The sequence below is a fragment of the Streptomyces marispadix genome, from assembly GCF_022524345.1.
GTDB lineage: Bacteria > Actinomycetota > Actinomycetes > Streptomycetales > Streptomycetaceae > Streptomyces > Streptomyces marispadix.
On the sequence record NZ_JAKWJU010000002.1, the window covers coordinates 4,225,608 to 4,283,278 of the forward strand.

The 57,671-nt window shown below is 70.7% G+C and carries 44 protein-coding genes and 2 pseudogenes (1 of these 46 only partly in view); 27 read left to right on the top strand and 19 right to left on the bottom strand.

The features are described from left to right. The 12 genes and pseudogenes from MMA15_RS17775 to MMA15_RS17830 form a co-directional block, all read left to right on the top strand. Positions 1–75, top strand: the 3' portion of a protein-coding gene (locus MMA15_RS17775; protein WP_241060969.1) for a bifunctional methylenetetrahydrofolate dehydrogenase/methenyltetrahydrofolate cyclohydrolase. Its footprint begins 783 nt before the window's first position; the window shows 75 of its 858 coding nt (coding positions 784–858); its start codon lies beyond the left edge, outside the window; it ends in the stop codon at positions 73–75. A 5-nt stretch (positions 76–80) separates the two neighbouring features. Then, on the top strand, positions 81–488 hold the full coding sequence (locus MMA15_RS17780; RefSeq protein ID WP_241060971.1) for a DUF3017 domain-containing protein: 408 nt from the start codon (positions 81–83) through the stop codon (positions 486–488). 334 nt (positions 489–822) lie between these two features. After that, positions 823–2,628, top strand: coding sequence for a helix-turn-helix domain-containing protein (locus tag MMA15_RS17785; protein WP_241060973.1), 1,806 nt, complete (start codon positions 823–825; stop codon positions 2,626–2,628). 658 nt (positions 2,629–3,286) lie between these two features. Then, positions 3,287–4,276, top strand: a complete 990-nt coding sequence (locus MMA15_RS17790; protein ID WP_241060974.1) for a malate dehydrogenase — start codon at positions 3,287–3,289, stop codon at positions 4,274–4,276. 576 nt (positions 4,277–4,852) lie between these two features. Continuing rightward, complete coding sequence (locus tag MMA15_RS17795) at positions 4,853–6,703, top strand: AbeC-like domain-containing protein (RefSeq protein WP_241060976.1); 1,851 nt, start codon at positions 4,853–4,855, stop codon at positions 6,701–6,703. Then, positions 6,700–7,209 carry a hypothetical protein gene (locus MMA15_RS17800; RefSeq protein WP_241060978.1) on the top strand — a complete coding sequence of 170 codons (510 nt, stop codon included), beginning with the start codon at positions 6,700–6,702 and terminating at the stop codon, positions 7,207–7,209. Before MMA15_RS17795 ends, MMA15_RS17800 begins: the two co-directional genes overlap by 4 nt. Positions 7,210–7,231: 22 nt before the next feature. Further along, a complete protein-coding gene (locus MMA15_RS17805) occupies positions 7,232–8,050 on the top strand; it encodes a serine/threonine kinase C-terminal domain-containing protein (protein WP_241060979.1) in 819 nt (272 codons plus the stop codon). 494 nt (positions 8,051–8,544) lie between these two features. Beyond that, positions 8,545–10,074: an aldehyde dehydrogenase family protein gene (locus MMA15_RS17810; protein ID WP_277400370.1), complete on the top strand. Its 1,530-nt coding sequence runs from the start codon at positions 8,545–8,547 to the stop codon at positions 10,072–10,074. A gap of 91 nt (positions 10,075–10,165) precedes the next feature. After that, positions 10,166–11,728: pseudogene (locus tag MMA15_RS17815) on the top strand (GMC family oxidoreductase); the annotation flags it as partial. A gap of 128 nt (positions 11,729–11,856) precedes the next feature. Continuing rightward, positions 11,857–12,966 (top strand): quaternary amine ABC transporter ATP-binding protein, encoded by a 1,110-nt coding sequence (locus tag MMA15_RS17820; RefSeq protein ID WP_241060983.1) that lies wholly within the window; start codon positions 11,857–11,859, stop codon positions 12,964–12,966. 109 nt (positions 12,967–13,075) lie between these two features. Then, entirely contained in the window at positions 13,076–15,115 is a 2,040-nt protein-coding gene (locus MMA15_RS17825) for an ABC transporter permease (protein WP_241060984.1), read from the top strand. Positions 15,116–15,185: 70 nt separating this feature from the next. Continuing rightward, positions 15,186–16,145: an ABC transporter substrate-binding protein gene (locus tag MMA15_RS17830; RefSeq protein ID WP_241060986.1), complete on the top strand. Its 960-nt coding sequence runs from the start codon at positions 15,186–15,188 to the stop codon at positions 16,143–16,145. A 99-nt stretch (positions 16,146–16,244) separates the two neighbouring features. Here the strand turns inward: MMA15_RS17830 and MMA15_RS17835 are convergent, their stop codons facing one another. Next, positions 16,245–17,591 (bottom strand): metallophosphoesterase, encoded by a 1,347-nt coding sequence (locus tag MMA15_RS17835; protein WP_241060988.1) that lies wholly within the window; start codon positions 17,589–17,591, stop codon positions 16,245–16,247. A gap of 13 nt (positions 17,592–17,604) precedes the next feature. After that, positions 17,605–17,892, bottom strand: coding sequence for an SCO4848 family membrane protein (locus tag MMA15_RS17840; protein WP_241060990.1), 288 nt, complete (start codon positions 17,890–17,892; stop codon positions 17,605–17,607). A gap of 112 nt (positions 17,893–18,004) precedes the next feature. Here MMA15_RS17840 and MMA15_RS17845 point away from each other — a divergent pair, with 112 nt between their 5' ends. Continuing rightward, positions 18,005–19,432, top strand: a complete 1,428-nt coding sequence (locus tag MMA15_RS17845; RefSeq protein ID WP_372498264.1) for a D-alanyl-D-alanine carboxypeptidase family protein — start codon at positions 18,005–18,007, stop codon at positions 19,430–19,432. Positions 19,433–19,502: 70 nt separating this feature from the next. Here the strand turns inward: MMA15_RS17845 and MMA15_RS17850 are convergent, their stop codons facing one another. The 3 genes from MMA15_RS17850 to trpS form a co-directional block, all read right to left on the bottom strand. Next, a complete protein-coding gene (locus MMA15_RS17850; RefSeq protein ID WP_241060992.1) occupies positions 19,503–20,525 on the bottom strand; it encodes a YihY/virulence factor BrkB family protein in 1,023 nt (340 codons plus the stop codon). A gap of 110 nt (positions 20,526–20,635) precedes the next feature. Beyond that, the gene (locus tag MMA15_RS17855; RefSeq protein WP_241060993.1) at positions 20,636–21,259 is read right to left on the bottom strand and encodes a 2'-5' RNA ligase family protein; all 624 of its coding nucleotides are present in this window, start codon (positions 21,257–21,259) and stop codon (positions 20,636–20,638) included. A gap of 170 nt (positions 21,260–21,429) precedes the next feature. Continuing rightward, positions 21,430–22,443, bottom strand: a complete 1,014-nt coding sequence (gene trpS / locus MMA15_RS17860) for a tryptophan--tRNA ligase (RefSeq protein ID WP_241060995.1) — start codon at positions 22,441–22,443, stop codon at positions 21,430–21,432. 292 nt (positions 22,444–22,735) lie between these two features. On the opposite strand from trpS, the gene rocD reads away from it, so the two are divergent. Then, complete coding sequence (gene rocD, locus MMA15_RS17865; RefSeq protein ID WP_241060997.1) at positions 22,736–23,950, top strand: ornithine--oxo-acid transaminase; 1,215 nt, start codon at positions 22,736–22,738, stop codon at positions 23,948–23,950. Positions 23,951–24,060: 110 nt separating this feature from the next. Here the strand turns inward: rocD and MMA15_RS17870 are convergent, their stop codons facing one another. Further along, positions 24,061–25,407 (bottom strand): acyl-CoA thioesterase/bile acid-CoA:amino acid N-acyltransferase family protein, encoded by a 1,347-nt coding sequence (locus tag MMA15_RS17870; RefSeq protein WP_241060999.1) that lies wholly within the window; start codon positions 25,405–25,407, stop codon positions 24,061–24,063. A 92-nt stretch (positions 25,408–25,499) separates the two neighbouring features. Here MMA15_RS17870 and MMA15_RS17875 point away from each other — a divergent pair, with 92 nt between their 5' ends. Continuing rightward, positions 25,500–26,423: a transglutaminase-like domain-containing protein gene (locus MMA15_RS17875; protein WP_241061000.1), complete on the top strand. Its 924-nt coding sequence runs from the start codon at positions 25,500–25,502 to the stop codon at positions 26,421–26,423. A 164-nt stretch (positions 26,424–26,587) separates the two neighbouring features. On the opposite strand, the gene MMA15_RS17880 is transcribed toward MMA15_RS17875, so the two are convergent. The 6 genes from MMA15_RS17880 to MMA15_RS17905 all read right to left on the bottom strand — a co-directional run bounded on the left by MMA15_RS17880 (position 26,588) and on the right by MMA15_RS17905 (position 32,063). Then, on the bottom strand, positions 26,588–27,556 hold the full coding sequence (locus MMA15_RS17880; RefSeq protein ID WP_277401177.1) for a trypsin-like serine peptidase: 969 nt from the start codon (positions 27,554–27,556) through the stop codon (positions 26,588–26,590). Positions 27,557–27,768: 212 nt separating this feature from the next. After that, positions 27,769–28,560 carry a succinate dehydrogenase iron-sulfur subunit gene (locus MMA15_RS17885; protein WP_241061004.1) on the bottom strand — a complete coding sequence of 264 codons (792 nt, stop codon included), beginning with the start codon at positions 28,558–28,560 and terminating at the stop codon, positions 27,769–27,771. Continuing rightward, entirely contained in the window at positions 28,560–30,314 is a 1,755-nt protein-coding gene (gene sdhA, locus MMA15_RS17890; RefSeq protein ID WP_241061006.1) for a succinate dehydrogenase flavoprotein subunit, read from the bottom strand. Before sdhA ends, MMA15_RS17885 begins: the two co-directional genes overlap by 1 nt. Before the next feature lie 27 nt (positions 30,315–30,341). Then, the gene (locus MMA15_RS17895) at positions 30,342–30,833 is read right to left on the bottom strand and encodes a succinate dehydrogenase hydrophobic membrane anchor subunit (protein ID WP_241061008.1); all 492 of its coding nucleotides are present in this window, start codon (positions 30,831–30,833) and stop codon (positions 30,342–30,344) included. Between the two features lie 5 nt (positions 30,834–30,838). Next, positions 30,839–31,219 (bottom strand): succinate dehydrogenase, cytochrome b556 subunit, encoded by a 381-nt coding sequence (sdhC, locus tag MMA15_RS17900; protein WP_241061010.1) that lies wholly within the window; start codon positions 31,217–31,219, stop codon positions 30,839–30,841. A gap of 214 nt (positions 31,220–31,433) precedes the next feature. Further along, on the bottom strand, positions 31,434–32,063 hold the full coding sequence (locus MMA15_RS17905) for a 2-oxo-4-hydroxy-4-carboxy-5-ureidoimidazoline decarboxylase (RefSeq protein ID WP_241061012.1): 630 nt from the start codon (positions 32,061–32,063) through the stop codon (positions 31,434–31,436). Positions 32,064–32,543: 480 nt separating this feature from the next. On the opposite strand from MMA15_RS17905, the gene MMA15_RS17910 reads away from it, so the two are divergent. The 3 genes from MMA15_RS17910 (at position 32,544) to MMA15_RS17920 (ending at position 36,596) form a co-directional block, all read left to right on the top strand. Then, the gene (locus MMA15_RS17910) at positions 32,544–34,157 is read left to right on the top strand and encodes a beta-N-acetylhexosaminidase (RefSeq protein WP_241061014.1); all 1,614 of its coding nucleotides are present in this window, start codon (positions 32,544–32,546) and stop codon (positions 34,155–34,157) included. Positions 34,158–34,473: 316 nt separating this feature from the next. Next, complete coding sequence (locus MMA15_RS17915; RefSeq protein WP_241063264.1) at positions 34,474–35,133, top strand: RNA polymerase sigma factor; 660 nt, start codon at positions 34,474–34,476, stop codon at positions 35,131–35,133. After that, positions 35,133–36,596, top strand: coding sequence for a hypothetical protein (locus MMA15_RS17920; protein ID WP_241061016.1), 1,464 nt, complete (start codon positions 35,133–35,135; stop codon positions 36,594–36,596). The genes MMA15_RS17915 and MMA15_RS17920 overlap by 1 nt, the downstream gene beginning before the upstream one ends. Before the next feature lie 930 nt (positions 36,597–37,526). Here the strand turns inward: MMA15_RS17920 and MMA15_RS17925 are convergent. Further along, the gene (locus tag MMA15_RS17925) at positions 37,527–38,426 is read right to left on the bottom strand and encodes a L,D-transpeptidase family protein (protein WP_241061018.1); all 900 of its coding nucleotides are present in this window, start codon (positions 38,424–38,426) and stop codon (positions 37,527–37,529) included. 299 nt (positions 38,427–38,725) lie between these two features. Here MMA15_RS17925 and MMA15_RS17930 point away from each other — a divergent pair, with 299 nt between their 5' ends. Beyond that, the gene (locus tag MMA15_RS17930; protein ID WP_241061020.1) at positions 38,726–40,324 is read left to right on the top strand and encodes an acyl-CoA mutase large subunit family protein; all 1,599 of its coding nucleotides are present in this window, start codon (positions 38,726–38,728) and stop codon (positions 40,322–40,324) included. A 139-nt stretch (positions 40,325–40,463) separates the two neighbouring features. On the opposite strand, the gene MMA15_RS17935 is transcribed toward MMA15_RS17930, so the two are convergent. Genes MMA15_RS17935 through MMA15_RS28265 form a run of 3 tightly spaced genes read right to left on the bottom strand, consistent with a single transcriptional unit; the run spans position 40,464 to position 41,717 of the window. Then, entirely contained in the window at positions 40,464–41,180 is a 717-nt protein-coding gene (locus MMA15_RS17935; RefSeq protein ID WP_241061021.1) for an HAD family hydrolase, read from the bottom strand. A 4-nt stretch (positions 41,181–41,184) separates the two neighbouring features. Further along, a complete protein-coding gene (locus MMA15_RS17940) occupies positions 41,185–41,511 on the bottom strand; it encodes a helix-turn-helix domain-containing protein (protein WP_241061023.1) in 327 nt (108 codons plus the stop codon). Then, on the bottom strand, positions 41,508–41,717 hold the full coding sequence (locus MMA15_RS28265) for a DNA-binding protein (protein ID WP_308290557.1): 210 nt from the start codon (positions 41,715–41,717) through the stop codon (positions 41,508–41,510). The genes MMA15_RS17940 and MMA15_RS28265 overlap by 4 nt, the downstream gene beginning before the upstream one ends. A 295-nt stretch (positions 41,718–42,012) precedes the next feature. Between MMA15_RS28265 and MMA15_RS17950 the strand changes: the two genes are divergently transcribed. Beyond that, on the top strand, positions 42,013–43,461 hold the full coding sequence (locus tag MMA15_RS17950; protein ID WP_241061025.1) for an amidase: 1,449 nt from the start codon (positions 42,013–42,015) through the stop codon (positions 43,459–43,461). A gap of 189 nt (positions 43,462–43,650) precedes the next feature. Further along, a complete protein-coding gene (locus tag MMA15_RS17955) occupies positions 43,651–45,657 on the top strand; it encodes an elongation factor G (protein WP_241061026.1) in 2,007 nt (668 codons plus the stop codon). Between the two features lie 122 nt (positions 45,658–45,779). On the opposite strand, the gene MMA15_RS17960 is transcribed toward MMA15_RS17955, so the two are convergent. Continuing rightward, a complete protein-coding gene (locus MMA15_RS17960; RefSeq protein ID WP_241061028.1) occupies positions 45,780–46,502 on the bottom strand; it encodes a FadR/GntR family transcriptional regulator in 723 nt (240 codons plus the stop codon). A 383-nt stretch (positions 46,503–46,885) separates the two neighbouring features. On the opposite strand from MMA15_RS17960, the pseudogene MMA15_RS17965 reads away from it, so the two are divergent. After that, positions 46,886–47,350: pseudogene (locus tag MMA15_RS17965) on the top strand (gluconokinase); the annotation flags it as partial. A gap of 331 nt (positions 47,351–47,681) precedes the next feature. Next, a complete protein-coding gene (locus MMA15_RS17970; RefSeq protein WP_241061030.1) occupies positions 47,682–49,085 on the top strand; it encodes a GntP family permease in 1,404 nt (467 codons plus the stop codon). A gap of 196 nt (positions 49,086–49,281) precedes the next feature. Here the strand turns inward: MMA15_RS17970 and MMA15_RS17975 are convergent, their stop codons facing one another. Next, complete coding sequence (locus tag MMA15_RS17975) at positions 49,282–50,826, bottom strand: polysialyltransferase family glycosyltransferase (protein WP_241063265.1); 1,545 nt, start codon at positions 50,824–50,826, stop codon at positions 49,282–49,284. Positions 50,827–50,858: 32 nt separating this feature from the next. Then, on the bottom strand, positions 50,859–51,845 hold the full coding sequence (locus MMA15_RS17980; protein ID WP_241063266.1) for a glycosyltransferase family 2 protein: 987 nt from the start codon (positions 51,843–51,845) through the stop codon (positions 50,859–50,861). 198 nt (positions 51,846–52,043) lie between these two features. Between MMA15_RS17980 and MMA15_RS17985 the strand changes: the two genes are divergently transcribed. The 4 genes from MMA15_RS17985 (at position 52,044) to MMA15_RS18000 (ending at position 57,571) form a co-directional block, all read left to right on the top strand. Next, entirely contained in the window at positions 52,044–53,492 is a 1,449-nt protein-coding gene (locus MMA15_RS17985) for a DUF6716 putative glycosyltransferase (protein WP_372498352.1), read from the top strand. Between the two features lie 106 nt (positions 53,493–53,598). Beyond that, positions 53,599–54,951, top strand: a complete 1,353-nt coding sequence (locus MMA15_RS17990) for an acylneuraminate cytidylyltransferase (RefSeq protein ID WP_241061034.1) — start codon at positions 53,599–53,601, stop codon at positions 54,949–54,951. 53 nt (positions 54,952–55,004) lie between these two features. After that, positions 55,005–55,949, top strand: coding sequence for an N-acetylneuraminate synthase family protein (locus tag MMA15_RS17995; RefSeq protein ID WP_241061036.1), 945 nt, complete (start codon positions 55,005–55,007; stop codon positions 55,947–55,949). A gap of 191 nt (positions 55,950–56,140) precedes the next feature. Beyond that, entirely contained in the window at positions 56,141–57,571 is a 1,431-nt protein-coding gene (locus MMA15_RS18000) for a hypothetical protein (protein ID WP_241061038.1), read from the top strand. Positions 57,572–57,671 lie beyond the last annotated feature (100 nt).

Below are 57,671 nucleotides of genomic sequence, written 5' to 3' on the forward strand. Positions count from 1 at the left end.
GGTGTCGGCCCGATGACCCGCGCACAGCTCCTCGTCAACGTCGTAGAGGCGGCCGAGCGCGCCGCCGGGGAGTGATCGGCATGGGGGCGGAAGGGAGTTCGCGGCCGTCGCGCCGCTTCCCGTCGGTCACGCGTGACACGGCGCGGCCGGCGGGCGGACAGCGGGCGATGGGCGCCTACCACGCGGCTCCGTACCGGCAGTGGCCGTTGCTGGCGGTCTGCTGCGGGGTGCTGATCGGGCTGCTGGTGACGGTCGCCGAGTTCCGCGCGGGGACGCTGATCATCGGGGTGTCGCTGCTCGGCGGCGCGGTGATGCGCTGGCTGATGCCGTCGGTCGGGATGCTGGCCGTGCGCTCCCCGTACACGGACATGGTCACCTACGGCGTGCTGGGGCTGTCGATCGTTCTGCTGGCGATGATGGCGCAGCCCAACCCGTGGCTGAACCTGCCGATCCTGGAGAAGATCGTGCACTTCGTGGTGGGCAGATAGCGGGCGGCAGACAGCGGGCCGGACGTCACACAGCGGCAGACGGCGGGTTTCGGTCGCCGCGCAGGGACTCGGCTTCGCGGACCCGGGACCGGGCCAGGCGTCCGGTTGCGGCGACTCCGCCGCCTGTGCCCCGGCCCGTCACGCTCCGTCCGGCACCCCAGAGCACATGCCCCGACACGTGGTGTGACGTGTGGCGAAAGCCCGTATGGCGGCCCGTACTTCCCGGTGGAAGTGCGGGCCGCAGCCATGGATGCACTCCCCGGACGGGGTGGCAGACTAGGTGATGATCTGGCGCGGGAATTGTCGATGAACTCGGGGGACGAGGGGGAGGCACATGCCTCGGTGGAGGCCGCTACCGGAGGAACTGGACCCGCAGATCCGGGAGTTCACCAGCCAGCTGCGGCGGCTGGTCGACCGCAGCGGAATGAGCGTCGCGACCATCGCGGACCGTACGGGCTACAGCAAGTCGTCCTGGGAGAGGTATCTGGGCGGACGGCTGCTGCCGCCGCGCGGGGCCACCCATGCGCTGGGGGACGTCACGGGGACCGACATCCGTCACCTGGAGACGATGTGGGAGCTGGCCGAACGGGCGTGGAGCCGCGACGAGATGCGGCACGACCAGACGATGGAGGCCATCCGCGTCGCCCAGGCACGTGAGGCGCTGGGCGAGTTCTGGGACGACGAGCCCGCCAAGGGCCGCAAGTGGGGCCGCAAGGAGAAGAACCGGACCAGGAACCGCGAGAAGAACCGGGACAAGGACGGCGCCCGCGGTCAGGAGGAGGCGCACAGCGGCGGCGAGACCGCTGTGAAGGAGGAGGAGTGGAAGGAGAAGACGGGGGAGATCCCCGTGTTCTCCGAGAACTCGCAGCACCGGGCGGCCTCTTCGGGGTTCCTCGCCCCGCCGTCCGCCTCGTCTCTGCCGGGCGCGCGCACCGGCGCCTCCGCCCCGTCCGGCTCAGGGAACTCCCCGGACTCCCCGGATTTCGCCCATTCCCCCACCTCCTCGAACCCCTCCGACTCCTCCAACTCCTCGACCTTCTCGTTCTTCTCCCCTTCGGCATCCGCGTCCGCCGCTCAGCCGGAGACCGGCCGCCCGCCGATGGACGACGAGACGGCCGTGCTGCGTCCGCGGCCGCTGCCGGGACGGGGCGGTCGAGGAGCCGACGGCGGACGAGGCACCAAGGGCGGCGACGGCGCCGGTTCCGCACCGGGCGGCTTTCCCGCGCAGCGGGTCGACGTCTCCTCGTGGGGCGCACCGGTGGAGCACCGCTCCGGCGCACCCGCGGGCACCGGCGGCAGGCCGGGGCCGGGCCGTACGGAGCCTGTTCGTACGGGTACGGGACCGCCCGCGTATCCGTCCAACTCGGAGGCGTCCCACGCGAGTCGGGCCGCGGCGGGCGACGGCCACGGCGACCCGGACGCCCCTGACGGCGTAGCCGCGCCGCACGGCCACGGACGTTCCTCGCGTGGACGCCGGGTCGCGGCGCTGCTCGGTGGAGCGCTGGCGGTGTTCGCGGTGCTGGGCGCCGGAGTGATGGTCTTCGGTCTGCCCGGCGGTGCGAAGGACTCCTCCGCGTCGCCCGCGCCCTCGGCGACGAACAAGCCGCCCGACCTTCCCGCCGGTGTGAAGTGCCGTGGCAAGAGCTGCTCGGGCAAGGACCCGGAGAAGATGGGCTGCGGCGGCCAGAACGTCAAGAGCAGCAACTCCGCCTTCGTGGGACCGAGCAGGGTGGAGGTGCGCTACAGCAAGGTGTGCCAGGCGGCTTGGGGCCGTATCACCGGCGCGGCACAGGGCGACAGCCTGAAGATCAGCGCGAAGGGCCAGGCCGAGAGCGACAAGGTCGACGCCACGAACGACGCCTACACGGAGATGGTGTCCGTCAGTTCGGCGACCGAGGCACGTGCGTGCGCGACCCTCGTGGCCGGTACGACGGGCTGTACGAAGGTGAACGCGGCGGGTCAGGCGGGCACCGACGCAAGCACGGACGCGGGGGCGGACGCGGGCGCGGGCGCCGAGGGGACCGCGGAGACGGCCGGTACGACGGGTACGACGGGAACGGTGGGCAGGGCGGACACGCGCGACGGCGCTACGACATCCGGCACCGAAGAGACGGCGGGCGCAGGCGACGCCGTCCCCTGACGGCCCCGGAGCCCGCCGCCCCCTGACGCACTCGACGCCGTTCCATGGATGTGACGGCGGTCCGAACCGTCAACGCGCCCGGGGCAGTCGAAGGCGGTCGGTGACGGTTGGGGAACCGGGTCCGGGCTGCCGGTCGCCGATCGGCAGGGGTACCGGCGAGGGGCGTGGCAGCGTGTGAATTCCCGTCCGACGGTCCCGTGAGAGGGGCCCGCCCCGCGACGTACTCGCCCCCCGGCGACCGTGGCGGCCCCTCGTCCCCGTCGCCTCACCCTCTCCGTACACCCACCGCCCGGCGGTCCGCATCGCGGTCCGTATCGCCTCAACTCGCCCTCATCCAGGCCCCGTTGAGGCTGGCTGAAAATGGTTGGTGTTCGGATCGATGCGCATGCATGCATCGTTCTATCCCGGGAAGGCGCCCCTTCAGCACCCCCCCACGGGCTGGCAGCACCGGCAGCCGCCCCCGCCATCCCTCCTTGCGCGGGCGGCTGCCGGCGCGTATCGGGCGTCGGATAGCCTGGCGCGGGGTCTCTTGATGTAGAGAGACATCCTGAGAGACACCGAGAGACGTCCGCACAGGGCAGGGCGCGTTCCCTCCGGCTCTCCGCCGGGGAAGGCATCCACCCTCGACATGCCACCGCCAGGTACTACGGAGACCGCCATGACCCGCACCCCCGTCAATGTCACCGTCACCGGAGCGGCTTACCAGATCGGCTACGCGCTGCTCTTCCGTATCGCCTCCGGCCAGTTGCTGGGAGACGACGTTCCCGTGAGGCTGCGGCTGCTGGAGATCACGCCGGCGCTGAAGGCGGCCGAGGGCACCGCCATGGAACTCGACGACTGCGCCTTCCCGCTGCTGCACGGCATCGACATCACCGACGACCCGAACGTCGCCTTCGACGGCGCCAACGTGGGCCTCCTCGTAGGCGCCCGCCCCCGTACGAAGGGCATGGAGCGCGGCGACCTGCTCGAGGCGAACGGCGGCATCTTCAAGCCGCAGGGCAAGGCCGTCAACGACCACGCGGCGGACGACGTGAAGGTCCTCGTCGTCGGCAACCCCGCGAACACCAACGCCCTCATCGCCCAGGCCGCCGCCCCCGACGTGCCCGCCGAGCGCTTCACCGCGATGACCCGGCTCGACCACAACCGCGCTCTCACCCAGCTCGCCAAGAAGACCGGCACCCAGGTCTCCGACATCAAGAAGCTGACGATCTGGGGCAACCACTCCGCGACGCAGTACCCGGACATCTTCAACGCGGAGGTCGCGGGCAAGAACGCCGCAGAGACGGTGAACGACGAGAAGTGGCTGGCCGAGGAGTTCATCCCGACCGTCGCCAAGCGGGGCGCCGCCATCATCGAGGCGCGCGGCGCCTCTTCGGCCGCGTCCGCGGCCAACGCGGCCGTCGACCACGTGCACACCTGGGTCAACGGCACGCCCGCGGGCGACTGGACGTCGATGGGCATCCCCTCGGACGGTTCGTACGGCGTTCCGGAGGGCCTGATCTCCTCCTTCCCGGTGACCTGCGAGGGCGGCTCCTACCGGATCGTCCAGGGCCTGGAGATCAACGACTTCTCGCGTACGCGCATCGACGCGTCCGTTCAGGAGCTGGCGGACGAGCGCGAAGCGGTCCGCGGCCTCGGACTGCTCTGACGCGACGGCCAGGCGCGCACGGCGCGGTCACGGTGCGCTGCCGGCGTGCTCGAGTGCCCTCCTGGTACGCGACATCCCGAACGGGCCCGCGTGGCCCGGGAGTCAGGCTCCCGGTGCTCGCGGGCCCGTCTCGCTGTGGACGTCGTCGCGATCGTGGCCGTGGCCGGGGTCGTACCCATGACCGCGACGACCGTGGGCGTGGACGTAGCCGTATGCGGACGTGCCCCGGCCACGGACGTCGCGCCCTGCTCTTACGGGTGACGGTCTGTCGTACCGATGGGATCGGCGGCACGCGGCGACCGTGCGGAACGGTGCGGTCCGTACCACGATGAAACGTCAGTTCACCTTCTCCCAGGGGAAGTTGGCGCATTCCCCGTACTCGGAGCCGACAACTCCGGTGCGTTCCCGAAGCGTTATCCACAGGCAATTTGCTCTCGTGGTCGAGGCGCTGTCACCTCCGGTATGTTCAAGGCCAATCCCTGGACGAACCGTGGGAAATCGGGGCTACTCATGAGTTACTCAATGCGCACGCCTGCTCACAGTGAGGCGACGCGTCTGCTGTGCGCCGGTGCGCGCTTGAACGCCGGTTTTCGTCAGCGCGTCATCGACGAGCTGGTCGGTCACGCCGAGCGTCCTGTCGCGCCGTCGCTGGGTGTGGACGTGCGCCCGGTGCTCGCCCACGCGCTTCAGGCGCGTCGTCAGGAGATGCAGACGGCGCTGGCGCTGCTGGCCGTGTGGATCGGTTTCTTCCTCGTCTCCGTGCTGCTCGCGTGGGATTCGCTGGACGACCGTTTCGGCGGCAATCTCGACCTGTCCCCAGACGAACTCCTCTTCCCCACGGCGTACGTGGGCGACGATCCCTCCTCGCTTTCCCTCCAGCCTGCCGAGTGGGTCCTCTTCTACGCCGGTGTCGTTCTCGCGCTGTGGGCGGGCCGTGCGATCTCGGGCCGTGCGACGCTGCTGTACGCGGGTGCGAGGACGTCGCCGCGGTCCCTGCGTTCGGCGATACGGCGCAGGCTGGGCGCGGTCGTCACCTATGCGGCGCGAATCGCCGCCGCCGTCTACTGGATCAGGGCACTCGGCTCCGTCGCCGACAATCCCTATCCCGTGATCTTTCCGCTGCTGATGGCGGCGGTGGTGTGGATGCACCGGATCAGGGTGACGGCGGTGCTGCGGGAGCAGCTCAGCCGGGAGAACTTCGCCACCGCACAGCAGCCCGTCCTTCCCTACGCCGAGCGCTATCGGCGCATCGGTGACGCGATCGACCGCGAGCAGCACGCCGCGGCGACGCTTTACGACGCGAACCGCCCGTTCGTCGGTGCCGGCGTCCCGCACAAGCCGTGGTCCTTCGCGCTGGAGCTGCGCCGTAAGAAGGAGTCCCCGTTCGCCGAACCGGCAGGTGCCGTGCCGCCCCAGGCGGTGCACGCATCGACGGCGACCGGCACGACGAAGGGCCAGGACCAGGCGCAGCAGGCCGAGTTGGCGCAACGGTATCCGGCGCCGCCCCACCCCGGCGCGATGCCGAATGTGCAGGGCGCGGAAGTGCCGTACCCCGACGGGCAGTTCGCCGAGGAGCAGCCTCCCGACGGGCAGTCGCAGCAGACACAGCCGCAGCAGCGGCCCGCGTACCACCTCTCCAGCCGCCACATCATCGACATGATCACGCCGAGGCTCGTCGCGCTGCGGGAGTCGACCGCGCGGACCAGCCGCGACAGCCTCCGCGGCCTGGAGATCGAGGAGTTCGTCTATCTGCCGTCCGGTGTGCGCCGCGACAGCGGCGTCTACAAGGCGGAGAGCGTGCAGCAGCATCTCTCCGAGGCGGCCGACGACGGCGGTGAGGCACGCCGGCACTTCCTTCGCGTCCGTGTCGGCTCGTGGCACGAGCAGGTGGTCGTCTCGCTGCTCGTACGGATCCACACTCAGGGCGGGATGCTCGTGCTGGAGGTCGTCCCGCATGTACTGGGGCCGGTGGCCGAGGAGTTCAGGGAGATCGACGCGATCGTCGAGCGCCATGCGGCCGGACCGCTGCGCGAGGGTGTGCTCGCGTTCCTCACGGCACCCGCGGCCACCGCGGCGGCGGGCATCGCCACCGCGCGGACGCTGATGTCGGTCGTACGCGTCTGGTTCAGCGCCCCGGAGTACGCGGCGCCGGACGCCCCGCTGGTCTCCGTAAGGGAGTTGGCGAGTACGAACGAACTCTCGCTGTTCCAGGAGATGGACGTCAGCCGGTACATCAAGACCGTCCAGGACCGGATCGCCAGCGGCGTGCGGGACGCCCTGGAGCAGCGCGGCTTCCGTACCGACCGTTTCGAGCAGCAGATCGTGAACGTACGGGACGGCGGCGTGTACATCGAGGACATGAGCGGCGGGGCCGTGGCCACGGGAGACCACGGCACGGCGCAGCACATGGAGAGGAGCCCGGCGTGAGACCGCCCGGCGAGGAGACTTCCGGCGGCCCGGAGCCCGGCGCTCGTATGCTGGACGCCGGTCCTGGCGCGCAGGAGCCCGGCCAGGGCGATCGTCGAGGCGAGTCCGGCGGCCGTCCGCACGGCGGGGGCCGTCCCGCAGGCGGCGGTGGCGGCGGAGTGCACATCGGCAACATGTCGGGCGGCGCGATCGCCACCGGCGCCTACGGGCAGGCGACTTCGTACAGCTACGCCGCCCCGCCGCCGCAGACGGACGAGGCGACGCTGGCGCTTCTGGACGCGGTGCGGGCGCTTCGCGCGGACATCCGCGTCCTCACCGCGACCGACGAGACGGCCGCCGTCGACGGTGAACTGGGTGAGATCGAGGGCGAGATCACGCGTTCGGGCCGCGCGGAGGCGGGCCGTCTCGCCCGGCTCCGCGACCGCCTGGAGGCGGGCGCGAGCGCGGTCGGTCTGCTCGCGTCGGCGACCGCGGTCGTGCAGGCCGCCGCACAGGTGCTGGGGTGAGCGACATGAGGGGTGGTGGCCGGTGATCCGATTCGATGCGGACCAGCAGAGATGGGTCGACCAGGACGCGGATGTGCTGCTGGCACAGCGGCACACGGAGTCGGCACGTCAGCAACGGCACGTGGCGAAGGGCGCGTTGGCGGTGCTGGCCGTGTGCGGACTCGCCTTCGGGGCGTGGGCGCTCGGCTGGAAGGACGAACCGGTCCCGCCGGACGACCGTGCGCAGCCGTCGGTGGTCAGCCCCGATCCGAGTGATTCGTCCCGGCCGGGCAGGAGCGCGCCGGGAGGTTCGGAGGGGGCGTCCGGGACCACCGATCCGGGCGCTTCGGGCCCGCCGGAGGGGTACGAGATCGCCGAGGACCCCGAGGGGTTCAGCCTGGCGGTCCCCGAGGGCTGGGAGCGGCGCACCGAGGAGCGTGACGGCCCGCAGGCCGTCTTCTATGAGAACTCCGACGCCAGCAAGCAGCTTCAGGTCTTCTGGGTGGAGGACGCCGACCCTTATGAGTCGCTGGAGCTGGCGGAGAAGAACGCCGAGAAGAACGACAGCTACGAACGTGACTCCCTCGACCGGCTCGACGGCGGCGACGGAGCCGCGGCCAGGCTCGAATACACCTATGACTCCGACGAGCACGGCGGTCCGCGACGCGTCATAGACCACCGTTTCGAGGCGGCGGACGGCGAGCTGTACGCAGTCATCGCCTACGGACCCGACAAGGACGGTGCCTCGGAGGAGCAGAAGGAGCGGCTGGACACGGCGCTGACCTTCTTCTGCCCGACGGGGGTGGACTGCCAGGCGCAGAGCGGCGGCGGTGACGGCGACGACGGACTGGGCGGCCCGTGAGCCCCTGACTCCGTGACCTCACGGCTTCCGGCCGCCCGCCGCAAGGCACCGGGTCCCGGCACGGCCGCAAGGCACCGGGTCCCGGCGCGGGCCCCACGGCACCGGCCTCACGCACCCGCGGACGGCCCCGCACTCGCCGCCCGAGGACACCTCCGTAATCGCACCCGCGCCCGTCGACCACATCCACGAGGCCGCGACGTCGATCATGGAACCGGCCATCCGCGGGCGACCCCGGCGACGTCAATGCCGCCTCCCCGAGAAGGCGACAGATCAGGCCAAGCCGACGCGCACAAATCGTTATGAACGTCGATGCACGGCTTCTATCGGCCTCTTTGCCGTGCTCCACCGCACATCGGCCGTGAGGAACCCCACTTATCTTCGCCCGGCGGACATGCAAACGACTAGACGGGGCAGGGTTCGCTCTTGTCATGTGACCAGTGCATGGCCTTATTTCAGCGTGATCGCGATGTGACTTTGTCGTGACACGATGCGTCATGACAGCTCGGAAGGCAGTAGAGAAGGTGTCCGAAACCGAAAGCATTCATATTGACGGCGACTGGCGCGCTGCGCAGGCCGGCGGGAAGAGGGAGATCCTCGACCCCGCCGACGCCACCACGCTCGCGGTCGTCGCAGACGGCGGCGCCCCGGACGCCGACGCCGCCGTCGCCGCCGCCCGCCGCGCCTTCGACGAGGGCGAGTGGCCCCGTACACCCGTCGCCGAGCGGGCCGCCCTGCTGCGCAGGGTCGCCGACCTGCTCCAGCGCGACCGTGAGGAGATCGGCCTCACCGAGTCCCGGGACGCGGGCAAGACCCTGGAGGAGGGGCGCATCGACGTCGACGACGTCACGGCGGCCTTCCGCTACTTCGCGGACCTCGTCGCCGGCGAGTCCGGCGGCCGCGTCGTCGACGCAGGCGACCCGGATGTGCACAGCGTCGTCGTGCACGAGCCCGTCGGCGTCTGCGCCATGATCACGCCGTGGAACTACCCGCTGCTCCAGGCCAGTTGGAAGGTCGCCCCCGCGCTGGCCGCAGGCAACACCTTTGTGATCAAGCCCAGTGAGATCACCCCCATGACCACGATCCACCTGGTGAAGCTCCTCGCGGAGGCCGGTCTCCCCGCGGGCGTCGCGAACCTGGTGACCGGGCCCGGCGACCCCGTCGGGGCCCGCCTGGCCGAGCATCCCGACGTGGACCTGATCTCCTTCACCGGCGGCCTCGTCTCCGGCACGAAGGTGGCCCAGGCCGCGGCGCCCGGCGTGAAGAAGGTCGCCCTGGAACTCGGCGGCAAGAACCCCAATGTGGTCTTCGCCGACGCCTGCGCCACCGAAGAGGGCTTCGACACCGCCGTCGACCAGGCGCTCAACGCCGCCTTCATCCACAGCGGCCAGGTCTGCTCCGCCGGTGCGCGCCTCATCATCGAGGAATCCGTCCGTGAGCGCTTCGTCAGCGAACTCGCCGCCCGCGCACAGCGCATCCGGCTCGGCCGCGGCACCGAGGAGGGCGTCGAGTGCGGGCCGCTCGTCTCGGCCCAGCAGCTCGCGAAGACGGAGGCGTACGTGGCGTCCGCCCTGGACGAGGGCGCGGTGCTGCGCAGCGGCGGCGAGCGCCCCGAGCCGTCCGACGTGCGCCCGGCCGACGGCTACTTCTACTCGCCGACGGTCCTGGACAACTGTCACCGGCGTATGAAGGTGATCCGGGAGGAGACCTTCGGGCCTATCCTCACCGTCGAGACCTTCCGCACGGAGGACGAAGCGGTGTCGCTCGCGAACGACACCGAGTACGGCCTCGCCGGCGGCGTATTCTCCGCCGACACCGCCCGGGCCCGCCGAGTCGCGTCCCGCCTGCGGCACGGCACCGTGTGGATCAACGACTTCCACCCCTATCTGCCGCAGGCGGAGTGGGGCGGCTTCGGCAAGTCCGGCGTGGGCCGCGAGCTGGGTCCGCACGGCCTCGCCGAATACCGGGAGACCAAGCACGTGTACGAGAACCTGCGTCCCGCACCGGTCCGTTGGTTCTCGGGCTGACGGCGGCCGACGGAGTGTCCGCATGACCACGTCCTCCCGGCCGGAACACGTGAATCTCAAGGAGCACAGCACGGAAATGGCCAGCCACGACATGTCCACCTACGACTACGTCATAGTCGGCGGCGGCACTGCCGGATCGGTGATCGCCTCACGCCTCACCGAGGACCCGGAGGTGACCGTCGCTCTCATCGAGGGCGGGCCGTCCGACGTCGACAGGCCCGAAGTGCTCACGCTGCGCAGATGGCTCGGCCTGCTCGGCGGTGAACTCGACTACGACTACCCCACGACCGAGCAGCCCCGCGGCAACTCCCACATCCGGCACAGCCGCGCCAAGGTGCTCGGCGGCTGCTCCTCGCACAACACGCTGATCTCCTTCAAGCCGCTCCCCTCCGACTGGGACGAGTGGGAAGCGGGCGGCGCCGAGGGCTGGGGCGCCGCCGCCATGGACCCGTACTTCGGCAAGCTGCGCAACAACATCGTGCCGGTCGGCGAGCAGGACCGTAACGACATCGCCCGCGACTTCATCGCGGCGGCGAAGGACGCCCTCGACGTCCCCGAGGTCGACGGCTTCAACAAGCGGCCCTTCCACGAGGGCGTCGGCTTCTTCGACCTCTCCTACCACCCGGAGACCAACAAGCGCTCCTCCGCCTCCGTCGCCTATCTCCACCCCCACATCGAGGCCGGCGACCGCCCCAACCTCCACATCCTCCTGGAGACCTGGGCGTTCAGGCTCCAGTTGGAGGGCGCGAGGGCCACGGGCGTACACGTACGCGGCAAGGACGGGCAGGAGCGGCTGATACGGGCCGGGCGCGAAGTGCTCGTCTGCGCGGGCGCCGTGGACACCCCGAGGCTGCTGATGCACTCCGGCATCGGTCCGCGGCAGGACCTGGAGGCGCTGGGCCTTCCGGTGGCGCACGATCTGCCGGGCGTAGGCGAGAACCTGCTCGACCACCCTGAGTCGGTGATCGTCTGGGAGACGGACGGGCCCATCCCCGACAACTCCGCGATGGACTCCGACGCGGGCCTCTTCCTGCGCCGGGACCCGGAGTCGGCCGGACCCGACCTGATGTTCCACTTCTACCAGATCCCCTTCACCGACAATCCGGAGCGGCTGGGCTACGAACGGCCGCCGCACGGAGTGTCGTTGACGCCGAACATCCCCAAGCCCCGCAGCCGCGGGCGGCTTTACCTCACGTCGCCGGACCCGGCCGTCAAACCGGCCCTGGACTTCCGTTACTTCACCGACGAGGACGACTACGACGGCCGCACCCTCGTCGACGGCATCAAGGCCGCACGGAGGGTCGCGGAGACCGAGCCGTTCGCCGGCTGGCTCAGGCGCGAGGTGTGCCCCGGGCCCGGGGTGACGTCCGACGAGGACATCAGCGAGTACGCGCGGAAGGTGGCCCACACGGTCTACCACCCCGCCGGCACCTGCCGGATGGGCGCCGCCGACGACGAACTCGCCGTCGTCGACCCCCTGTTGAGGATCCGCGGCCTGGAGGGCATCCGCATCGCGGACGCCTCGGTCTTCCCCACGATGCCCGCCGTCAACCCGATGATCGGCGTGCTCATGGTGGGGGAGAGGGCGGCCGACCTGATCAGGGACGACCGTTCCGGCGGGCCCGCGTCCACCACGAGCACGAGTACGCCCGGCGCCACGAGCACGAGTACGTCCGGCGCCACGAGCACGAGTACGCCCGGCGCCACGAGCGCCGCGAACACTTCGAGCAAGACGACCACGACGACGAATCCGACGACTACGGCACCGGGAGGTGTTGCGTGATGTCCGAGACCCACGAGTCCGCCCCGGTCACCCCGGTGTTCTCCGTACGCAATCTGTGGAAGGTGTTCGGTCCCAAAGCACATCGGGTGCCCGGCGACAAGGAACTCGCCGGGCTCTCCGCCGCCGAACTGACCAAGCGCACCGGCTGCACCGCCGCCGTACGCGACGTCTCGTTCGACGTACGCAAGGGCGAGGTCTTCGTCGTCATGGGCCTCTCCGGCTCCGGCAAGTCCACGCTCGTGCGCTGCCTCACCCGCCTCATCGAACCGACCGCCGGCGTGCTGGAGATGGACGGCGAGGACGTCCGCGGCATGGACAGGCACCGCCTGCGTGAGCTGCGCCGCCACCGCACCGCCATGGTCTTCCAGAACTTCGGCCTGCTGCCGCACCGCACGGTGACCGACAACGTCGCCTACGGCCTGGAGATACAGGGCGTCTCCAAGCAGGAACGCCGCGCCAAGGGCAACGAGATGGTCGAGAAGGTCGGCCTGGCGGGCCTGGGCGACCGCCGCCCCGTGCAGCTCTCCGGCGGCCAGCAGCAGCGCGTCGGCCTGGCCCGCGCGCTCGCCGTGGACCCCGAAGTCCTGCTGTTCGACGAGCCGTTCAGCGCCCTCGACCCGCTGATCCGCCGCGACATGCAGGAGGAGGTCATCAGGCTGCACCGCGAGGAGGGCCGCACGATGATCTTCATCACCCACGACCTGTCCGAGGCACTGCGGCTCGGCGACCGCATCGCGCTGATGAGGGACGGCGAGATCGTGCAGCTCGGCACGCCCGAGGAGATCGTCGCCAACCCCGCCGACGACTACGTACGGGACTTCGTCCGCGACGTCCCCCGCGAACAGGTCATATCCGTGCGCCGCGCCATGCGCCCCGCCGACAAGGCCGAGGCCGACCGCGGCGCCGAACTCTCACCGGACACGCTGGTCTCCGACGCGATCGAGGCCGTCGCCCGCAGCGGCGAGAACCTCCGCGTCGTCGACGACGGCCGGACCATAGGCGTCGTCGACCACGCCTGCCTGCTCAACGTCGTCGCGGGCCTCGACGGCGACGACAACGGCAACGGCGAAGGCGACGCGGGCAAGGACAAGGAGGTGGCCGCCGTATGAGCATCCGCTTCGTGGCGCCCGCGCCCGTAGGACGGCGGGGCCGCTTCGGGCACGCTCCCTTCGGGGACGGCCGATTCCGGGACGACGACGGGACGGCGGTGACGAGCGAATGAGCACCCCCACCATTCCGGAGCAGGGCGAGAAGGTCACCGACGCCCCCGCCCCGAAGGCCGACGAGCGGCCCGAGCAGCCGAGCGCGCCCGGCGGCCTCGCCGTGCTCGCCCGCGACCCCAAGGTGCTGGCGGTGCTGTTCGCACTGCTGGTCGTGGTCGTCAGCGCCGCCGTGACCGGGTCCGGCGTATGGCCCGGCGGCTGGACCGTCGACATCAAGACACCGCTGAACGACCTGGACAACTGGCTCGTCGACAACCGCGAGAAGAGCCCGATCTTCCTCTACTTCCTGCTGCACATCAGCAACTCCGCCGAGTCCTCGGTGGACGCCATCGTCAGCCTCTTCGACGCGATGGGCTGGGTCGGCGTCACCGTCGTCGGCACGCTGGTGGGCTGGGCGGCCGGAGGCTCCGACCTCTCCCGCCGTGCCCTGCGCACGGGCGCCACGACGCTCGGCGTCTTCGTCGCTTGCGGTGTGCTGGAGATGTGGGAAGCCACGATGGAGACGCTGGCCCTGATGACGGTGGCGGTCTTCGCCTCCGCCGTGCTGGGCCTGCTGCTGGGCCTGGGAGCCGGACTCTCCGACCGCTTCGAGAAGATGCTCCGCCCCGTCTTCGACACCATGCAGGTCATGCCGGCCTTCGCCTATCTGCTGCCGCTGCTGCTGATGTTCGGCGTAGGGGTGCCCTCCGCGCTGATCGCGACCGTCATCTACGCGGCTCCGCCGATGGCACGCCTCACCTCGCTGGGGCTGCGCAGCGCCGACCCGGCGGCGCTGGAGGCGTCCGCCTCGCTGGGCGCCAGCTCCTGGCAGCGGCTGTGGACGGCCCGGCTGCCGCTGGCACGCAAGCAGATGATGCTCGGCCTCAACCAGGCCATCATGATGTGCCTGTCGATGGTCGTCCTCGCCTCCCTCATCGGCTCCGAGGGCCTGGGCGACGAGATCTACCAGGCGCTCGGCAGCCTCGACGTCGGCACCGCGCTCACCGCGGGCGTCGCCGTCGTGCTGATCGCGGTGCTGCTGGACCGTACGACCGCGGCCGCGGGGGAGCGGCTCGACGCCACCGTCAACGTCGGGGCGACGAAGCTCATGACCCGCGTGCGGCTCGCCGTCTGGGGCCTGGTCCTCGTACTGATCGGCGTGTTCTCCGCGATCGGTTCCTCCCTCGGTGAGCGCGAGTGGCCGGAGGCGTGGACGGTGGACCTGACGCGTCCGCTCCAGGACGCCGTCGACTGGCTGACCGACACGATCGGTTCCGGCGTCCCGGTGGTGGGAGGCACCGAGGTGTGGGCGCACGGCTTCACCGACTACATGCTCAATCCCCTCCGCTCGGGCCTGCTCACCACCCCCTGGTGGGCGCTGGCCCTCCTGGTCGCCGTCGTCGGCTGGGTCGTCAGTACGTGGCGGGCCGCGCTGACCGGCGTGATCTGCCTCGGCCTGATCGGCGTGATGGGCCTGTGGGAGAAGTCGATGGACACCTTCTCCCAGGTGCTCGGCGGCCTCGTGGTGACCGTGGCCATCGGCATCCTGTTCGGCATCCTCGCTGCCCGTATCGAGCGCGTGGAGCGGATGATGCGTCCGGTGCTCGACACGATGCAGACGATGCCGCAGTTCGTGTATCTGATCCCGGTGATCGCCCTCGTCGGCCTCAGCCGCAGCGCGGGCATCATCGCGGCCGTCATCTACGCCTGTCCCGCCGTCATCCGCATCACCGCGCAGGGACTGCGTTACGTCGACCCCGCGGCGATGGAGGCGTCCCGCTCCCTCGGTGCGACCGGCAGGCAGCAGCTTCTCGGCGTCCAGCTTCCGCTGGCCCGCAAGTCGCTGCTCGTCGGCGTCAACCAGGGTGTCGTACTGGTGCTTTCGATGGTCGTCATCGCCGGTCTCATCGGCGGCGGCGCGCTGGGCTACGACGTCGTGCAGGGCCTGTCCAAGGGCGACCTCTCGCAGGGTCTGCCCGCGGGCGTGGCCATCGTCTGCCTCGGCATCATGCTCGACCGGATCTCCCAGCCCGCCGGAGCGCGCCCCCGTGAGTAGGCGCCCACAGAACGCACCCCCCACCCCCGACGGAATCCCCGTACCCGAGAAGAGAAAACAGGTCACAGACATGCAGAAGAAGCAGATACGCACCACACTCGTCGCCGGTATCGGAATCCTCGGCGCCCTCTCCCTCAGCGCGTGCGGCGCCGCCGACACCAGCAGCAGCGGAGGCAAGGACGACAAAGTCGTGCTCGCTGAACCTTCCTGGGTAGGCGCGCAGGCCAACGCCGCCGTCGTGAAGAAGCTCATGGAGGACGAACTCGACGTCAAGGTCGAGGCCAAGCAGATGGACGAGCCGGTCGCCTTCGACGCGCTCGACAGCGGCAAGGCCGACGCCATCCTCGAGGACTGGCACGGCGTACCGAAGAAGCAGAAGAAGTACGTCGACGAGAAGAAGACCGTCGTCTCCGGCGGCGACCTCGGAGTCGTCGGTCACATCGGCTGGTTCGTGCCGAAGTACTACGCGGACAAGCACCCCGACATCAAGAACTGGAAGAACCTCAACAAGTACGCGAAGGACTTCCGCACGTCGGAGAGCGGCGACAAGGGCCACTTCATCGGTGCCGCCCCGTCGTACTCGCAGCACGACAAGGAACTGATCAAGAACCTCAAGCTGGACTACAAGCACATCCCCAGCGGTGCCGAGGCGGCGCAGCTCAAGGAGATCCAGCGGCTCTACAACGCCAAGAAGCCGTTCCTCACCTACTGGTGGGAGCCGCAGTGGATGAACAACAAGATCGACATGACCGAGATCGAGCTGCCGAAGTACACGCCGGGCTGTGAGGAGCCGCCGGCGAAGGCCAAGTGCGGCTACGAGACGAACCAGTTGGAGAAGTTCCTCAACGCCGACTTCGCCAAGGGCAACAGCGACGCCGCGAAGTTCATCAAGAACTTCAAGTGGACCACCAAGGACCAGAACGAGGTCGCGGGCAACATCGCCGGCAAGAAGATGAAGCCGGAGGACGCGGCCGAGAAGTGGATCAAGGCGAACAAGTCCACGTGGGAGAAGTGGCTGCCGAAGAAGTGACGCCGCCGCGCCTCGGCTGAGGCGCTCGCCCACTCACGCCGACGGGCCGGGACACCGCTGAGGATGTCCCGGCCCGTCGGCGGTCGGTGCCCCTTCGTCTCACGCCTGCTTCGACGCCAGCCGTACGACCGTGACGTCGGGGTCCGCTCCGACCCGTACCGGAGGGCCCCACGCGCCCGCGCCCCGCGTCACATAGAGCTGGGTGTCGCCGAAGCGGTCGAGTCCGGCGACCGTCGGATTGGCGAGGGCGACGACCGCGTGGAAGGGGAAGATCTGGCCGCCGTGCGTGTGGCCGGAGAGCTGGAGGTCCACTCCGTGCCTGACCGACTCGTGGATCTGTACGGGCTGGTGCGCGAGGAGCACCGATGCGCGGGCGGGGTCGCGGTCGCCCAGTGCCTTCCCGAAGTCCGGGCCCTCGCCGCTGTCCTCGCCGCGTACGTCGTTGACGCCTGCCAGGTCGAAGCCGGGCAGTTCGACGCGTGCGTTCTGAAGCGGGTGCACATCGAGTTCCGGCAGGTACCCGACCCACTCGGCGGCGTCGCCGAAGTACTCGTGATTGCCGGTCACGAAGAACGAACCGTGCCGCGAACGCAGTCGGCGCAGCGGCTCTGCCGCCGGGCCCAGGTCCTCCACGGTTCCGTCCACGAGGTCGCCGACGATGGCGACCAGATCGGGCTGGGCGCTGTTGATCGTTTCGACGATGCGCTCGGTGTGGGAGCGGCCCAGCACGGCGCCGAGATGGATGTCGCTGACGACGGCGATGCGGTAACCGTGCGCGGAGCGCGGCAACTTGGCGAGCGGCACGGTGACGCGCTTGAGCGTGGGCCCGTTGAGCAGGTTGTACGCGCCGCCGCCGACCGTGCCCGCGGCGGCGACGGCGGCACCGGCCGCGACGGTACGGGCCACGAAGAGCCGCCGCGACGTCACGCGGGAGTCTTCGGTGCCGCCGGTGTGGGACTCCGCGGCGGTGGATGCGGCCGCGCCGGGTTCCGTACCGGGCCCCGTGCCTTCGCCGTCCGCGACCGCGCCCGTGCCTGCGGCCGATTCGCCGGCCGGCACCGCGACCGGGCCCCCGCCTCCTTCCATCCCCGTAGCCGTAGCCGTAGCCGTAGCCCCGGCCGCGTCCCGCCGTTCCAACACCCGCCGCAGCAGCGGCCGTACGGCCTCACCCACCGCCAGCGCCATCAGCAGATACAGCAGCAGCGCCATCCAGAAGTAGCCGGGCCAGGCCAGCACCCGCTGCAACGTGAACGGCGTCTCGCTGCGCCCCACCGCCACATTCACGATCACCAGCACGGGCAGCGCGAACGCCAGCACCGTCCCCGTACGCCGCCAGACGCTCCCGCGTGCGGAGACGTCCCGTACGAGGCGTCGCCACAGATACCAGTGGGCGCACCCCAGCAGCACGAAGACCGTGAGCGCGATCGACACGAAGACAACGGCCATGGCCGTCCCCCCTCTACTCTCCGGGTCTGCCCCGGAGCGCCTTCAGCCCCCGGAGCCCGATGACGCCGATGGCGGTGCCCAGCAGGAACGACACGATCGCCAGCAGCAGATGGACCCAGAAGTAGCCGGTCGGGTCGCCGTGATCGTCGAAGGCGAGCCCGCTGCCGTCGCCCCACAGGTTCTTGACGAACGTGATCCAGATGAACCACGACCAGACCCCGAAGGCGAACAGGAACCAGGACACGCGACGGCTCAGTTGGAGGGGCCGCCCTGGAGAGGACGCACCCGGAGACTGACTCATGTGGTCAAGTATGGCTATCGGCCCAACCGAGTAGCCCGGGAGGGGCCGAATGAAGGGCCCCCTGAGGGACTGCGCTGTCCACAAGTGTTCGAAGGGCATGTAATTTCGCTCTGTGCCGACTTCCTCACTTCGCGCCGTCCGGACGTCCGCGACAGCCGCAGCCGCCGTGTCCCTCGCACTCATCGTCCCCGCATCGCTCAGCGGCACAGCACACGCCGCGTCGCCGGTGAAGGACCCCGAGCCGCCCTCCCGCATGTCGACGGTCGGCGGGAAACCGCTCGGCTCACCCGGTACGCAGATGAAGGCGAAGCCGGGCCAGAAGCCGCCGGAACTTCCGAAGGACCTCACCGCACGCTCCTGGATCGTCTCCGACGCCGAGTCGGGCGAGGTGCTGGCCTCGCACAACGCGCACTGGAAGCTCCCCCCGGCCAGCACCCTGAAGATGCTCTTCGCCGACACCGTGCTGCCGAAGTTCCCGAAGACCAAGACGCACAAGGTCAAGGCGTCCGACCTGGAGGGGATGGGCGAGGGCAGCAGCCTCGTCGGCGTGAAGGAGGACCAGACCTACAGCGTGCGCGATCTGTGGCGCGGAGTCTTCCTGCGCTCCGGCAACGACGCGGTGCACGTCCTCGCCGCCATGAACGGCGGCAAGGACAAGACCGTGAGGGAGATGAACGAGGTAGCGGAGAAGCTGCACGCCGAGGACACCAACGTCGTCAGCCCCGACGGCTACGACAAGAAGGGCCAGGTCTCCTCCGCGTACGACCTGACGCTCTTCGCACGCTCCGGCATGCAGAAGGCCGACTTCCGCGAGTACGCCTCGACGGCACGCGCCGAGTTCCCCGGTGAGGAGAAGAAGGGGAAGAAGCGCGAGACGTACGAGATCCAGAACACCAACCGGCTGCTGACCGGGGACTTCGGGCTCGACCCGTACCCGGGCATCGCCGGGGTGAAGAACGGCTCGACCACGAACGCGGGGGCCACCTTCACAGGCGTCGCACAGCACGGCGACCGCGTGCTGCTGGTGACCTGCATGCACCCCGACGGCGGTCAGGGCGGGCTCGAGGTCTACAAGGAGACCGCCAAGCTCTTCGACTGGGGCTTCAAGGCCGCCGGCAAGGTCAAGCCCGTCGGCGAACTCGTGGCACCGGCAGGCGCGGGCGAGTCCGGCAAGTCCGGCGACGCGGCCGACCGCAAGAAGGGCGCCGGGCAGGCCGCCGCCGGCAGCGGCGACGACGAGGGCTCCGGCGGAGCGGGTGTTGCTCTCGGCATCACCGGCGCCTGTCTGGTGCTGGTGGCCGTCGTGGCCTACGCGGTGCACCGCCGGTGGCCGATCCCGGATCTGGCACGGCTGCGCCGCCTGCCGTTCGGCCAGGGCCCCGGGACCGGTCCGGATGCGGGCGGCGCGGTGTCCGGCCGGGACGCGAAGGCGTCGGAGCCTGCCGGCTCCGGGCCGGGCCCCGAGTCCGGTTCTTCGTCCGGGTCCGGTCAGGAGCCGGAGGCCGGCACGGACCCCGTGGGCGCCCGCAAGCCCGACTGACGCCCCCCGACCCGCACTGCTCCTGCGACTTCGACCCGCGCCGCTCCCAGGACTTCGCCCCGCACTGCTGCTAGGACTTCCTGCCGTCCCTTGGCTCGTCCTGTGAAGTCGCCTCGCCGGGACCGTGCTCGGGGTCCGTTTCCTCCCCGGGCGGCTCCTCGTCCTCGGGCGGGGGAGCGGCGCGTTCGGTCTCGACCGGTTCGGGTGCGCCGCTGCCGAGCGCGTCGATCTCCTCGATGGGTCTGCGTGTGCGCTCCGTCGCCGTCCACGAGGCGCAGAACAGCATCAGCTTCGCCATGAAGCTGATCCACAGCAGCAGCGCGATGGGCGTACCGAACGCCCCGTAGAGACTCTTGGTGGCCACGCCCTGGAGATAGCCGCCCAGCAGCAGCTTCAGCAGCTCGAAACCGACGGCGCCCATCGTGCAGGCGAGCACCACCGCCCTGCGCGGCGGCCGTACTCCGGGCAGCACCGTCAGCGCGTACCACAGCAGCGCGAAGTCGGCGGCCACGGCGGCCCCGTAGCCGGCGGCGGTCAGCAGGAACGAGCCGATGCCGTTCTCGCGGATGCCGGCCTGACCGGCGGCCCAGCCGACCGCCGAGACCGCGAACGCGGAGCCCGCCAGCGAGAACAGCCCCACCAGGCCCAGTCCCGCGAGCGCCCCGAGGTCCTTCAGCTTCAGCACGACCGGGTTGCCCGGGTCCTCCTCCAGGTCCCACAGGGCGCGCAGGCTCTCCCTGAGCGTGCCCACCCAGTTGACGCCGGTGACGACCAGCAGCAGACCGGCTACGAGCCCGATCGTCCCGGCGTTGTCGGCGAGGGACCGCAGGTCCAACTCGTGGGAGATGCCCGGGACTTGACGGTCGATCGTGTGCTGCACGGTCCGCAGGCGCCCGGACGTCAGCAGTGAGGCCCCGACGGCGGCGAAGACCGCGAGCATCGGAAAGAGCGAGATGAAGCTGGTGAAGGTGACGGACGCGGCGTGCCGGTTCCACTTGCGCTCGTCCAGGTGCTGGTAGACCCGCCAGACGCGGGTACGGAAGAACCACGCCGCCAGGGGACCGATCACCGGCAGCCTCGTCAGCCACTCCATGATCGCCGGTTACCCGCTGCACGCCCGCTCATCCGGCGGTGTGCGCAGCGGGCCGGTTCGACGAGTCAGGCCGTGTACGTCCGGCGGGCCGCCTCAGTCCGGCGTGCGTCTCAGTGCAGCGGCGCGAAGGAGTCCGCGCCGTCCTCACGCAGCGGGAACGTCTGCGGCACCTGACGGGGCACGCCCGACACCGAGAGCGGAGTGTCCTCGCCGGACCCGAAGACGAACTTCCGCTGGAGCCGCCACACCAGGTCCGAGCCCTGCTCGTAGAGCGCGAAGCCCGTGGCCGTCCAGGACGCCTCGAAACCGGCCAGCTCCTCCTGCGCCCGGTCCATCGACTCCTCGGAGATGCCGTGCGCGACCGTGACGTGCGGGTGGTACGGGAAGGCCAGCTCACGCGCCACCGGGCCCTCCGGCGCACGCACCTGCTCCTGTAGCCACGAGCACGCCGACGCGCCCTCGACGAGTTTCACGAAGACCACCGGCGAGAGCGGCCGGAAGGTGTCCGTGCCGGACAGCCGCAGCCTGAACGCACGACCCGCCGCCGCCACCCGCGCCAGATGCGCCTCGATCCGGGGACGGTCGGCCGGAGCGGCCTCGGTCGGCGGAAGCAGCGTGATGTGGGTGGGGATGCCATGAGCCGCCGGGTCGCCGAAGCTCGCACGCCTCTGCTGGAGCAGGCTGCCGTGCGGCTCGGGGACGGCGATCGATACGCCGAGCGTGACGGTCCCCACCTCGTGCTCCTTCCTGCTCGATGGCCGGTCCGCGGCCCGCTGTCTTGGGTTGTGCGCCGTGAGCTGCATGTACATCCGTGGTCGTGATCCGCTGTCGGCGGTCGCGCCGTGGAGGCGTGCTGTGTAGCTGTTACGGGGCGGGACCGCGCTTCCTCCGCCGTCCCGCCGTCTCAGTGCTTGCCGGGGAGCAGGCCCACCTTGTCGTACGCCTGCGTCAGCGTCTCCGCCGCGACGGCCCTCGCCTTCTCCGCGCCCTTCGCCAGGAGCGAGTCCAGCGTCTCCGGGTCGTCGAGGTATTCCCGGGTGCGGGCGCGGAACGGACCGGCCCATTCGCTCACGATCTCGGCCAGGTCGGTCTTCAGCGCACCGTAACCCTTGCCCTCGTAAGTCTGCTCCACTTCCGCGATTGTCGAGTCCGTGAGCGTGGCGTGGATCGTGAGCAGATTGCTGACGCCCGGCTTGTTCTCGGGGTCGAAGCGAATCTCGGTGCCGGTGTCCGTCACCGCGCTCTTGATCTTCTTCGCGGAGGACTTCGGGTCGTCCAGGAGGTCGATGATGCCCTTCGGCGACGACGCCGACTTGCTCATCTTGATCGTCGGGTCCTGGAGGTCGAAGATCTTCGCCGTCTCACGCAGGATGTACGGCTCCGGGACGGTGAAGATCTTCCCGTAGCGGCCGTTGAACCGCTCCGCCAGATTCCGCGTCAGCTCGATGTGCTGGCGCTGGTCCTCGCCGACGGGCACCTGGTTGGCCTGGTAGATCAGGATGTCGGCGACCTGGAGGATCGGGTACGTGAAGAGGCCCACGGAGGCGCGCTCCGTGCCGTGCCGCGCGGACTTGTCCTTGAACTGCGTCATACGGGACGCCTCGCCGAAGCCCGTGAGGCACTCCATCAGCCAGCTCAACTGCGTGTGCTCCGGCACGTGGCTCTGCACGAAGAGCGTGCAGCGCTCGGGGTCGAGCCCCGTCGCGAGCAACTGGGCCGCTGCGAGGCGGGTGTTGTCCCGCAGCTCCTTCGGGTCCTGCGGCAGCGTCAGCGCGTGCAGGTCCACGACCATGTAGAAGGCGTCGTGGGTCTCCTGGAGAGCGACCCATTGCCGAACGGCACCCAGGTAGTTGCCGATGTGAAACGAGCCCGAGGTGGGCTGGATCCCGGAGAGTACACGCGGACGGTCGTTGGCCATGCGCCCATTGTCTCAGGTCCCTCCTGCCCGGCGTGCACAGTTGTGCAGTGACCTGAGGCACCGTGTCGAGCCTGCGCGCCGACTCCGCGCGGGTGCCCGCATACGCGTGCGCCGGGTCCGCGCCCCGCCGGGACGCCACGGCGGACGGACTCCCGTCGTAACCCCGTACAGGCAGCAAAGTTTCTTCGCAGGGCGCCGGGTGGACGATAGAAAGAGGCAGCCCTCCGCTTCCGCACGGGACGACGTGGGAGCGGGAGGCGCCGCGCACCGACCAGACGAACGGAGACCCCGGATGTCCACCTCGGAAAGGCTGATCGCCGCGTCCGAAGCGCGCAGCGCGCACAATTACCACCCCCTGCCGGTCGTCGTCGCCTCGGCCGAGGGCGCCTGGGTTACCGACGCCGACGGGCGGCGCTACCTCGACATGCTCGCCGGCTACTCGGCGCTGAACTTCGGACACCGCAACCAGCGGCTGATCGACGCCGCCAAGGCACAGCTCGACCGGGTGACCCTCACCTCCCGCGCCTTCTACCACGACCGCTTCGGCGACTTCTGCGAGCAGCTCGCCGAGCTGTGCGGCATGGAGATGGTGCTGCCGATGAACACCGGCGCCGAGGCGGTGGAGACGGCCGTGAAGACGGCCCGCAAGTGGGGTTACCGGGTCAAGGGCGTGCCGGACGGGCAGGCGAAGATCATCGTCGCGGACAACAACTTCCACGGGCGTACGACGACGATCGTCTCCTTCTCCACCGACCCCGAGGCGAGGGCGGACTTCGGCCCGTACACGCCGGGGTTCGTGGTCGTCCCCTACGGAGATCTCGCCGCCATGGAGGCCGCGCTCGACGAGCACGGTGACGACACGGTCGCGGTGCTGATCGAGCCCATCCAGGGCGAGGCGGGAGTGCTGGTGCCGCCGGCGGGCTATCTGCCGGGCGTGCGCGAGCTGACGCGTGCTCGCGACGTGCTGATGATCGCGGACGAGATCCAGTCCGGGCTGGGCCGTACCGGGACCGACTTCGCGTGTGAGCACGAGGGCGTGCACCCCGACATGTACGTACTGGGCAAGGCGCTGGGCGGCGGCGTGGTGCCCGTATCGGCGGTGGTCTCCTCGCGGGAGGTGCTGGGCGTCTACCGGCCTGGCGAGCACGGGTCCACGTTCGGCGGGAATCCGCTGGCCTGCGCCGTGGCGCTGGAGGTCATCGCGATGCTGCGCACCGGGGAGTACCAGCAGCGCGCCAAGGAGCTGGGCGAGCATCTCCACCAGGAGCTGGGCGCGCTCGCGGGCGGAGACGCCGTACGCGAGGTGCGCGGCCGCGGTCTGTGGGCGGGCGTCGACATCGACCCCGCGCACGGTACGGGGCGTGAGCTGTCGGAGAAGCTGATGGCCCGCGGAGTGCTGGTCAAGGACACCCATGGGTCGACGATCCGGATCGCGCCGCCGCTCGTGGTGACGAAGGAGGACCTGGACTGGGGTCTGGAGCAGCTTGAGGCCGTACTGAAGGGCTGACTGAAGGGCTGACTCGATCCCGTACTGATGGGCTGAAGTGCCGTCCGGACGAGGGGCGGAGGCGCCTGCCGCCTCCGCCCCCTCACGTTTCCGCCGCCGCGCCCGCCCCGCTAGCGCAGCAGCTTCAGCACCCGCGACCAGCCGTCCTCGCGTGCCTGCTGGTCGGAGACGGACGTGCTGACGATCCGGCCGTTCGCGCCGCCCTCCTGGCCGGGCTGGCCGTAGGGGAACCAGTTCACGTGGTGGCCCGCCTTGGGATAGGTGAGCCGGCGGTGGGCGTCGCCCGAGGCGTTCCGCTGGGCGGCGATCGTCCTCGCTGACGCCGCCGAGCCCCACATCTTGTCGTTGCCGCCGGCGATCGCCAGCACGGTGCCGCGCACCCGGTCCAGCCGGATCGGCCCCGCCGGGATCGGCTGCCCGCGCTCTGCCCAGGCGGCGCGGCCCGAAGCCCCCGCCAGATAGGGCCCGTTGACCTTGTCGGACGGCGCGTAGGCGATGACGTCACGGAAGACGGACGGATGGCGCTGCCCGAGTAGCTGGGCGATCTCGCTGCCGCGCGAATTGCCCATCACCGCAAGGCGCTTGGGGTCCGCCCCGGGCTGCTGCGCCAGCAGGCGGGCGGCTCGTAGAAAGTACTCCGTGTCGATCATGTTGAGGGCGTCGGGGCGCCCCGAGCCGTCGCCGCAGCGGAAGTAGCACAGCGACAGCGCCGGATGGCCGTGCGCGGCAAGCAGAGCGGCGGCGTACTCACCGGAGTTGCCGCCCTCCGAGCCGCCGAAGACGAGGACGGGCGCACGGCGCCGCTCGCCCTTCGGCGGGGTGTACATCTCGCCGTCGACGCGGTTCTTAGCCATGGTCAGCTTGCGGTGGCGTACGTTGCCCGTCAGCCACTGGCGGGTGATCGTGCGGCTGGTGAGCCGCTTGCCGTCCTTGCCGACGGTCAGCCGCAGGGCGTACGAGCGCTTCTCGGCCGGTGAGGGCGGGTGGTAGGAGAAGGCGTCGCCGCTGCCGATCTTCCTCACGCCCGTGCCCGCTGTGGGCAGCATGGCTCCCAGCAGGCCGGTGCTGTCCGCCTTCGCATACGGGCGTCCGCCGCGCGGCGCCTGCTCGTCCAGGTCGATTCGGCCGTGGGCGTCGGCGGTGAAGTCGCCCTGGGCGCGCCAGGGTTGGCGGCGCTGGTCCACGGCGTGCGCGGCGACGGTGACGCGGTCGTGCGCGCCGAGGCCGCCGATCCGCACATGGATGTCCTGGTCGGCGAGGGCCACCGGGCGGTCGACGTGGATCGCCGGGCCCTTGTCGTCACCGTCACCGCTGCCGTGCCCGCTGTCGTGACCGCGTACCTGTCCGGCGTCGGGCCTGCGGGCGTCGTCGGAGCCCCCGCCGCCGGAGCAGGCCGCCGTCGCGGCCAGCATCATCAGCGCGGCGAGGCCCGCCCCTGCTTTCGGAATGCGTCCCACCCGGGGCACCATACGCACCCCTTCACGGATCGGGAGAACCGGTGCTCTCCCCCGGCTGGAAATCCGGGATGAGATCGGCCACGCTGTCGCGCATGCTGCCCGCAGAGCGTGACTTCTATTTAGCGCAGAGCGTCCATAGTGATCCCGGTTCGGCGGAAAAGCTCGCGGGACTTCCCCAAGGTCCCGACGAACTGGCCCTGCTCGTAAGGCACTTGCTCATCCACCGCGAGGAGACGGGCCGTTTCGGCTGTGCCCTGCCCGAATCCCGCTACCGTTCCGAAGCGGAGACCCGGTACGTCGACGACATCCTGGACATCGTCCTGCGGCTCGACGACGCACCGCTGACCGCGCCCCGCCGCCCCCTCGACCGATTCGCCGGTACCTGCCGGGACTTCGCGCTGCTGCACTGCGCGCTCCTGCGCCACTCCGGCACGCCCGCCCGTATCCGGTGCGGTTACGCCACCTACTTCGCGGAGGGTTTCCACGACGACCACTGGCTCACCGAGTACTGGCATCCCGAGCGCGGATGGATCCTCAGCGACCCGCAGTTGGTGCCCGACGTGCGGATCGAGTCGCCGTACGAGCTGGACTTCGACCCGCTCGACGTGCCGCGTGACCGCTTCCTGGTGGCGGGGGAGGGGTGGCGCCGCTGCCGTAGCGGGGAGGCCGACCCGAAGACGTTCGGCGTCAGCGTGCTGGGGCTGATGGGCCTGTGGATGGTGCGCGCCAACGTCGTACGCGATCTCGCCGCCCTCAACAGGGCGGAGGTGCTGCCCTGGGACTCCTGGGGCGTCGGCGACGCGGGGCGCGACGGTGAGAAGGGAACCGACGAGGCGGGGCTCGCCCTGCTCGACGAGGCGGCGCGTGCCACCGTCCACGCGGACTTCGACGAGGTGCGGGCGCTGTACCGGGACACCCCGAGCCTGCGGGTGCCGGAGACGGTGACCTCGTACCAGTCGTACGACGGAGAGTGCGAGATACGTCTGCGCGGAGACCCGCAGGACGGGGAGAGCTGACCGCCGAACCGGGCCGGTGCGAACCACCGCACCGGCCCGGTTCGTCGGGGCGTGCTGTGCTGTGCTCTACGAGCTGTGCCGCGTCGAGGCTCTGCGAGCCGTGCTGCGTCGAGCCCCGTTGCCGTGCCGCCGACCCTGCCCTTGCAGCCGGCGGGCGGCGCGCGTCAGCTCGCCTGAGCGGTCTCGTAGAGCTTCTTGGCGTCCTCGCCGAAGTACGGCCCGAACATCGTGTCCGGCAGGAAGGTGTAGCCGAAGCTGTTCACGGAGGACTGGAGGCCCTTGCCCGTCGCCTCGTCGAACTCGGTGAACCACGGGCCGCCGCTGGAGCCGCCCGTCATGTTGCACGAGAGGCCGTGATCCTTCGTGAGCAGCACGTCCTGGAAGGTCGTACCGCTGCAATAGATCAGCTTCTCGCCGTCGTACGGGTCGGCGGCGGGGAAGCCGAACGAGTACATCGTGGTGTTGTACTCGGCGTTGAATGACAGGCCCTGGCCGCCGACGACGTCCGTGAGCTTCTTGCCGTCGAGCTCGTTCACCACGGCGGCGCCGACGTCGAAGTTCATGTCCTCACTGGCCTCCCACTGCGGAGTGGTCAGCGTCTTCTTCGCCGTCCACTTCCCGTGCGGGGCCTCGCCGTCGTGGTAACCGGGCACGAAGACCCAGTCGGTGTGCCAGTTGCCCTGGTACTTCACGCAGTGGCCGGCGGTGATGACCGTACTGCCGTTGTCGCTGGTGACCGCGTCGCCGGAGCAAGAGGCGTCACGGTCGCCCATCTTGAAGAAGACACGGCCCGTGGTCTTCACCACGTCGCCGCCGCCGGACCAGGGGCCGCCGGGTTCGGGCTGTGCCTTGGAGCCGCCCAGCGAGCCGAGCGGCGGAACCTTCAACTCCTCGCCGCGGGGCACCGCTTTGCCGGCCCGTTCTACGGCGCGCGAACCGATGTCGAGCAGATCCTCGACCGGCGTCGCCTCACGCATGCGTTCGGCGGTCCACTGGCCGGCGGTTTGCTTCGCGGCCTTCGTCACCGTCGAACTCGGCGCGGAGCCACCGGAGTCGGCGCTCGCGGGGGTGGTTTGCAGCGCGAGGCCGAGGAGGGCGCCTACGGCCAGCAGCGCTCCTGCGCCTCGGCGCATACGTCGTGTGCGTCTCACGCTTACTCCTTCTGCTGGGATGGGGCAGATGAGTGGTGCGGTTTGACGTGCTCATTGCGTGGTGCGTCGATAGCGTGCCCCGAAATCGGTCCCGCCGAACGGGAGTCCGGGGAGTTTGGACTTGGGCACGGCAAGGCGCCCGGGGCATCGCCCCGGGCGCCTTCGTCCGCACGTATGCGCGCGGAGGGGTCCGCTCAGAAGCGGCGCGTGATCAGCGCCCGCTTGACCTCCTGGATCGCCTTCGTCACCTCGATGCCGCGCGGACAGGCGTCCGTGCAGTTGAACGTCGTGCGGCAACGCCACACGCCGTCCTTGTCGTTGAGGATCTCCAGGCGCTGCTCGCCCGCCTCGTCGCGGCTGTCGAAGATGAAGCGGTGCGCGTTGACGATGGCCGCCGGGCCGAAGTACTGCCCGTCGTTCCAGTAGATGGGGCACGAACTCGTGCACGCCGCGCACAGGATGCACTTGGTCGTGTCGTCGAAGCGCTCGCGGTCCTCGGCGGACTGGAGCCGCTCGCGCGTCGGCTCGTTGCCGCTGGTGACCAGGAACGGCATGACGTCCCGGTACGCCTGGAAGAACGGCTCCATGTCGACGACGAGGTCCTTCATCACCGTCAGGCCCTTTATCGCCTCGACGAGGATGGGCTTGGTGCTCTTCCCGTCCTTGATCCCGGTTATGTCCTTGATCAGCGTCTTGCACGCCAGCCGGTTGCGGCCGTTGATGCGCATCGCGTCCGAGCCGCAGATGCCGTGCGCACACGAGCGACGGAAGGTCAGCGTCCCGTCCAGCTCCCACTTGATGCGGTGGAGCGCGTCGAGCACCCGGTCCTTGGGGTCGATGTCGAGGGTGAAGTCCTCCCACGCCGGCTCCGCCGAGACCTCCGGGTTGAAGCGGCGGATCCGGAAGGTGACGGTGACGAGATGCGACGCCGTGGGCTGCGAATCGGCCGCGGACGGACCGGACTTGTCGATGACTGCGGTGCTCATCAGTACTTACGCTCCATCGGCTGGTAGCGGGTCTGCACGACCGGCTTGTAGTCCAGCCGGATCGACTCTGTGCCGTCGTCGCCCACTTCGCGGTACGCCATGGTGTGCCGCATGAAGTTGACGTCGTCTCGGTTGGGGAAGTCCTCGCGGTAGTGACCGCCGCGGGACTCCTTGCGTGCGAGTGCGGAGACCGCCGTCACCTCGGCCAGATCCAGCAGGTTGCCCAGCTCGATGGCCTCCAGCAGATCGGTGTTGAAGCGCTTGCCCTTGTCCTGGACGCTGATGTTCCGGTAGCGCCTGCGCAGTTCGCCGATCTCCTCGACGGCCTCCTTCAGCGTCTGCTCGGTGCGGAAGACCATCACGTTCTTGTCCATGCAGTCCTGGAGCGCCTTGCGGATCTCCACAACGCGCTCGTTGCCCGTGGCGTCGCGCAGGTTCTCCACCTCGCCCTCGACGAACGAGGCCGGGTCCTCCGGCAGTTCGACGAAGTCCGCCGTGGCCGCGTACTCGGCCGCCGCGATCCCGGCGCGCCGCCCGAAGACGTTGATGTCGAGCAGCGAGTTGGTGCCGAGCCGGTTCGCGCCGTGCACGGAGACGCAGGCGACCTCGCCCGCCGCGAACAGGCCGGGCACCGGCGTGCTGTTGTCCGCGAGCACCTGGCCGCGAACGTCCGTGGGCATGCCGCCCATCGCGTAGTGCGCCGTCGGCTGGATCGGCACCGGGTCGGTGTACGGCTCGATGCCCAGATACGTACGGGCGAACTCCGTGATGTCCGGCAGCTTGGCGTCGAGCTGCTCCGGCGGCAGATGCGTCAGGTCGAGATAGACGTGGTCCTTGTCGGCGCCGCAGCCCCGGCCCTCGCGGATCTCGGTGTAGATGGCGCGCGAGACCACGTCACGGGAGGCGAGGTCCTTCATCACCGGCGCGTACTTCTCCATGAAACGCTCGCCGTCGCGGTTGCGCAGGATGCCGCCCTCGCCGCGGGCGCCCTCGGTGAGCAGGATGCCCATCTTCCAGATGCCCGTCGGGTGGAACTGGAAGAACTCCATGTCCTCCAGCGGCAGTCCGCGGCGGAAGGCCGCCGCCTGACCGTCGCCGGTGAGGGTGTGCGCGTTCGAAGTGACCTTGAAGAACTTGCCGTTGCCGCCCGAGGCGAAGACGACCGACTTCGCCTGGAAGACGTGGATCTCGCCGGTGGCCAGCTCGTAGGCGACGACGCCCGCGGTCCTGCGTACGCCGCCGGACTCGTTGAGCAGCAGGTCCAGGACGTAGAACTCGTTGTAGAACTCCACGCCCTCCTTCACGCAGTTCTGGTACAGCGTCTGAAGGATCATGTGGCCCGTGCGGTCCGCCGCGTAGCAGGAGCGGCGCACCGGTGCCTCGCCGTGGTTGCGGCTGTGACCGCCGAAGCGGCGCTGGTCGATCGTGCCGTCCGGGGTCCGGTTGAACGGCAGGCCCATCTTCTCCAGGTCCAGGACCGAGTCGATGGCCTCCCTCGCCAGGATCTCGGCGGCGTCCTGGTCGACCAGGTAGTCGCCGCCCTTGATCGTGTCGAAGGTGTGCCACTCCCAGTTGTCCTCCTCGACGTTGGCGAGGGCCGCGGCCATGCCGCCCTGGGCGGCGCCGGTGTGGGAGCGGGTCGGGTAGAGCTTCGTCAGTACGGCCGTGCGGCTGCGCTTGGTGGCCTCGATGGCCGCCCGCATTCCCGCGCCGCCGGCGCCGACGATGACCGTGTCGTACTTGTGGAACTTCATCTGGGTTACCTCAGCCCCGTACGTGCGTCAGCGGATGTTCGGGTCGAAGGTGAAGATCACCAGCGTGCCCAGCAGGACGGTGAAGAACGTGGCCGTGTACAGCAGTGCCTTCAGCCACAGGCGGGTCGCGTCCCGCTCCGCGTAGTCGTTGATGACGGTCCGCAGGCCGTTGGCGCCGTGGAGCATCGCGAGCCACAGCATCATCAGGTCCCAGGCCTGCCAGAACGGGGAGGCCCAGCGTCCGGCGACGAAGGCGAAGCCGATCTTGGTCACGCCGCCGTCCAGTACGAGCTGGATCACCAGATGGCCCACGACCAGCACGACGAGGAGGATGCCGGACAGCCGCATGAACAGCCATCCGTACAGCTCGAAGTTGGTGCGGGTCGCCTTCGGCGTCCTCGTCGTACGGGCGCGGGCCGGGACGATCAGCGGCGCCGGGTTGTCCACGCTGTGGTGGCCGTCTGACTGGACGCCCTTGCCGGCGCCTTCGGAGGAGGGCTTCGCGGTCTCGGTCGACATGTTCATCAGCCTCCGAACAGCGTGTGCAGGGTGTGCCGCAGGACGGGGTAGAAGGCGCCGATCATCAGGACGCCCCAGATGCCCATCGCGGTCCACAGCATCTGCTTCTGGTACCTCGCGCCCTTCGACCAGAAGTCCACGGCGACGACGCGGAGGCCGTTGAGCGCGTGGAAGAGGACCGCGGCCACGAGGCCGTACTCCATGAGGTTCACGATCGGCGTCTTGTAGATCGCCACCGTCTCGTTGTACGTCTCGGGCGAGACGCGCACGAGCGCGGTGTCCAGCACGTGCACGAACAGGAAGAAGAAGATGAGGACACCGGTGACTCGATGAGCCACCCAGGACCACATGCCTTCCCGGCCGCGGTACAGCGTTCCAGCCGGCACGGAAAAAACCCTCCGGGTGCGTGTTCAGAGCCGGCCGCCATCTTCGGCTGAGAGTGCAGCGGTGTCGGTCGGACTCGGCCGGGTACGGACCACCGGCCTTCGCCATCGTAGCGACGCATTGCCGGTACATCGGCCCTGGGAGGGGCGGATGTGATCAATCAGGCAGTGGCGGGCGATCGGGGAGAGCCGCCGTCCGGAGGGGCGTGCGGGAGTGTCAGCGCAGCGACCGGAGAAGCCTGCCGCGGGCGAGGCGGCGCAGCTCGTCGGCGACGATCGGGCGCTCCTCGTCCGGGTCGTTGCCGAGCCGGGCGCGTACGTCGGCGAGGGCCTGGCCGAGCTGTTCGCCGGGGGCCCAGTCGTCGAGGCAGATGAGGAAGGCGTGGCCGAAGCGGTTCTCGTAGGCGGCGTGTGCGGCGCGCAGCGCGGTGTGCGCCGCGAGGACCTGGCGCCGGTCGCGGTCGCTGGCGGCGGGGGCGTGTGTACCGCGGTCGCCGGCGGCGGGGCGTCCGCCGGGCGCTGTTGCCGAGGTCGCGTCCGCTTCGCCGCCGTCCCAAGGGACGGGCAGCCGCGGCGACTCCGAGGCCAGTGCCTCCGCCATGTCCTCCGGCGTCATGTCGTAACTCGCCTCGTCGAGGGCGGCCAGCAGCGACTCCGTGTCCGGGTACGGACGGAAGTCGGCGATACGAGCCGCCCAGCTCGTGCTGCCGCAGCAGCGCAGCAGCAGGGCGGAGGCCACCTCGTGCGGCGCGGAGTTGAACAGGGGGAGGGGCAGGGGAAGCGACAGAGGCAGCGGCGACACCGGGAGTGGCGCCGCCTGCGCCTGTTCCCGCCTGTCTTCCTGCATCTGATCCCTCGTCTGCTCCGGCACCTGTTCCGGTGCCTGTTCGCGCCGTGGTGTCCGGCCCCGCGCCGGTTGCGACACGGCCGCAACGGGCATGCCCTCAGCCGGACTACGGCCGGTGGCACCTCCCGAAGCGCCGGTGGCGGGCGGCACATGGACCTCTTTGTCGCTTGGCGGGCTGGGGGACGTCATGGACACCTCGGAGGGCCGGCTGACATACGTGACGGGGGGCCCGCGCACGGGCCAGGACCCGAGGGCGGACCGGAGAAGGGAGGGCGGCGGCGTCCGCATCCGCGGGCGCCGCCCGCGGCCCGCCCCGTCTGCCGTCGTACGACGTCCGTACAGCCGCACATGCGGACCTCGGTCACGGTAACGACGCAGAGCGCCAACGATACGACGAGCAGGGGGATTTCACCCGGACGGGGAAGTTCCTGGGCGGGATACGCAACGAGTGCGAGCAGAAAGGGGCAATAACGTATCCATATGGGACCCAAGAGGCCAAAGAAACTGACGGTTTCGGCAGCGGTGCTCACCGTGGGCACGGTGAGTCTTCTCACCCTCGGCGGCTGCTCCGGCGAGGACGCGGGAGGCGGCCAGCACCACGGAGGCGGCACCGGCCACAGTTCGCCCGGCGGTTCGCCCGGGGTGCCGAAGCCGACGGAGCCCGCCCGAACGGGCCCGGCGCCCGCGGCAGTTCCCTCCGTACGGGACTGGAAGCCGGTGCGCGGCCCGGCCTGGAAGCCGTCGAGGTTCACGAGGGTCGTCGCCGACCCCGGCGGGCCGCTCGCCGACGAGGCGAAGCTGCTCGCCTCGGAGTTGAAGGTCCCCTTCTCCGACGGCCCGGCCCGTACGGCCGACGTGAGGCTGAGCCTGGACCAGAACCTCAAGACCGGGCGCGAGGGCTACGAGATGGCAAGCCGCGAGGGCAAGGTGACGATCGCCGGAGCCGCCGACGCGGGCGTGTTCTACGGCACCCGCACCCTGCTGAAGTCCGTACGGGCGACCGGCGCCGTCGCCGACGGCGTCGTACGGGACAGGCCCGACCGTCCGCAGCGCGGGATGATGCTCGACATCGCACGCAAGCACTTCACGGCGGACTGGATCGAGGACCGCATCCGGGAGATGGGCGATCTCAAGCTCAACCAGCTCCAGTTGCACCTCTCCGACGATCAGGCGTTCAGGGTCGAGAGCAGTACGCATCCCGAGGTCGTCTCGCGTCCGAGCCTGACGAAGGCGCAGATGCGGCGGATCGTCAAGCTCGCGCGGTCGCGGCACATCGACGTCATCCCGGAGATCGACTCACCCGGGCACCTGGGCGCCGTGCTCAAGGCGCACCCCGAGATCCAGCTCAAGAACGCCCAGGGACGGCCGACGGAAGGCGCCGTCGACATCTCAGATCCACGTGCGGCGAAGATCATCGACGATCTGCTGCGCGAGTACGCCGACCTCTTCCCCGGCAAGTACTGGCACCTGGGCGGCGACGAGTATCTGGCCCTGATGCAGCGGGACCCGGAGGCGTCCTATCCGGGGCTGGCGGCCAAGGCACGCGAGGAGTTCGGCCCCGGCGCCCGGGTGTCGGACCTGGCGACCGACTGGCTCAACGACAGGTCAGCCGTCGTAAGGGAGAAGGGCAAGACCCCGCAGGCGTGGAACGACGGCATCCACACCGGCGGCGAGGTCCGCGCCCACCGCGACCGCGAGGTCGCCTACTGGACGGGCAGGGAACCGGGGGAGCGCAGCCCCGTCTCGTATCTGAGGGAGGGCTGGAAGCTGATCAACCTCAACGACGAGTACCTCTACTACGTCCTAGGCGAGCCCAATAAGTTCACATATCCGACAGGGCGCCGCATCTACGACAATTGGACTCCGGCCGTACTGCGGGGCACGGAATCCGTACCGAAATCTCTGTCCGGACCGAGCCACATCCTCGGTGGGCGCTTCGCCGTGTGGTGCGACCGTGCCGGAGCGCAGACCCAGGAGCAGGTCGCCGCGGGCATCAGGGCACCGCTCCGTGCCACGGCGCAGAAGCTGTGGAATCCCCGGAAACCGGCTCTGAGCTGGGAAGACTTCAAGCGTCTCGGCGAGCGCACGAGCTGATACGAGCCGGCGGGCCCGCCGGAAAATGCGAAGGCGACCGGGGTCGCCACCCCCCACAGGAGAGACCCCGATCGCCCTCGAGAACGGGCGCACCACGCCAGGGGCAGGCCCGTACTTCCTTCAGCGTTCGCGATCCCCATTCTGTTACCTGGTCAACTTACGTGGACGATGACGCACACTTGGCCTTAGCGTGCTCTCGCATCGATGCTGGTCTGTGCGTGAGGCATACGCAGGTATCAGCGAGACGACGACAGACGTCCGACCAGGGGCGTGACCAGATCCGTTGGGACATCGCGGAGTGGGGCGAGAGACGGCCGTGCAGGGGGACGACGCGGAGTTGACTGCCGCGGTGCGTGCTGCGCAGAGCGGCGACGAAGGTGCCTTCCGCACCGTGTACCGCACTGTGCATCCGCGGCTGCTGGGCTATGTCCGCACCCTGGTCAGTGATGCCGACGCCGAGGACGTCACCTCGGAGGCGTGGCTTCAGATAGCGCGCGACATAGGCAGGTTCAGCGGCGACGCGGACCGCTTCCGCGGCTGGGCCGCGCGTATCGCCCGCAACAGGGCGCTCGACCATCTGCGTACGAGAGGCCGCCGGCCCGTCATCGGCGGCGACGAGAGCGATCTGGCGGTGCTTCCGGCAGGTGCGGACACCGCCGCCGAGGCCCTCGAAGCGCTCGGCACCGGACGCACGATGGCGCTGATATCCCGGCTGCCGCAGGACCAGGCCGAGGCGGTGGTGCTGCGTGTGGTCGTCGGACTGGACGCCAAGAGCGCGGCGGAGGTGCTCGGCAAGCGAGCCGGTGCCGTACGCACCGCAGCTCACCGGGGGCTGCGCAAGCTCGCGCAGATCCTCGACGAGTCCGGACCCGCGGAAGGACTCGTGGATACGGGAGAACCGCCAGGGGGTCCCGATGCGTCTCCTACGGCGCGCGGTGTGACGCATAAGGCCACGCGAACGCTGAGGGAAACGTGATGGCGGACGACGACCGGTACAGGTGGCTGGACGACGAAGCGGCGGAGCGCTTGCTCCGCGGCTCGGCGGTCAATGCGCGTAGCGCTGCCTACGACGTGCGCCACGGGGCCGGTCACGACAACGTCGCAGACGCCCCGACCAGCGCATACGACGGCGCTCACGGCAGTGCGTACGACAGTGCGCGGGGCGGTGGACAGGGCGGTTCTTACGACAGCGCTTACCAGAGTGCCTACGGCGCCGGGCACGAGCGGCCGGGAGCGGCCACGCCCTCGTGGGCGCGCGGAGACGGGCCCGACGGAGCCGAAGCTTCCGTGCCGGGGCGGCGCGGTGGCGACACACTCGCAGAGGACCGCCTCGCTCATCTCCTCGACGCACTCGTCGCCGAGCAGACGGCGACGCTGCACGCCCTCGGTGCGGCACGCACCGGGAGGATGCCGGGCGACGCCACGGCCGAACTCCCGGGCGAGGCAGCCGCGGTGGAGGCATTCCGCGCGGCCCACCCGCAGGTGAGCGCCGAGCACAGCGGCACCGTCGACATCACGGCCGGACCCACCGAGGCCTCGACCGTCGTCGGCAGGCGCGCGGCCGCGCGTGAGAACCGCCGCCGGTCACGGGACCGGCGTGCGGGAGGGATACGGCGCGGCTCACTGGTCGGGCGCCCGCTGCGCGCGGGCTTCGCCATGGCCGTAGCGGGATGTGCGCTGGGCGGTGCGGCGGTCGCGGCCGGTACGGGCGTGCTGCCCACGCCGTTCGGCGGCAACGACTCCCCGGCGGCGAGCGTCTCTCCGCTGGCCAGCCCCGGCAACGAGCGCGACGAGGCGTCCGGCGGCGGAGGCGGCAGCCCCTACGACGGCAACGGTCCAAGACGTGGCACCCGCGAGGGAGGTTCCCCGTCCGACTCGCCCGGCGGCGAGGACCTCGCGGGCACGGAACGAGGACGGGACGGGAACGGCAAGGGTCCCGACAAGGACTGGTGGCACGACGGCAAGCATCTGTCGGATGCCGAGAAGAAGGCCATGGCACGGGCGCTGTGCCAGGCGTACGAGAACGGCGATCTCTCGCTGAAGGACCGGGTCCGCCTGGAGACGGTGGCCGGTGGCCCCGAGGGCGTGAAGAAGTTCTGCGAGAAGAACGACGGCGAGCGTGGCGAGACCGGCTCCGGTGGCGCGAGCGCCGGCGGCGTCGGCACCCCCGGCGAACCGGGCGGTACGGGCGACACCGGGGGTTCGGCGGGAAACGACGGCGGTGACGGGGGCGGCGACAGCGGCAGTCAGGACGGCGGAGACACCGGCGGTGACTCCGGCGGCCCCGGTGGCAGCAGGCCCGACTCCGGCGGCGAGGAAGCCGACGGCGGATCCACCGATGCGGGCACCACGTCGGCGGAACCGTCCGACGACGGCGCGTCGGCGAGCGCGGAGCCGGACACCGCGGGCGCATCCGCGACGGCCACGGCGGGTTCCTGAGCCGCGTCCGTGAGCCGCATGCGTGATTCGCATCTGTGAGCCCCGTCCTGCGCCGCTGACTTCGGGCGCCCAGATCCTCCGGCCCTGAAGCCCCAAGGCTCCGCTGTCCCGACGTCCCGCTCCGTGATGTGCGGGTGCCGACGCCCCTGCGCCAAGATCCCCGCCCCGGCGGGGATTTCGCGTGCGGTGCCGCGATCTCGCCCCGCGATGCGCGTGGTGCTCCGGCAGCCCCGCGGTGCGCGCGTGTACGCGATCGGGGCCGTACGCAACCGAGGCCGTACGCATCTGAGAGCCGTACGCGTGAGAGCCGTACGCATGTGAGTGCCGTACGCGTGAGAGCCGTGCGCGGTGCTCGGGCAAGCGAAGCGACGACCCCGGCCCCCGCACTCGAACTGCCTCCCGGGTCCGCTGAGTCGGGGCCGCTCACGACCGAGCCGGACGGCTCCCGGGGCTCGCGCGCCCGTCCCCGACCGGTCCCTCCGGCCCCTGCCCGGACCGTCCCCCCGTGGCCCCTCGGCCCCCGGTCCGGGGCTCCGCCGCGGTCGCCTCCGAAGCGTCACCGGCCTGTGACGCACGTCACACAATTTAGTTGAAACCTGGTGTGACACTTTCGGCCCCGACAGCGCAGTAACAAGTGAGCCGACTGGTCATCGGCTGCGCGACAAGTCCGAGGTTCCCCCCGTACCTTCGGGCTCGCGCGAATGGCGCGGGCGGGACACGTTCCCCCGGTCCCGCCCGCGCCCCATCAAGATCATGGCGCAGCAGCCCCGAGGAAGCGCTCACTCCCGAAGCGGAGTTCGAGCCCCCGGCCCGCCCCGAGTCCCGGTCCCAACTCTCAGCCTCTGAGCGGCACTTGCGGCTCCCTCCACTCGCGGTCCCATCAGGCCCAGTCCAGCTCCCAGTCGCTCACCGCCCAGCCGTCTCCGGCGCTCACTTGTAGACGACGACCTTGTCGCCCTTCCTCACCTCGGCGAAGAGCGCCGCGATCTTCTTCTTGTCCCTTACGTTGACGCAGCCGTGCGAGGCGCCTCCGTAGCCGCGGGCCGCGAAGTCCTTGGAGTAGTGGATGGCCTGGCCGCCGCTGAAGAACAGCGCGTACGGCATCGGGGTGTGGTAGATCGTCGAGACGTGGCGGCGGCTTTTGAAGGTGACGCCGAACTCCCCCTCGCGCGTGGGCGTGTAGGCGGAGCCGAAGCGCACATCCATCGCCGCCCGCATCTGCCCGCCGACGTACCAGGCCAGCGTGCGGCTCTTCTTGCTGACGCACAGGGCGCGTCCCGTCAGGCAGCGCGGGTCGGGGTCGTCGAGCGGAAGCGTCGTCGGCGGATACAGCTCGTCGTGCACCGGCGGTGATGTGCGGGCCCGCAGCGCCGCCCAAGTGCCGGACGTCACCGTCCCCGTGGCGCTTCGGCCCTGCTGCCGCTGGAAGGCGCGCACGGAGGCGGTGGTGACAGGGCCGTAGTAGCCCGTCGGATTGCGGTCGAAGAGCTTCAACTTGTGCAGACGCGCCTGGAGTTCGCGGATCTGGGCGCCCCGCGCGCCCGTCGCGTACAGCACGGGGTCGGCAGGCGCCGCCGGCTTCGCGGGCCGGGCGCGGCCGCCGCCTTCGTCCGCGTCGCCCTGTGTGCCGTTGCTCACGGAGGAGCGCTGCGGCTGCTCCTGCGGCGCCGGCGAGATCGAGGTCTTCGTCACATGGATGGGCGCGCCGTCGGTCGTCTGTGCCTTGCAGCCCGCGACCGCGCCCGAGCCGACGACCAGTGCCGCCGTAACGGCCCATGCGCTGCTGTGCCTTGCCCGTACGGACCTTCCGGCCCCTGTAGCCCCCGCCATTCCAACCCCCGGAACCCGAGCGGACATCACGGAATTCTCCCCATACCGGTCGCACCTTCTCTTCCCGCGTGGTCCCCGCGCGAACCACGCCGCGCGGCGGCATCCTGTGAGTGCGGGACGGCACGCTGTGAGCAAGGTCCCAGCCTGCGGGCCTGCAACGGACGAACGCGGATCGCTACAGTCCGTGGCAACCGAAGAGCCACAGTCCGAGCGGCGACCGGCTCACCCGAGCGGGACCCGTCGGGCCCGCAACGGAAGATCGGCAACCGGCGCCCCAAGACCGTACGGAGGCACAGTCCATGGCACGCCAGTCGGGCAACCAGCGGTTCAACGAGAGCGGACTGCCCATCGAGCCCGTCTACGGTCCGGACGCGCTGAACGGCTGGGACGCCGAGGAGAAGCTGGGCGAGCCCGGCTCGTATCCGTACACGCGCGGCGTCTACCCGACGATGTACACCGGCCGGCCCTGGACCATGCGCCAGTACGCGGGCTTCGGCACCGCCACCGAGTCCAACGCCCGCTACAAGCAGCTCATCGAGAACGGCACGATGGGCCTGTCCGTCGCCTTCGACCTGCCGACCCAGATGGGCCACGACTCCGACGCGCCCCTCGCACACGGCGAGGTCGGCAAGGTCGGCGTCGCCATCGACTCCATCGACGACATGCGCGTGCTCTTCGGCGGCATCCCGCTGGAGGACGTCTCCACGTCGATGACGATCAACGCCCCCGCCGCGCTGCTGCTGTTGCTCTACCAGCTCGTCGCCGAGGAGCAGGGCGCGGACCCGGCGAAGCTCACGGGCACCATCCAGAACGACGTGCTGAAGGAGTACATCGCCCGCGGCACCTACATCTTCCCGCCCAAGCCGTCGCTGCGGCTGATCGCGGACATCTTCAAGTACTGCCGCGCCGAGATCCCCAAGTGGAACACCATCTCCATCTCCGGCTACCACATGGCCGAGGCGGGGGCGACGCCCGCGCAGGAGATCGCCTTCACCCTGGCCGACGGCATCGAGTACGTGCGTACGGCCGTCGCCTCCGGCATGAGCGTCGACGACTTCGCGCCGCGTCTGTCGTTCTTCTTCGTCGCCCGTACGACGCTGCTGGAGGAGGTCGCCAAGTTCCGTGCGGCGCGGCGCATCTGGGCCCGGGTGATGCGTGAGGAGTTCGGCGCGCAGAACCCCAAGTCGCTGATGCTGCGCTTCCACACGCAGACGGCGGGCGTGCAGCTCACGGCGCAGCAGCCCGAGGTGAACCTGGCGCGCGTCACCGTGCAGGCCCTGGGCGCGGTCCTCGGCGGCACACAGTCGCTGCACACCAACTCCTACGACGAGGCCATAGCGCTGCCCACCGACAAGTCGGCGCGGCTGGCGCTGCGTACACAGCAGGTCCTCGCCTACGAGACGGACGTCACGGCGACCGTCGACCCCTTCGCGGGCTCGTACGTCGTGGAGTCGATGACGGACGAGGTCGAGTCCGCGGCCCTCGCGCTGATGGAACAGGTCGAGGACCGCGGCGGCGCCGTCAACGCCATCGAACAGGGCTTCCAGAAGGAGGAGATCGAGCGCAGCGCGTATGCGATCGCGAGGGAGACCGACAGCGGCGAACGCGTCGTCGTCGGCGTCAACCGCTTCCAGCGCGAGGAGGAGGACCCGTACGAGCCGCTGCGGGTCGACCCCGCGATCGAGCAGCAGCAGTGCGAGCGGCTGGCCCGGCTGCGCGCGGAGCGGGACCAGTCGGCCGTGGACGGGGCGTTGGCGGAGCTGCGCAAGGCGGCGGAGGGCACCGACAACGTCCTCTACCCGATGAAGGAGGCCCTGCGGGCGCGGGCCACGGTCGGCGAGGTGTGCAACACGCTGCGGGAGATCTGGGGCGCGTACGTGCCGACGGACTCGTTCTGAGGGGCGCGCGGTCCGGCGGCGTACGTCGTCGGGCCGCCTGCCCGACAGGACCGGGAGCGGAGCCGGTCGACGCCCGGCCGCGCTCACAGCAGCCGCCGTACGCGACGGCACTCTCAGCGGCCTTTGGGGCGCGACGGTTTCACAGCATCCGCAGCACGGCCTCCAGTCCGCGCTCGGACCCGGGCGACGCCCCCGCGGGAAGCACATAGGCACGCAGCCCGGACAGAGCCGCGCCGCCGTCCTTGGCGGGATGGTCGCCGACCATCAGCGTCTCCCCGGGCTCCACGCCCAACTCCCCGCACGCCTCGTGGAACAGCCGCGGATCGGGCTTCTCCGTGTCGTACTCGTACGAGTGCACCCACGCGGAGAAGCAGTCCGCGAGGCCGTGGTGGGCGAAGGTGGCACGCAGGTCCCAGGCGACGTCGCTGACCACGCCGAGCGCGATGCCCCGGTCGGCGAGCCGGGCGAGCGTCGCTTCGGCGTCCGAGTACGGAAGCCAGTGCTCCGGGGCCTGTAGCTGTGCGTAGAGGGCGTCCGCATACGGGGCGAGTTGGGGCGCGGAGGCGTACCAGGTGGTGAACGCGTGCCGGTGCGCCCGCGCGGACACATCGCGGGCGCGCTGGGCCTCGACCACCTCGGGGTCCACCAGCCCCGCTTCGAGATTCGTCAGGATCTCGTCCATCTCCGCGTCCCCGACGGGCGACGGCACCACGGCGCGGACGCGGTCGGCGTATCCGCTGATCTGGAACAACGTCCCGGAGAAGTCGAAGAGCACGGCACGTACGGGAGCCGGGGGCGGGGAGACGCGGGCGCGTACCGGACCCTCCGGGCCGTGGACGACACGATGCGGTCCCACGCCGTCACGCCGCATGCGGGGTGAAGGCCACTGTGGAGGTGTCGCCGTCCAGGGCGATGTTCAACGAGGCGTCCAGCGCGCTGGCGAGGCGGGCCAGGAGGGGTAGCGTCGGGATGGTGCCGCCGAGTTCGAGTTTGGAGATCTGCGGCTGCGTCATCCGCGCACGACGGGCGAGTTCGGTCTGGGAGATCTGCAACTCGGTCCTGCGGTCGTGGACGGCCTGGCCGAGGTCGAAGGCCATACGGATCTCCGCGCGCACGGCCTCGACCTCGTCCTCCGGGCCCCGGGTGGCCGCACGTTCGCGGGCCAGCCTCCATCGCGTGTGGTTCACAGGACTTCTCCCTTCGTGATCGTGCGCGTGAACTCGTCGTCCGCCGTGTGCAGTTCGGCTTCGCAGCGCTTCTTTGCCCTTCTTGCGCGATCCACCTCGGCGTCCTCACGCATCTTCGTCTTCCGGAAGACGGTCAGAAGCACGATCCGTCGGTCTGGAGCCAACCAGTAGGTGATGCGGACCGCCTGACCGTCGTGGCCGAGCATGAATCGGAGTTCGCGTAAGCCGTCGCCCAGGTGGCGGCCGTAAGGCTCCGAGCGTAGTCGGTGCGTCGAAATAGTCGTTCGGCTGCGTGTTCGGCCTGGAGATACTTCCGGCCCGGCAGACTCTCCAGCCAGTCCCGGACCTCTGGTTCGATCTCAAGCCTCCAGTGTTCCATATAGTCAACTATATAGATAGCTGAATGCATAGGTGGTCGACGTCTCGCATCCCCGGCGTTGCCGAGCGGGCAGCGGGGGCGGAGGATGAGGGCCGGATTACCGGCGAGTATCGGGAGTGCTGGTGACGGCTGAAGCCGGAGCGCGAGTGGAGCCGCGGGAGTCGCGGGGGTTGGCGGAGCAGGCTGCCGCGTTGGCCTGTGGGGAGGTGACGGCGCGTGAGCTGACCGAGCGCGCGCTGGCCCGAATCGCCGCCACGCAGCCGACGCTCAACGCGTTCCGGCGCGTACGCGGGGAGGCCGCGCTCGATGAAGCCGACGCCGCGGACCGGCGGTTGGCGGGCGGCGAGCGGCTGCCGCTGCTAGGGGTGCCGGTCGCGGTGAAGGACGACATGGACGTCGCGGGGGAGCCCACGGCCTTCGGATGTCCGGGCGACTTCCCGCCCAAGGAGGCGGACAGCGAGGCGGTGCGGCGGCTGCGTGCGGCCGGTGCCGTGATCGTGGGGAAGACCAACTCGCCGGAGCTGGGCCAGTGGCCCTTCACGGAGGGCCCCGCCTTCGGGGACACACGGAACCCCTGGAGCCCCGAGCACACGCCGGGCGGCTCCTCGGGCGGCTCGGCCGCCGCTGTCGCCGCCGGGCTGGTGCCCGCCGCGCTCGGCTCGGACGGGGCGGGATCGATCCGCATCCCCGCGGCCTGGAGCCATCTGGTGGGCATCAAGCCGCAGCGCGGCAGGATCTCGACGATGCCGGAGCCGGAGGCGTTCAAGGGGATCACCGTGTTCGGGCCGCTGGCGCGCACCGTGCGGGACGCCGCGCTGCTGCTGGATGTGGCCTCCGGAAGCGCCGAGGGGGATCTGCACCGGCCCTCGCCGGTGGAGGTACTGCCCGAGGCCGGGCGGAACCCGGGGCGGCTGCGTATCGCGCTGTCGCTGAGACCGCCGTGGACGGCGACGCGGAAGTCACTCGATCCGGTGGTACGGAAAGCCGTCACCGGTCTCGCCGAGCGGCTTGCCGCGCTGGGCCACGAGATCGAGGAGGCCGACCCGCCCTACGGACCGGTCGGCCTGACGTTCGTGCCGAGGGCGACCGCCGGAATCCGCGAATGGACCGGCCGCGTACCGGACTTCGCGCTGCTGGACGCCCGTACGCGCGGTGCCGCACGCACCGGGAGGCTGCTCGGCGGCGGCGTGCTGCGTGCCGCACGTGCCGCGGAGGCGCCGCTGCACCGCCGGGTGGGGCGGATCTTCCGCCGCTACGACGTCGTACTCGCCCCGACGACGGCGACACCGCCTCCCCGCATCGGCGATCTCGCCCATCTCTCCGGGTGGCAGACCGACCGCACGATGATCGCGCACTGCCCCTACGCCTGGCCGTGGAACGTGCTGGGCTGGCCGGGCGTCAACGTGCCCGCGGGCTTCACGCCTTCGGGGCTGCCGCTGGGCGCGCAGCTCCTAGGCCCGTACGGGAGTGAGCCGCTGCTCGTACGGCTGGCGGCCCAACTGGAGGCGGACCGGCGGTGGTTCGAGCAGTGGCCGCCGGAGGGGGCGGCCCCGGGAGCGGCCGGGGGGTGACCGTGCGCAGGGGGCGGGCAGGGTGAATCGCGGGGTGCTGCGCCCCCGGTAATTCGGTTGCCGTCCGTGGCCGGACTCTGCTGTGCTCCGGCGCGACAGCACACACCGCACCCCGAGGAGAGGCAATGAGGCAGGCGTTCATGTCCGACAAGAAAGGAATCGTCACCCACCCCGAGGACATGACGCTCTGTGAAAACGCTCAATCTCGGAATTCTCGCGCATGTAGACGCCGGTAAGACGAGCCTGACCGAGCGGCTGCTGCATGCCGCCGGTGTCATCGACGAGCTCGGCAGCGTCGACGACGGCAGCACCCTGACCGACTCCCTCGCCCTGGAACGGCAGCGGGGCATCACCATCAAGTCCGCCGTCGTCGCCTTCACCGTCGGCGACGTCACGGTCAATCTGATCGACACTCCCGGCCATCCCGACTTCATCGCCGAGGTGGAACGGGTCCTCAGCGTGCTCGACGGCGCCGTGCTGGTGGTCTCCGCCGTGGAGGGCGTACAGGCGCAGACCCGTGTGCTGATGAGGACGCTGCTGCGGCTGCGCATCCCCGTACTGCTCTTCGTCAACAAGATCGACCGGGCGGGTGCGCAGTACGGGCCGGTGCTGCGGAGGATCGCCGAGAAGCTGACGCCTGCCGCCGTGCCCATGGGACGGGTGAGCGAACTCGGCACCCGCGCCGCGGAGTTCACGCCGTACGACCGTCGGGGCACGGACTGCGCCCCGAACCTCGCCGAGCTGCTGGCCGAACACGACGACGAACTGCTCGCGGCCTACGTCGAGGACGAGCCGTCCCTCACCCACGAACGGCTGCGCGGGGCGCTGCGCGCACAGTCCCGGCGCGGGCTCGTGCACCCCGTCTTCTTCGGCTCGGCCGCCACCGGCGCGGGCGTGGAGGCGCTCACCGCGGGGCTCACCGAGCTGCTGCCCGTGGGCGAAGGCGACCCCGAAGGGCCCGTGCACGGCACCGTGTTCAAGATCGAACGCACGGCGGCCGGTCGGAAGACCGCGTATGTACGGATGTTCTCGGGGACGGTCCGTGTCCGCGACAAGCTGCTCCACGGCACCGAGGGCGAGGGCAAGGTCACCGGCGTCGACGTCTTCGAGCAGGGGAGCGACGCCCCCGCCGCGTGCGTGACGGCAGGGCGGATCGGCAAGCTGCGCGGCCTGGCCGGGGTGCGCGTCGGCGACGCCGTGTGCTCCGAGGGCGCGGCTCGCAGAGTGGCGCCGCGACAGCAGCACTTCGCGCCGCCGACGCTGGAGACCGTCGTCACGCCGGGCCGCCCGGAGGAGCGCGGCGCACTGCACACGGCACTCACCCGGCTCGCCGAGCAGGACCCGCTGATCGGTCTCCGGCAGGACGAACTCCGCGGCGAACTCCACATGTCGCTCTACGGCGAGGTGCAGAAGGAGGTCGTACAGGCCACGCTCGCGGACGAGTTCGGCCTCGACGTGGGCTTCCGCGAGTCCACCACGATCTGCGTGGAACGGCTCGACGGGCCGGGGTCGGCGGTGGAGATCATGAACAAGGAGACCAATCCGTTCCTGGCGACCGTAGGACTGCGGGTCGAACCGGCGCCCGAGGGCAGCGGGGTCTCCTACGGCCTGGACGTCGAACTCGGTTCCATGCCCTACGCGTTCATGCGTGCCGTGGAGGACACCGTGCGCGGGACCCTGCGCGAGGGCCTGCAGGGATGGGAGATCCCCGACTGCAAGGTCACCATGACGCACTCCGGCTATGCGCCCCGCCAGAGTCACGCACACGCGATCTTCGACAAGAGCATGTCCAGCACGGGCGCGGACTTCCGGCAGTTGACGCCGCTGGTGCTGATGGAGGCACTGAAGCGCGCCGGTACGACGGTGCACGAGCCGATGCACCACTTCAGGCTGGAGATCCCCGCGGAGACCTTCGGTGTGGTGCTGCCCGTGCTCTCGCGTATGCGCGCGGTGCCGCAGGCGCCGGTGACGAAGGGCGACGCGTATGTGCTGGAGGGCGAGATCCCGGCGGCGCGCGTACACGGTCTGGAGCAGCAACTGCCCACGCTCACGGGCGGGGAGGGCGTGCTGGAGTGCGCCTTCGCCCGCTACCGGCCGGTGGTGGGGGAGGTTCCGTCACGTCCGCGCACGGACCACGATCCGCTCAACAGGAAGGAGTATCTGCTGCGAGTGGTACGGAGGGTGGCGGGGGCCTGACGCCCCGGGTGCGCGGCGGTGCCCCGCGTACGGACCCGAGCGGGCCCGCGAACGGACCCGCGAACGGACCCGCGTATGAACTCGCGTATGAACTCGCGTTCACACCCGCGTGCGGACTCCGATCACGGTGCGAGGACGTCCAGTTCGGCGAGCGCGTCCTCCGTGATGGTGCGCATGACACGCTCCGCGGCATCGCCGTTCCCCTCCCTTACGGCCTCGGCGACCTGGACGTGCATGGTCACGGCCTCCGGGCGGGGATCGCTGAACATCACCTCGTGCTCGGTGCGTCCGGTGAGGACCGCGGCTACGACATCGCCGAGCCGGGCGAACATCTCGTTCCGCGACGCACGGAGTATCACGCGGTGGAACGCCACGTCGTGCACGAGGTAGTTGGGGAGCTGCTGACCGCGTGAGGTGCGCACCAGGCCCAGCGCGTGCTCGGTCAGCTCCGCGCACTCCTCCGGGGTGGCGAGCTCGGCGGCGAGGCGTGCGGCGACCGGTTCGACGGCCGAGCGCAGCCGGGTCAGCGACCGTAGCTGCCGCGGCCGGTCGGCACCCGCGAGCCGCCAGGTGATCACCTGCGGATCGAAGACGTTCCACTCCTCGGCGGGGAGTACGGTCACGCCCACCCGGCGCCGTGACTCCACGAGGTGCATGGACTCCAGGACCCGCACCGCCTCGCGTACGACGGTGCGTGAGACCTCGTAGCGCTCGGCCAGTTCGTCGGTGAGCAGGACCGTGCCCGGAGGGTAGTCACCGGCGGTGATGGCGGGCCCGAGCCGGCCGAGCAGCCGCGCGTGCAGCCCACGGGCTCGCCCCAGGTCGTCCGCAGCCTGGCTGGTCATGAGTCTCCTGTATGTCTCCGCCCCGTTTCCGCCCCCGGCGACTCAGCGTACGTGCTGCCCGTCACGGAATTAAGTACGACCAATCAGCAACCACCTATTGAATAAGTGTGACGTAATGAGGTTGAGTGTGCGGCGCCCTGAAGGCGAGGACAGCGAGGTGCGACATGGGCCGGGAGGGCGGCGGCCACCTGGAAGGCGACTTGGAAGCCGCTGCGGGCGGGCCTTCGGGCGCTGATCCGGGCGGTGATCCGGGCGAAGAGCGGGCCGGGCGGGCGGCGGACGTCCGCGCCACCGGAGCCGACCCGGGCGCGGACCCGAACCGGCCCCCGAACCCTGGCCCGAACGCGGGCGCCGAGCCGGGCGCGGGCGGGGTCGTGGTGGTCATGGGGGTCGCCGGTACCGGCAAGACCACCGTGGGAGCGCTGCTGGCCGATGCGCTCGGCGTCGCCTACGCGGAGGCCGACTCCTTCCATCCGCCCGCCAACGTCGCCAAGATGACCGCCGGGGAACCCCTCGACGACGCCGACCGTGAGCCCTGGCTCGACGCGATCGGGGAGTGGGCCGCCGAGCGGGCGGAGACCGGCGGGGTCGTGAGCTGCTCGGCGCTGAAGCGTACGTACCGCGACCGGCTGCGCGCCGTCGCGCCCGACGTCTTCTTCGTGCACCTCACCGGTGACCGCTCGCTCATCGCCCGCCGCATGGAACAGCGGCGCGACCACTTCATGCCGCTCACGCTGCTCGACTCGCAGTTCGCGACGCTGGAGCCGCTACAGGCGGACGAGGCGGGAGCCGCCGTGTCGGTGTGCGCCGACCCGGGCGCCGTGACACGTCGGGCGCTCGCGGTGCTGACCGGGCGTTCGGCGGCGGACGGCCGGATGCCCGATCGCGGTCGCGCCGCCGGTGCCGGTGCGGGTGCCGGTGCGGGCCCAAGTCCCGGACGGGCGGCGGACGATCCCGAGCTGATCGCGGTGCCCGAGGGGTCGCAGGCGGTACGTCCCTAGGCCGCGTTGCGCGTTCCGCGTTCCGCGCTCCCGCACCCGGCCGCCGCACCCGGCACCAGGCGTTCGGCGGCCGAATCCGGAACCGGCCGCCCCGATCTCACACCTGGCCCCCCGCACCCCCACACCCCGCCACCCCCCCAGCCCTCAGAACCCGTACACACGTCGACAAGGAAGAACCGTGCGCCAACTCAGTGCCGAGATACTGGCGGCCGGCCCGGAGCCGGTGGACCCCATCAGCTCAGCGGGCAACCTTCAGCTCGGGCTCGCCGCCCTGGCCGGTATCGCCGTCATCGTCCTGCTCATCACCCGCTTCAAGGTCCACGCCTTCCTGGCGCTGACCCTCGGCACCCTCACCCTCGGTGCCGTCGCCGCCGCCCCGCCGGACAAGATCGTCGAAAGCTTCTCCACGGGACTGGGCGACACGGTCTCCGGGGTGGGCGTCCTCATCGCGCTGGGCGCCATGCTCGGGAAGCTGCTGGCCGACTCCGGGGGAGCCGACGAGATCGTCGACACCATCCTGGCCAAGACCGGCGACCGGGCCATGCCGTGGGCGATGGCGCTGATCGCGGGCATCATCGGGCTGCCGCTCTTCTTCGAGGTCGGGCTCGTGCTGATGATCCCCGTGCTGCTGCTCGTCGCACGGCGCGGCAACTACTCGCTGATCCGCATCGGCATACCCGCGCTGGCGGGCCTGTCCGTGATGCACGGGCTCGTGCCTCCGCACCCCGGGCCGCTCGCGGCGATCGACTCCGTGCACGCGAACCTCGGTGTGACCCTCGCCTTCGGTGTGCTGGTCGGCATACCCACGCTCGTGGTCTCCGGGCCGCTCTTCGCACGCTTCGCCGCGAAGTGGGTGGACGTACAGCCGCCGGAGGGGATCATTCCGCAGCGGGTGTCCGAAGACCTGGAGCGCCGCCCGAAGTTCGCGGTGACGGTGGCCACCGTGCTGCTGCCCGTGGTGCTGATGCTCGCCAAGGCGCTCGCGGACATCGCGATCGGCGACCCGGAGAACACGGTGCAGCGCGTCATGGACGTCGTGGGCTCGCCGTTGATCGCGCTGCTCGCGGCGGTGATCGTGGCGATGTTCACGCTGGGCAAGGCCGCGGGCTTCACCAAGGGGCGGATCACCTCGACCGTCGAGAACTCCCTGATGCCGATCGCCGGAATCCTGCTGATCGTCGCCGCGGGCGGCGGCTTCAAGCAGACCCTGGTCGACGTCGGCATCGGCGAGATGATCCTGGACCTCTCCAAGAGCTGGTCCGTTCCGGCGCTGCTGCTGGGCTGGCTGATCGCGGTCTGCATCCGTCTGGCCACGGGGTCGGCGACGGTGGCGACGATCTCGGCCGCCGGTCTCGTCGCGCCGCTGGCGGGCGACATGTCCACCGCGCAGTCCGCGCTGCTGGTGCTGGCGGTCGGCGCCGGCTCCCTCTTCTTCAGCCACGTCAACGACGCGGGCTTCTGGATGGTGAAGGAGTACTTCGGGATGAGCGTCGGGCAGACGATCAAGACGTGGTCGGTGATGGAGACGCTGATCTCCGTGGTCGCGCTGGTCTTCCTGCTGCTGCTCTGGCTCGTGGTCTAGCGCCTCTGGACGGGAGGCCCGGCGCGGGCCTCATGGCATGGGTGCGTGCGTTCGCCGGACGGGCTGTGCGCTCAAGTGCCTTGCGCCCGCGCGCTGATACGCATGTACGCGTGCGCTCGCGTACCCCGAGACCGGCGGGCCCGCGTCCCTGGTGAGCGGACCCGCCGGCCGTCCCGTGCGGCCGTCGGCCGCCGTCTCAGCCCAGCGCCGCGCGCTTCACCGCCCGTACGCGCCTGGCGGCCCTGCGCACCATCGGCCGCCGCCGAAGGAACGCGAACTGCCGTGGCACACCGCCAGGAAGAGCGAGCGCGGTGAGGCGGCGCCGCTTGAAGTAGCGGCGTGTACGGGAGTCGAGGCGCGTGGAGAGATAGCGCTCCGCGTCGCCGCGCAGCTCCGGGAGTATCTCGGGCTGCATGCAGAAGCCCACCGTCCGCAGCAGGGCAGCCAGCCGGCGCTCGGTCTCCGCGGCGTCCGGGATGCCACCGGGGGCGTGCCGGGGCCGCGAGCCGGAGGCCGTTTCCCCTGAACCGGCGGATGCGGCACGGACGTCGGCCTCCCCGGCGCCCGCCGTCCCCTCCGTATTCGCCGTCCCCTCCGCGTCCGCCGTCTTCTCCGTACCCGCCGTCCTCTTCGCGGCCGTCCCAGGACCGGCCGTCTCCGCGCCTGCCGCCTCCTCGTCCACGTCCGGCAGCAGCGCGTCGACGAGCGTGACCGGCACACGGTTGCTGTTCTGGTACGGCGCGATCCGCTCCAGCAGCAGGCCCGTTCCCGTACGGGCCGCGTGCAGCCCGTAGAACGAGGCCGCCGTCAGCAGAGCCGTCGAGAAGCAGCCCACGACCAGCTCCGGACGCATCTGCTCGTACAGCACCTCAGCCAGCACCGGAGTGTTCAACACCCGCAGCTCGACGCCGAGTTCGCCGGCCTCCTTCTCCAACGCCCGTGAGAAGCGCGGCGGCGCCACGGGATGCGGCTTGAACACCACGCTGCGGTGGCCCAGTTTCGCCGCGCCGCGCAGCATTCGCACATGGAGCCGCTCCTCCTCCTCGGCGGTGAGGATCTCCAGCGCCGACATGTACTGGCCCAGCAGCAGCGCGCCGCCGCGCGGCGCCGACGCCACACTCGGCGGCACGTCCCTCGCCAGTTCCGCGAGTACGGACTTGAAGGCGCCGGTGGGCACGACCTCGCTCGGCACGCCGAACTCCGTGAGCAGCAGCGGCTCCAGGCCCGGCAGCAGATCCAGGTGCAGCAGCCGCCGCACCCGCGAACCCACCAGCGGATCCAGCTTGTTGCGCGTGGGCCCGTAGCTCATCAGGCCGTCCGCGTAGACCTCGATGGGGGCGTCGGGGAACAACCGGGCGACGGCGAGGGCCGGTTCGACCTGGATGGATTCGACGACCAGTTCCACGTCGTCGTCGCCGAGTCCCCACAGCAGCCGTAGATACCGCTCCCACATCGGCACGTCGTCGCCACGGGGCGACCAGCCGCCGGGATGGAAGGGGTGGATGGCCTCGTTCCACGACAGCACCCGGTCGAAGCGGCCCCGCAGGCGCTCGAATCCGGGCATGGTGTCCAGCGCGGGCGTGGTCTCCGGGTTGCCGGCGTTGTTGCTGACCAGCAGCAGCCGGTTGTCGGCCTGGGGTCCGCCATGCCGAAGGTCAGGGGAGAAGCACCCGGCGTCGATCGCGGCGGCGAGCGTCGCGGCGCCGTAGAGGGTCGAGGCGAAGAAGATCTGCGTACGCATGCGGTCGGTCCGTCCTGGAAGGTCTGTGTCGCTCACGCTGCCTCTCCCGCGGCCCGGTTGAGGACGGCTGGGCGGCGGCGCAGCCTGCGCAGCCGGGTCGCGCGTTCGAGGTCCATCGAGTCCAGTGCTCCGGCGAGCACGTCCGAGGGAAGGCGCCGCAGGGCCGCGGCGCTGCGGCGGCGCAACTCCCGCTCCACACGCGGCTGGAACCTTCCGCTCGTCAGATGGTGGGAGATGATCGCGCAGTACGTGCGCACTGCCTTCGGTAGCAGCGCCTCCGCGTCACGGTCCCGTGCGGTCTCGTCCACGACCTGGTCGAAGGCGCGGATGAAGTCGAGTTGGCGTACGTCGCCGATCTGTGTGAGGGAGGAGGCGACGCCGCGCCGGTAGTAGACGCCCGTCATGCCCAGCACGGCGAAGGACTTCGCCTCGCGGTGCAGCCGCCAGATCCACGGGCGGTCCTCCGCGGTGCGCAGCCCGTGAGTGAAGTGCAGCAGGCCGTCGTCCAGCAGCCGCCGGTGGTAGACGCCCGCCCAGGCGTACGCGTAGTCGACGGACGTGGTGCGGCTGGACGGCAGGATCGCCTCGCGCGGGTCCATCACCACGCCGCGGCGGCCGTGCGGGACGCGGGCGATCGTACGGGCGCGTGCGGTGCAGCTCACGTGGTCGGTGCGCACGAAGTCGCAGCCCAGCTTCTCGATGGCGGCGAGCAGCCGGGGATAGTGACCGGGCTCGACCCAGTCGTCGCCGTCGAGGAAGGTGAGATATCTGCCGCGGGAGGCGTCCAGGCCGGTGTTGCGCGCAGTCGCCAGGCCGCCGTTGCTTTCATGGCGTACGAGGACCGCACCGCTCAACTCCCGCTCGGCTTCCGCGAGAATCTCCGGTGTGTCATCCGTCGAACAGTCGTCGACGAGAATGAATTCGATGTCCTCACGCGCATTCGCGCGTAGGCTTCTGATTGCTTCCGGGGCGTAGGACTGCACGTTGTAGAACGGCACGATGACGGAGAGATTGACCACCCGGCCGACGATAAGGGCGCCCCCCGCTCCCTTTGTGGCCTGCGCGGCAATCGACGGTGAACGGCGCATGGCGGGATGGTGAATCCGTTGCCCGGCCGGGTTGTTGGCCGGTGCGCGGTGCGCTGTTAACCATCTGTTGTATTTGCGTTGGGCCGGGCTCCGGAATTGCTTTCTAGCGTCGGAGACGTGCCATCAACCATCCCTCCCGCATCCGGTGAGATTTCCGCGGATTCCGCTGTGCCGGAACGTCCGCTGCGTACCGCGGTGCTCGCAGATTCCGACACCCGCTGGAAATGGGGAGCGCTCACCGCACGCCGTATCGCGCCGGGCGGCACCGTGGACGGGCTGCTGCTGCGCGGGCGCGCGACGCCGACGCCCCGGCAGCTCGCCGAGGTGGGCGTCGACGTGGACTCGCTGCGGGAGACGAGCGGAGCGGCCTTCGTAAGGGAGGCCGCGGACCGCGACGCCTACGACGTGGTGGTGCTGGCCTGCGTCGGCGGTGCGGTGCAGGCGATGCTGCACGGCATGGCGCACGCGGCGGGGGTCGCGAAGCCCCGGAGCGAGGGTGCCGACGGGGCCGGCACGGACAGCGCCTCGGACGCGCACCCGGGCCCGGACGGCGGAGGCGGGGGCGTGCGCCGCCCCGTCACCGTCACCGGCTACGTCGGCGTCGTCTACGAGAAGCTCGCCGACGGACTGCTGCTGCGCCACGGCGCGGACGTCGTGCTCGCCAACTCCCGCTACGACGCCGAGCGTTTCCGCACCGTCTACGAGGGCGTCGGAGCCGACGCGTCCGCCGTGACCGAGGGCGCGCTGCCCTTCCTCGGCGGCTCACGCTACGAAGGCCCCGGCGAACAGCGCCCGTTCACCGTCGTCTTCGCGGCCCAGCCGTCCGTGCCCGCCGGCCGCGACGACCGCGCCTATCTGCTGCGGCGTGCCGCCGAGCACGCCCGCGCGCACCCCGGGCGCGAGGTGCTGATCAAGCTCCGCAGCCGCCCCGGCGAGCACACCACCCATATCGAGGAGCAGCCCTACCAGCGGCTCGCGGACCGGCTCTCAGGCGGGCTGCCGCCCAACTGCCGCCTGGTGTACGGGCACATGGGCGAAGTGCTGGACCGTACGGACCTGCTGGTGACCGTCAGCTCCACCGCCGCCCTCGAATCGCTGCACCGCGCGATCCCCACCGCCGTACTGACCGACCTCGGCGTGCGTGAAGTGCTCGGCAACCACCACTTCCTGGGGTCCGGGTGCCTCGCCTCCTGGGACGAACTCGACGCCGGGCACCTCCCGACGGCCGACCCCGAGTGGACGGCACGGCAGGGAGTGCTCCCCGGCGGCCACTACGAGCGTGCCTTCGACCGGGCACGCGAGCGGGTCGCACGGCTCGCCGCCCGCGACCGGCTGCCTGCCGTCGCGCCGTACTACACGCCCAGGACCGCGCCCGGCTATCTGCCCGGCGTGCTGGCCCGGTACGGGTTCGACGCCGACGGTGCCCTGCTGCCCGGCGCCGCCAAGGCAGCCTCCGCCGGGGCGACTTCGGGGGTGCGAGCGGCCGTGCGCGGTGCCGTGCGGGACGCGGCGCGAGGTGCGTACCGGCACGGCGTGCAGCGCGTGGCACCGGTGATCCGCCGCATGGGGGAGCTGTGACGGGCGCCGTCGGGGCGTGTCCGCCGAGGGGCCGTCCCCGGGCCGTGCGCCGCGCCGTCCGCACCCGCCCGCGCCGCATTCCCCCACTCACAGCCGAGGAGCTGACATGACCGAGTCGTACCGAGCAGGAACCGGGAACCGCCGCGTGCTCGCCGTGATCCCCGCCCGCGGCGGATCGAAGGGCGTACCCGCGAAGAACCTCGCCACCGTCGGCGGCGACCCCCTCGTCGTCAGGGCCGTACGGGCTTGTCTCGGCGCGGAGTTGGTGACCGACGTGGCCGTCTCGACGGACGACTCCGGCATCGCGGCCGCAGCGCGCGCCGCCGGTGCGCAGATCGTGGACCGCCCGCGTGAGATCGCGGGGGACACCGCGACCAGCGAGGCCGCGGTGCTGCACGCCGTGGACGTCTGCGAGTCACGTTCGGGCGCGCCCGTCGACGCGGTCCTGCTGGTGCAGTGCACCAGCCCTTTCATCACGCGTGAGGACATCGACGCGGTGGCGGGGGCGGTCGTCGAGGGCGGGGCGGACAGCGCCCTGACCGTGGCGCCCTTCCACGGCTTCGTATGGCGCGACGGCGCGGACCAGCCCGCTGCGACCGCCCAGGAGGCGTCTGCCGCCACCTCCTCCTCCGCCGCCGCCTCCGCTTCCCGCGGCGGTTCCGGCGCCTCCCTTCCCCGCTCCGGTTCCGCCGCGACCGTCACGCCCGGCGGAACCGCCGAGACCGGCGGCGGCTACGGCGTCAACCACGACAAGTCCTTCCGCCCCCGCCGCCAGGACCGCCCACAGGACCTGCTGGAGACGGGCGCCGCCTACGCCATGGACGCCGCCGGTTTCCGCAAGTGCGGCCACCGCTTCTTCGGACGCACCGAGCCCGTACGTACGGACCCGGCGCGCGTGCTGGAGATCGACGACCCGCACGACCTCGCGCGGGCCCGCGCCCTCGCGCCGCTGCTGGACGAGCCGCGGCCGCGTGCGCTTCCCTCCCGCGACGACGTCGACGCGGTCGTACTCGACTTCGACGGCACCCAGACCGACGACAGGGTGCTGATCGACTCCGAAGGACGGGAACTGGTCGCCGTGCACCGCGGCGACGGACTCGGCGTCGCCGCGCTCCGCCGCGACGGCCTGGATCTGCTGATCCTGTCCACGGAGGAGAACCCGGTCGTAGCCGCACGGGCCCGCAAGCTGCGCATCCCCGTGCTCCACGGCATCGACCGCAAGGACCTCGCACTCAAGCAGTGGTGCGAGGAGAAGGGCATCGGTCCCGAGCGCGTGCTCTACGCGGGCAACGACGTCAACGACCTGCCCTGCTTCAACCTCGTCGGCTGGCCCGTGGCGGTCGCGGGCGCCCACGAGGTCGTACGCGAGGCGGCACGCGCCATCACCCGGGCCCCCGGAGGCGAGGGCGCGATCCGCGAGATCGCCTCCTGGCTTCTGGGCCCTTCCCTGAACCGCTGACCAGGACCTGTAACCCCCCTGAGCAAGATGAGAGTTGGAGGAGAACCGTCCTCATGAGCACCAACCGTCTGCGCACCCTCGGCGAGAAGACCGTAGGCCCGGGACACCCCGTCTACGTCACCGGCGAGATCGGCATCAACCACAACGGCGAACTCGACAACGCCTTCGCGCTGATCGACGCCGCCGCCGAAGCCGGGTGCGACGCAGTGAAGTTCCAGAAGCGCACCCCCGAGGTGTGCACGCCGCGCGACCAGTGGGACGTCGAACGCGACACTCCCTGGGGCCGCATGACGTACATCGACTACCGGCACCGCGTCGAGTTCGACGAGGACGGCTACCGCGCCATCGACGAGCACTGCAAGAAGCGCGGCATCGACTGGTTCGCGTCGCCGTGGGACGTCGAATCCGTCGCGTTCCTGGAGAAGTTCGGGGTGCCCTGCTACAAGGTGGCGTCCGCGTCGCTCACCGACGACGAGCTGCTGCGCGCCATGCGGGCCACCGGGCGCACGGTGATCCTCTCCACCGGCATGTCCACCCCGAAGCAGATCCGGCACGCGGTGGAGGTGCTCGGCAGCGCCAACATCGTGCTCTGCCACGCCACTTCGACGTACCCGGCGCAGGCCGCCGAGCTGAACCTGCGGATGATCCACACGCTGGAGCGCGAGTTCCCCAACGTGCCCATCGGCTACAGCGGCCACGAGACCGGTCTTCAGACCAGTCTGGCCGCCGTCGCCCTCGGCGCCTGCTTCGTCGAGCGGCACATCACGCTCGACCGCGCGATGTGGGGCTCCGACCAGGCCGCTTCCGTGGAGCCCGGCGGCCTCCAGCGGCTCGTACGCGACATCCGCACCATCGAGGAGTCGCTGGGCGACGGGGTCAAGAAGGTCTACGACAGCGAGCTGAAGCCCATGGAGAAGCTGCGCCGCGTCAAGGGCGTCGTCGCCGAGGCCGAGGAGGCCGGAGCCGGCGAGGCCGAGCGCGAGCCGGCTGTGGTCTGACGGAGGCGCAGTGAGCCGAAGCGCACGTGACGGGGCGCGCTCCCGGGCGCGAAGGGAAGGCGGCACGCTCGCCTTCGTGGAGAGCCCGGTGCAGCTCCTCAACGTCCTTGAGTGGGCGCACTCCGCGGCGGTGATCTCCACCGGGGTCTCCCCCGAGGGAGCCGCCGCGGAGGGAGCCGCCACGGAGCGGGGTGTCGCGGAGGGGGCAGTGGCAGGGCCCGGGGCAGGCAGGGGGCGCCGCCGACGGGCGGTGCGGCCTGACCGTGGTCGTGCTCTCGCCCCACGACCCCATGACGCGCGGGCAGTTGCGCAGGGTCGCCGAACTGGCCAGGGACGAGGGCGTCCACGTGCGCTGGGAAGACGCCCGCGGCGGTCCCACGGCGCCGCTCAAGACCGTCGGTTCGCTCGTGCGCGAACTGCGCAGGGCGCGCCGCGTCGTGATCGGCGACCCGTTCTCCCGGTACGTGCAGTTGCTTCTCACGCTCACCACCGCCCGCGACGTCGTCGTGGTGGACGACGGCACCGCCACCATGGAGTTCGTCTCCCAACTCGCGGGCGGCGAACGGCTGGTGCGCTGGCACCGCAAGGGCTCTGCCCCGGCCGGTCCGCACGCGGCGGCACAGGCCGTGCTCTTCGCACCGTTCGCCCGCCGTGCCCGCGCCCGGCTCACCCCTGGGAGTACGGGCAGGAACGGTGGCGAAGCCGGAAGCGGCGCCGGTAACGGGAACGGGCCCGGTACGGACGGGACAGGCGGCGCCGGAGACCGCGGCGGTCCCGGAGGCGGCTCCAGGGTCGGCACCGGAGGCGAGCGTGACCGCCGCGTCGAGATCTTCAGCTCGATGCCGGTCGACGCCTCCGACACCCGGCTGCGCGAGATGGGTGTGGCCGTCACCGCCAACGACTTCGCATGGACGCGCTCCCGCTTCGGACCGCCGCGGCTGACCCGTGGCACCGACCTCGTGGGCACCTCGCTCGTGGAGACCGGAGTCGTCGATCTGGAGCGCTATCTGGAAGGCGTCGCGGCGCTGGCCCGCACCCATGGAGCCACCCGCTACTTCGCCCACCGGCGCGAGAGCAGCGAGAAGCTTCACCGCGTGAAGTCGGCCACAGGGCTGGAGATCGTCCGCCCCGACCTGCCGCTGGAACTGGTCGCCAGGCGCGGCCCCATCGGCCGTACCGTCGTGAGCTTCCCCTCCACGGTCGTGCACACCCTGCCGCTGGCCCTGGCCGGTACGCCGGTCTCCGTGGCGGTCTGCGAGGTGGACCGCACCTGGTTCACGCCGGCCGCCTCCCCGCGTGCGGAGGGCTTCCTCACGGGAGTCACCGACAGCGCGCGCCGAGTGCGCAGGCTCGGCGGTACGGAGGTGCCGGGAGCGGCCGAGGCGGTGACCTCGACAGCCGCCGGTACGGAGGGCACGCGAGGACCGGCCGAACCCTCCGCCGACTCCGCACCGGCTACCGCAAGCGGAACGCCCCCCGGAACCGGAACGGGCGCAACCGGAGGGGGCGGAACATCAGCGGCCGGAAACGGAACGACTGCGTCCGGACAGACCCCCGAACCCCGCGCCCAGAGACCGTCACGAACCTCCTGCCGTAAGGAGGCCGGCCGAGCAAGCGCCTAGGTATACCCACCACCATCCGGACATAATCGCCGGCCCAAAAAATTTTTGTCGCCTACGGGACTGACATTTCCGAGATCGGCTGTATGGGATGGCCGGAATA

What these genes read in the sequence shown, in the direction of transcription:
- MMA15_RS17825 (WP_241060984.1), top strand. Translation starts at nt 13,076, where the DNA reads ATGAGCACCCCCACCATTCCGGAGCAGGGCGAGAAGGTCACCGACGCC.
- MMA15_RS17840 (WP_241060990.1), bottom strand. Translation starts at nt 17,892, where the DNA reads ATGAGTCAGTCTCCGGGTGCGTCCTCTCCAGGGCGGCCCCTCCAACTG.
- trpS (WP_241060995.1), bottom strand. Translation starts at nt 22,443, where the DNA reads ATGGCCAACGACCGTCCGCGTGTACTCTCCGGGATCCAGCCCACCTCG.
- sdhA (WP_241061006.1), bottom strand. Translation starts at nt 30,314, where the DNA reads ATGAAGTTCCACAAGTACGACACGGTCATCGTCGGCGCCGGCGGCGCG.
- MMA15_RS17780 (WP_241060971.1), top strand. Translation starts at nt 81, where the DNA reads ATGGGGGCGGAAGGGAGTTCGCGGCCGTCGCGCCGCTTCCCGTCGGTC.
- MMA15_RS17875 (WP_241061000.1), top strand. Translation starts at nt 25,500, where the DNA reads ATGCTGCCCGCAGAGCGTGACTTCTATTTAGCGCAGAGCGTCCATAGT.
- MMA15_RS17905 (WP_241061012.1), bottom strand. Translation starts at nt 32,063, where the DNA reads ATGCAGGAAGACAGGCGGGAACAGGCGCAGGCGGCGCCACTCCCGGTG.
- MMA15_RS17920 (WP_241061016.1), top strand. Translation starts at nt 35,133, where the DNA reads ATGGCGGACGACGACCGGTACAGGTGGCTGGACGACGAAGCGGCGGAG.
- MMA15_RS17820 (WP_241060983.1), top strand. Translation starts at nt 11,857, where the DNA reads ATGTCCGAGACCCACGAGTCCGCCCCGGTCACCCCGGTGTTCTCCGTA.
- MMA15_RS17785 (WP_241060973.1), top strand. Translation starts at nt 823, where the DNA reads ATGCCTCGGTGGAGGCCGCTACCGGAGGAACTGGACCCGCAGATCCGG.
- MMA15_RS17895 (WP_241061008.1), bottom strand. Translation starts at nt 30,833, where the DNA reads ATGTCGACCGAGACCGCGAAGCCCTCCTCCGAAGGCGCCGGCAAGGGC.
- MMA15_RS17835 (WP_241060988.1), bottom strand. Translation starts at nt 17,591, where the DNA reads ATGGCCGTTGTCTTCGTGTCGATCGCGCTCACGGTCTTCGTGCTGCTG.
- MMA15_RS17990 (WP_241061034.1), top strand. Translation starts at nt 53,599, where the DNA reads ATGACCGAGTCGTACCGAGCAGGAACCGGGAACCGCCGCGTGCTCGCC.
- MMA15_RS17910 (WP_241061014.1), top strand. Translation starts at nt 32,544, where the DNA reads ATGGGACCCAAGAGGCCAAAGAAACTGACGGTTTCGGCAGCGGTGCTC.
- MMA15_RS17830 (WP_241060986.1), top strand. Translation starts at nt 15,186, where the DNA reads ATGCAGAAGAAGCAGATACGCACCACACTCGTCGCCGGTATCGGAATC.
- MMA15_RS17885 (WP_241061004.1), bottom strand. Translation starts at nt 28,560, where the DNA reads ATGAGCACCGCAGTCATCGACAAGTCCGGTCCGTCCGCGGCCGATTCG.
- MMA15_RS17925 (WP_241061018.1), bottom strand. Translation starts at nt 38,426, where the DNA reads ATGGCGGGGGCTACAGGGGCCGGAAGGTCCGTACGGGCAAGGCACAGC.
- MMA15_RS17930 (WP_241061020.1), top strand. Translation starts at nt 38,726, where the DNA reads ATGGCACGCCAGTCGGGCAACCAGCGGTTCAACGAGAGCGGACTGCCC.
- MMA15_RS17790 (WP_241060974.1), top strand. Translation starts at nt 3,287, where the DNA reads ATGACCCGCACCCCCGTCAATGTCACCGTCACCGGAGCGGCTTACCAG.
- rocD (WP_241060997.1), top strand. Translation starts at nt 22,736, where the DNA reads ATGTCCACCTCGGAAAGGCTGATCGCCGCGTCCGAAGCGCGCAGCGCG.
- MMA15_RS17975 (WP_241063265.1), bottom strand. Translation starts at nt 50,826, where the DNA reads ATGCGTACGCAGATCTTCTTCGCCTCGACCCTCTACGGCGCCGCGACG.
- MMA15_RS17850 (WP_241060992.1), bottom strand. Translation starts at nt 20,525, where the DNA reads ATGGAGTGGCTGACGAGGCTGCCGGTGATCGGTCCCCTGGCGGCGTGG.
- MMA15_RS17960 (WP_241061028.1), bottom strand. Translation starts at nt 46,502, where the DNA reads ATGACCAGCCAGGCTGCGGACGACCTGGGGCGAGCCCGTGGGCTGCAC.
- MMA15_RS17995 (WP_241061036.1), top strand. Translation starts at nt 55,005, where the DNA reads ATGAGCACCAACCGTCTGCGCACCCTCGGCGAGAAGACCGTAGGCCCG.
- MMA15_RS28265 (WP_308290557.1), bottom strand. Translation starts at nt 41,717, where the DNA reads ATGCTCGGCCACGACGGTCAGGCGGTCCGCATCACCTACTGGTTGGCT.
- MMA15_RS17810 (WP_277400370.1), top strand. Translation starts at nt 8,545, where the DNA reads ATGACAGCTCGGAAGGCAGTAGAGAAGGTGTCCGAAACCGAAAGCATT.
- MMA15_RS17880 (WP_277401177.1), bottom strand. Translation starts at nt 27,556, where the DNA reads ATGCGCCGAGGCGCAGGAGCGCTGCTGGCCGTAGGCGCCCTCCTCGGC.